Source organism: Amycolatopsis sp. NPDC102522, from assembly GCF_055584485.1.
This window is the reverse complement of sequence record NZ_JBVJLY010000017.1, coordinates 1-57671: the sequence shown is the minus strand read 5'-3', so window position 1 is coordinate 57671 and position 57671 is coordinate 1. Positions and strand designations below refer to the sequence as shown.

The window sequence follows — 57671 nt, the reverse complement described above, 5'->3', positions numbered from 1 at the left end:
GCGATCCTCGGCACCCTCGCCGCGGACTGCGCCTACGTCCCGCTGGACCCGACCTTCCCTCTGGAGCGTCTCGAGTACCAGCTCGCGGCCGCGCGGGTGACCGCCGTGCTCGCGGATCCGGAGTACGTCGAGCTGGCCGAATCCTTGTGCCGCACCGGGTCCGTGCGGCTCGTGCGTTCGGGCACGGAGACCGCGCCGCTCCCGGTGCCCGAATCCGATCCGGACAGCGCGGCGTACGTGCTGTTCACCTCCGGGTCCACCGGCCGGCCGAAAGCCGTCGCGCAGACCCACCGCAACCTCCTGCACGTCGTCGACAACCAGATCGCCGCGCTCGGCATCACCGCGGCCGACAGGCTCAGCCTGCTCGCGTCGTTCGGCTTCGACGCGGCGATCCCGGACCTCTACCCGGCGCTGCTCACCGGCGCCGCGCTCGTGCCGATCGATCTGCGCGCGCACGGCCTCGCCCACGCCGCGCGCGCGCTGGCCCGGTACGACGTGACCGTCTACCACTCGACGCCCACGGTCTACCGGCACCTGCTCGACGTCCTCGGCGAGAGCGGCCTCCCGTCCGTGCGGACCGTGCTGCTCGGCGGCGAGCAGGCGACCCACGCCGACGTCCGCCGTGGCCGGTTCGCGCCGGAGTGCGTGTTCGTCAACGGTTACGGCGCCACCGAGGTGACTTTCGCGGCGCACTACCGGACGACCGCCGCCGAGCTGGACCCGGACGCCGACGGGCCGCTGCCGATCGGGCGCGGGCTGCCGGGCTTCACGCTCGCCGTGCTGGACAGCGGTGAACTCGAAGTGCGCGGGCAGCACCTCGTCGACGGCTACCTCGACCAGCCGAGCCCGGCTTTCGGGGTGACAGCCGACGGCGGCCGCCGCTACCGGACCGGTGACCTCGGCAGACTGCTGCCGGACGGGAACCTCGTTTGCCTCGGCCGGATCGACAGGCAGGTCAAGGTCCGCGGCTTCCGGGTGGAGCTGACCGAGATCGAGGCCCGGCTCGCCGAACAGCCCGGCGTGGCCGAAGCCCGCGCGATCGTGCGCGACGGCGACCTGCTCGCCTACGTGACCGCGGCCGGCCCACGTCCGGACGGCCGGGTGCTGCGGGCCGCGCTGGCGGACGTCCTGCCCGGCTACTCGGTACCCGCGGCCGTTGCGGTCCTGGACGATTTTCCCCTGACCGTCACCGGAAAACTCGACGAACTGGCGCTTCCGGACCCGCGGGCGGCCGCGACCGTCCCGGCCGAGCGGCTGACCCCGGCCGAGGAACGCGTGCACCGGATCTGGTGCACGGTGCTGGGCCGTGACCGGGTCGGGCGCACCGAGGCGTTCTTCGACGCCGGTGGCGACTCGCTGCGGCTCGGGCGGGTGCAGGCGCGGCTGGCCGACGAGTTCGGGGCGGACGTCCCGCTGCTCGCCCTGTTCGAGCGCACGACGATCGCCGGGCAGGCCGCCTGGCTCACGGAGTCCACTTCGGACACTCAGCCGTCTGTCACCGCGGAGGAGCAGGCCGGGGATCTCATCGCCGTCGTCGGGCTGGCCTGCCGGTTCCCCGGCGCGCCGGACGCCGCCTCGTTCTGGTGGAACCTCTGCGCGGGTGTCGACTCGATCCACGACTACGCCGACGACGAGCTGGCGGCGCTGGGCATCGGGCCGGGCCTGCGTGCCGACCCGGCGTATGTGCGGGCGGGTGGCCGGATCGAGGGTGTCGAGGAGTTCGACGCCGGGTTCTTCGGGTTCACCGCCGACGAGGCCGCGCGGACCGACCCGCAGCACCGGCTTTTCCTCGAAACGGCGTGGCAGGCACTCGAAGACGCGGGGCGCGACCCCGCCGCCGAGACCGGGCCTGTCGGGGTGTTCACGGCCACCTCGGTGAACCGCTACTTCCTGTTCCACCTGTTCGGCAATCCGGCGGTGACCGGCGACGTCGACCCGGACGATTGGGAGGGGCGGCTGACCGGCCGCCAGCTCACCGACCACCTGCCCGGCCAGGTCGCCTACCGGCTCGGGCTGACCGGGCCGGCGATAGCCGTGCAGAGCGCGTGCTCCAGTTCGCTCGCGGCGGTGGCGTTGGCCGCGCAGAGCCTCGCGGACTACCGGTGCGACGTCGCGCTGGCCGGCGGGGCGAGTGTGACGTGGCCCCGGTACCGCAGCGGCGGGCTCGCCTCGCCGGACGGCCGGTGCCGCGCGTTCGACGTCGACGCGGCGGGCGCCGGGTTCAGTTCGGGCGCCGGGGTGGTCGTTCTGCGGCGGCTGGCGGACGCCCTCGCCGATCGCGACCACGTCTACGCCGTACTTCCCGGCTGGGCGATCACGAACGACGGCCCCGACCGCGCGGGCTACGCAGTGCCGGGACCAGCAGGGCAGGCGGCCGCGGTGGCCGAGGCGCTGGCCGTCGCGGAGGTCGCCCCGGACGAGGTCGCGCTGCTCGAAGCCCACGGCAGCGGAACCCCGCTGGGCGACGCGATCGAGGTGGCCGCGCTCAACCGCGTCTACCGGGACGCGCCGCCGGAAACGTGCGCGCTGGGCTCGGTGAAGACGAACATCGGGCACCTCGACACGGCGGCCGGAATCGCAGGGTTGATCAAGGCCGTGTTGTCCGTGCGGCACGGTGTCATCCCGCCGAGCCTGCACTTCACGGCCCCGCACCCGGAGGCCGACCTCGCGGGTGGCCCCTGGTACGTCCCGGCGAAGGCCACCGACTGGCCCGTCCGCGAGCGGCGGGTGGCCGGGGTCAGCTCGTTCGGTATGGGCGGCACGAACGTGCACATGATCGTGGCGGAGGCCCCTGCCGTCCCACCACGGCTCGAGGCGAGCGGTCCGTTCGTACTGCCGGTTTCCGCGCGTGACGCGAAAGCGTTGCGCGAGGCGGTGTCCCGGCTGCGCGAGCGGCTCGCCACGGACGCGCCGGACCTCGGGGACGCGGCGTACACGCTTTCGGTCCGGCGGGCGTTCGCGTGCCGGGCCGCCGTGGTGGCGGACTCGGTCGCGTCGGCTGTCGCCGCACTCGACGCGTTGCTGGAGAACGGCACCGACGTCGAGGGCCCGGCCGGGGCGATGCGGGACCTGGCTGCCCACTGGGCCGGAGGCGGCGAAGTCGAGTGGGTCGCGGGCGGTGAACCGGGCCGCGTCCCGTTGCCGGGTTATCCGTTCCAGCGGGAGCGGCACTGGATCGACCCACTGCACACATCCGACCAGGGGAGCCCTCGGTGACCGACACCTTGCCCGTCGCGGGCGGCCATGGCCCGCCACTGTCCTATCCGGACACCACGCTCACCGGGCTGATCCTCGCCCAGGCCACGCGCACCCCGGACGCTGTCGCCGTCCGGCAGGGTGACACCCGGCTCACCTACCGCGAACTGGTCGCGTCGGCGACCGGCGTCGCCCGGCTGCTGCGGGCCAGGGGCGCCGGGCCCGGCACCCGCGTCGGCGTCTGCGCCGACCGGCGGCCGGAGCTGATCTCGACCGTCGTGGGCGTACTGCTGTCCGGTGCCGCCTACGTGCCGCTCGAACCCGGCGGCCCCAAGGCGCGGCTGGCCGAGATCGCCGCGGACGCCAGGGTCTCCCTTGTCGTCGGTAATCGCGCGCGGGCCGAATTCGGTGCCACGGAGGGTATCGAGGCGCTCGACGTGCCCCCGCCCGCGGACGGGCCCGTCGAATGCCCCGCCGGGCCGGACGACCTCGTCCACCTCCTCTTCACCTCCGGGTCCACCGGCCGCCCCAAGGGCGTGCTGACCAGTCACCGCAACGTGGTCGCGTTCGTCTCCGGGTTCGCCGCCGCCTTCGGGTTCCGGCCCGGCACCCGGACGCTCGGCCTCTCCTCACTCGCCTTCGACGCCTTCACCATGGACGTGTTCGTCCCGCTGGCGCACGGCGGATCGGTCCAGCTCGCCGGCGCCGCCGACCGGGCCGACCCCGAACGGCTGCGGCGGTTCATCGTCGAGCACGACGTCGAGTGGGGCTTCGCCACGCCGACGCTGCTGTCCATGGTGGACCCCGCGACCGTTCCCGGCTGGCGCGTCGTCGCCTGCGGTGGCGAGCAGGTGCCCGCGGACCTCGCCGCGCGCTGGCTGCCGGGCCGTCGGTTCTTCAACCTCTACGGCCCGACCGAGACCACCGTGGTGGTCGTCGCCGACGAGGTCACCGGCCTCCCCGCCGACCCGCTGCCGCTCGGCCGCCCGATGCCGAACCACCGGGCGTACGTCGTGGACGCCGAACTGCGGCCGGTCGCGCCCGGCGAGATCGGCGAGCTGCTCGTCGGCGGTCCGGGCCTCGCACATGGCTACCTCGGCAGCCCGGAGCTGACCGCCGCGAGGTTCGTCGACGACCCGGACACGCCGGGGGAGCGGCTCTACCGCACCGGCGACCTGGCCCGCGAGCTGCCCGACGGCCGTCTCGAGTTCGCCGGCCGCGCCGACCGGCAGGTGAAGGTCCGCGGCCAGCGGATCGAGCTGGGCGAGGTGGAGGCCGCGCTCACGACTCACCCGGACGTCGACGCCGCCGCCGTGGTCGCCGTTTCCGGGCCTGCGGGCACCCGGCTGGTGGCCTTCCTGGCACCGGCGTCCGCACCGTCCGATGTGGACGCACTCGGCCGGGACAGGCTCACCGCGGCGATGCGCCCGGCCGCGGTCCGGGTGCTCGACGGCCTGCCGGTCAACCCGGTCTCCGGCAAGATCGACACGCCCGCGCTGCGCGACCTGGCCGAAGCGGCGCTGGCGGGACAACAGGAGGACCTCGGTCCGCTCGGCACCCCGGCCGAACGCGCGGTCGCGGCCATCTGGCGTCGAGTGCTCGGCGACGGCGCGGGGACGGATTTCCTGGCTTCGGGCGGGAACTCGATCGCCGCGATGCGCCTGGTCGCGGCGCTGCGGGCGGAGCTGGCCGCGGACGTCGCCACCGACGACGTCTTCGCCGGCGGCACACTTGACGGGCTCACCCGGCGGGTCGCGGCCGCGTCGCCGCTGACCGGGCCGGGGCTGACCACCGGGCACGCGCCCGCCCTGTCCCCGCAGCAGTGGCGGATGTGGTTCCTCGACCAGCTCGCCCCGGACGCCGCGCCGTACAACATCGCGATGGCCTTCCGGTTGACCGGCGCGCTGGACGTCGACGCGCTGCGCCACGCCTTGCGCGCGGTCGCCGAGCGGCACGACGTGCTCCGCTGGCGGATCCGCGCCGTCGACGGCGCGCCGCTGGCGGATCGTCTGCCGCCGGAAGACGTTCCGCTGCCGGTGGCGCCGGTGACCGAGGACGGTCTGCGGGCCCGGCTGGCCGCCGACGCCGCGACGCCGGTGCACCTCGACCGCGAGGCTCCCTGGCGCGTGCGGCTCTACCGGCTCGGCGAGACGGAGCACGTGCTCGGCTTCACGCTGCATCACGCGGTGTTCGACGGCTGGTCGCAGGACCTGCTGTGTGCCGACCTGTCGGCGGCCTACCGGGGCGAGCCGCTGCCACCGCCGGTGGCGTCCTATGCGGACTACGCGGTGTGGCGGGCCGGACGCGACGAACGCCGGGAGGCCGTCGATGTCGCCTGGTGGACCGGACATCTCACCGGTGCACCGTCCACAGTGGATATTCCGCGTGACCGGCCCCGCCCGCTCGTGCAGACCTACCGGGGCGCGAGCCTGCGTCAGTCCTTTCCGGACGGTTCCGCCGAGTCGGTCCGGGCACTGGCCGCCCGCACCGGCACGACACGTGCCGGGGTGCTGCTCGCCGCGTTCGGCCAGCTGCTGCGGCGGCTCACCGGCGCGACCGACCACCTGGTCGCCACGGTCGTCGCGGACCGGCAACTCGCCGAGTGCCAGGAGGTCGCGGGGTTCTTCGTGGACATCGTGCCGGTGCGGCTGCGGGCCGACGACGCCGCGGACTTCGTCACGCACGTCCGCGACGGTGGCGCGGAACTCCTCGCCGCGACAGCGCATCCGGCCGCGCCGGTCGAGCGGCTCGTCGAGGCGCTCGGCGTGCCCCGTGATCCCGCGCAGGCCCCGCTCGTGCAGGTGATGTTCAACGTCCTGAACTTCGCCGAGCCGCGGCTGGACCTGCCCGGCGTGGCCTCGGCGTGGCTGCCGGTCGACAAGCCGGGGTCGCCGTTCGACCTCACGGTGTACGTCCACGACGACGGCGTCGAACTGCTGTACAACCCGGACCTGTTCGACCACGCCCGGATGGCCGGTCTCGCCGAGGACTACGTCGCTCTGCTCGGCGCGCTGGCCGCGGCGCCCGACGCGCCGGTCGGGACGAGCGTGCCGGAACTGCCGCGGGCGGGCGTCCGCACCGCCGCGCCTGCCGCGACAGCCCGCCTCCAGGCACGGCCGCCGTCGGTGGCCGTGGACCCGGCGGCGCTCGCCGTGACCGAGGCCGTGATCGCTCGTGCCTGGTGCGATGTCCTGGACGTCGCCGAAGTCGGGCACACCGACAACTTCTTCGACGTGGGCGGGCATTCGCTCGCCCTGGCCAGGGTGCACGCCCAGATCACCGCCCGGCTCGCCCGCCGGATCCCGATGGTCGACCTGTTCAGCCACCCCACCGTCCGCGCCCTCGCCGTGCACCTGCACTCCGGCGGCGCCGCCGGCCCGGAACTGGCCCGCGCCGCCGAGCGCGTCGCCGCCCGCCGAGGCCGCATCCAGACCAGAAGACCCCGCCGCACCACCGGCCCGGCCGGCCTCGAATAGGAGCACCACCGTGAACCACCTCCCCGAAACCGGCACCGGCGATCCCGGAGCCGAACCGATCGCGATCGTCGGACTGGACGTGCGCGTGCCCGGCGCGCGGGACGCGCGGCAGTTCTGGCGCAACCTCGTCGACGGCGTCGAGTCGATCGTGCCCGCCACCCGCGAGGAGATGATCGCCCGCGGTGCCGAACCGGCCACTGTGGACGATCCGAGCTGGGTGAACGCCACCGCCGTCGTCGACGGCTTCGACGAGTTCGACGCGGAACTGTTCGGCATGACCAGCCGCGAGGCCGAGATCACCGACCCGCAGCATCGGCTGTTCCTCCAGTCGTGCCACGCCGCGCTGACCGACGCGGGCTACGACCCGGCCCGCTTCGACGGCGCGATCGGCGTCTACGGCGGGTCCGGGGGCACCGGCTACCTGAAGGAGAACCTGCTGCGCAACGAGCGGATCCTCGCCTCGCAGCACGGCGGTATCGGCATCTCGACCGGCAACCAGCCGAGCTACCTGACGACCTCGGTGTCGTACAAGCTCGACCTGCGCGGCCCGAGCCTCGCGGTGTTCACCGCCTGCTCGACGTCCCTGGTCGCGGTGCACCTGGCCTGCGAGGCGCTGCGCAACGGCGAGTGCGACATGGCCTTGGCAGGCGGGGTCAACCTCGAGATGCCGCACGGCATCGGTTACATGGGCGTCGAAGGCTTCACCTCGCCGGACGGCCACGTGCGCGCGTTCGACGCCGACGCCAACGGCACGGTCTGGAGCAGCGGCATCGGGGTCGTGCTGGTGAAGCGGCTGTCGCAGGCGATCGAGGACGGCGACCACATCCGGGGCGTCGTGCTGGGCAACGCGATCAACAACGACGGCGCCACCAAGGTCGGCTTCTCCGCGCCCAGCGTGTCGGGGCAGACGGAGGCTGTCGCGCAGGCCGTCGGCATGGCCGGTGTCGATCCGCGCACCATCGGCTACGTCGAGGCGCACGGCACCGGCACCGCGCTGGGCGACCCGATGGAGATCAGCGCACTGTCCACTGTGTACGGGAACGGCGTCGCGGACACCGGCTGGTGCGCGATCGGCTCGGTGAAGTCCAACATCGGCCACCTGTCGCAGGCGGCAGGCGTGGTCTCGTTGATCAAGGCCGTGCTCGTCATGGAGCACGGGCTGATCCCGCCGACCATCAACTACGAAGAACCCAACCCGGGTATCGACTTCCCGGCGAGCCCGTTCTATCCCGCGCGCGGGGTGACGAAGTGGGAGGCGGGCCAGGCGCCGCGGCGGGCCGGCGTCAGCTCGTTCGGCGTCGGCGGCACCAACGCGCACGTCGTGCTGGAGGAGGCGCCGATCCTCGAGCGGTTCCGGACGCCGCACCCGGCGCATCTGTTGCGGGTGTCGGCCAACACCGCGGAAGCGCTCTCTGCCGCGGTCGACGGGCTGGCCGAGCGGCTGGCGGAGGACGTCGATCTCGATCTCGCCGACGTGGCCCACACCCTGGCCGCCGGGCGCACCGAGTACCCGCACCGCGCGGTCGTCGTCGCCCGTGACCCGGAGGACGCGATCGACGGGCTGCGGGATCCCCGGCGCCTCGTGTCCGCACAGGCGGGGGAGACGAACGTGGCGTTCCTCTTCCCCGGGCAGGGTTCCCAATACGCCGGGATGGGCGCCGAGCTCTACGAGGCCGAGCCGGTGTTCGCCGCGACCGTCGACGAGTGCCTGCGGCTGCTCGAATCCGAGCTGCCGGAGCTACGCGACCTGATCTTCTCCTCCAGTGGTGAGAAGGCGCTGCGGGAAACCCGCGTGACCCAGCCCGCGCTGTTCGTCGTCGAGTACGCGCTGGCGAAGCTGTGGCAGAGCTGGGGCGTGCGGCCCGCGGCGATGATCGGTCACTCGGTCGGCGAGTACGTCGCCGCCACCGTCGCCGGGGTCTTCACCCTGCCCGACGCGCTGAACCTGGTCGCCACGCGCGGCCGCCTGATGCAGTCGATGCCCGCCGGGGCGATGCTGGCCGTCCAGCTCGACGAGGAGAGCGTCGCCACGCGGCTGCCGGGCACTCTCGCGGTCGCCGGGGTGAACGGGCCCGGCACGTGCGTCGTGGCCGGGCCGTCGGACGCGGTCGCGGACTTCGCGGCGACGCTCAAGGCCAGCGGCGTGCAGTGCCGCGAACTGGTGACCTCGCACGCGTTCCACTCGCCGATGATGGACCCGATCCTCGCCGAGTTCACCGAGGCCGTCGCCGCCGTCGAGGCCGTCGCGCCCGAGCTGCCGTTCCTGTCGAACGTCACCGGCGACTGGATCACCGATGCTCAGGCGATCGACCCCGCCTACTGGGCCTCGCATCTGCGTCAGGCGGTCCGGTTCGGCGACTGCGTCAAGTCTCTGTTCGAGCGCGGCGGCCACTGGGCGCTCGTCGAATGCGGCCCGGGTCATCAGCTGTCCGGGCTGGCCCGCGGCCAGGTCCCCAAGGGAATGCCCGCGCCGCAGCCGAGCCTGCCGGGCCGTACCGAGCGGATCGGCGACGTCGAAACCCTGTATGGCGCCGCCGGTCTCTTGTGGACGAACGGGGTTTCCCTCCAGGCGCGGATGTTCGGCGCGCCCGGCCACCGGGTGCCGCTGCCCGGCTATCCGTACGCGAGCAAGCGGTACTGGGTCGACCCGGACCCGGTCACGGCCACCCAGCCCGCGCGGTCGACCGGTCCGCTGCCGCTGGCCGAGTGGTTCGCGGTCCCGGCGTGGCGACAGGCGGAACCGGACCTGAGACGCGAGCCCTTCGCGAACGCGCTCGTCTTCGCCGCCGACGCCGTCCTGCCCGGACTGCTGCGGGACGCGGGTGTGACCGTCACCGAGGTGCGTCCGGGCGACGGGTTTACCGCGTCGGAGACCGGATTCACCGTCCGGCCCGGCGTGCGCGAGGACTATGACGCGCTCGTGTCCGCGCTGCCCACCCGGCCCGAACGAGTCGTGCACGCCTGGACGCTGGCCGGGGACGAACGCGGCATGGCCGCCCAGGACCACGGGTTCTTCAGCCTGCTCAACCTCGTCCAGGCCTGGGGTGAGCCGGTGCGGATCGATGTGGTGAGCACCGGCACCGCCGACGTCACCGGCACCGACCTGACCCGCCCCGAGCACGCGACCCTCGCCGGTATCGCCCGGGTGGTGCCGCTGGAGGTCCCGGGCACTGTGGTGCGCCGGATCGATGTCGACCGCCAGCAGGACGCCGTCGCCGAGCTGTTCCGCCCGGCCGACGCGGCGGCCGAGGTCGCGCTGCGGACCGGCCGTCGCTGGGTGCTGGATTACACCCAGCTCGAACTGCCCGCGACCGCCGAGCCGGTGTTGCGGGATGGTGGCCGGTACCTGATCACGGGCGGGACCGGCGGCATCGGCATCACGCTCGCCGAGGACCTCGCCCGCCGGGTGCGGGCGAAGCTCGTGCTGCTCGCCCGCGCCGGGCTGCCGCCGCGGGCGGAGTGGGACGCGCACCTCGCCGCGCACGGCGGCACCGACCGCGCCGGGCGCACGATGCTCGCCGTGCGACGGATGGAGGCCGCAGGCGCGGTGGTGCACGTCGTCGCCGCCGACGTCACCGACGCGGCGCGGCTGCGTGAGGTGCGTGAGCTGGCCGAGCGCGAGTTCGGCGGCCTCGACGGGATCGTGCACGCCGCAGGTATGCCCGGCGGCGGCGTCGCCGAGGTGAAGGAGCGGGCCGCGGCCGAGGCCGTGCTGGCCCCGAAGATCGCCGGGACGCTGGCTCTGGCGGAGGCGTTCGCCGACCTGCCGATGGACTTCGTCGCGCTGTGCTCGTCGATCACCGCGGTGGTCGGCGGCATCGGACAGGTCGATTACTGCGCCGCCAACAACTTCCTCGACGCCTACGCGCGGGGCGGTCACGGCTGGCGGGCGCGGCTCGTCTCGCATGCCTGGGGTGGCTGGGACGAGGTCGGCATGGCCGCGGAGGTGGCCGCGCCGACCACGATCCGCACCGCCCGGTCGCGGGCCCTCGGCCCGGTCGAGCACCCCGTGCTCACCACGCGCACCGAGGACGGCGCGCACGGGCTGGTCTCGGCGGCCACGCACTGGCTGCTCGACGAGCACCGGATCGCCGGGGTGCCGGTGATCCCGGGTACGGGACATCTGGAGACCGTCCGCGCGGCGGTGGCCGCGGCGCTGCCGAAGCCCGGTGACGGGCACGTCGTCGAGCTGCGGGACGTCGCGTTCCTGGAGCCGTTCGGCGTCCCGGACGGTGCCACCGCGGAGTACCGCGTGGAGTTCGACGGCGACGACTTCACCGTGACCAGTCACGTCGCCGGCGCGAGCCGGACCCACGTGCGCGGATCCGCCGGGTGGGTCGCGGCCGGGTCTGCGTCCATTGTGGACATTGAAGCGGTGACAGGGCGGACCGAGCCGATCGACGACGGGAACGGCTTCGGCACCGGCCGCACCAGCATGGTCACCTTCGGCCCGCGCTGGGCGGCGCTGCGAGAACACCGCATCGGCGCACAGGAGGAACTGGCCACGATCACGACTCCCGAGGCGGCGGCGGGCGACGTCGGCGCGTGGGGGCTGCACCCGGCGCTGCTGGACGTCGCGACCGCGTTCGGCCGCGGCCGGGGGAGTGGCACCTACCTGCCGATGAGCTACGGCCGGATCGTCGTGCACGACGCGCTTCCGGCGAGCTTCCGCAGCCACCTGCGCTACCGCGAGTCCGGCGGCGACCAGGTGGTGGCGGCAGACCTCTCGCTGTGCGACGAGACCGGCCGGGTGCTCGTCACGATCGAGGACTTCGTGCTGCGCCAGGTCGATCAGGACGCCGTGGGCGGCAGCCTTTCGGCACCCGCAAAGGCCACAGCGTCCACGGTGTCCACTGTGGACAAGACGTCGACCGGGATCCGGCCGGTGGACGGCGCCGAGGCGTTCGTCCGGGCGCTGGCCCCCGGCCTCGGTGGGCAGGTGGTGATCACCACCCTGCCGGTGCGGGAGCTGATCGAGCATCGGGTCAGCGCCGAGGAGCTGGACGAACCCGGCGAAGCGCCGGTGAAGGTGTCGGAGGACGACTACGTCGCCCCGCGCACCGAGCTGGAAGCCGAGATCGCCCGCCAGTGGACCGAGCTGCTCGGCGTGGAGAAGATCGGCGTGCACGACGACTTCTTCGCCCTCGGCGGCAACTCGCTGGTCGCCATCCAGCTCATCGCCCAGGTGCGCAAGGCCACCGGCACGCGGCTGGCGATGAAGACGCTGTTCGAAGCGTCCACAGTGGCCACTCTGGTCGAGCGGATCGAGGAGCTGCGCGCCGGCAAAGCCGAGGCGCCCGCCGAATCCGCCCGGACCACCATCCCCAAGCTCGAGCGCTGAGCCCGTTGGCGGATTCGGGCCGGGTGGGCCTCGGCGGTCGGCTCGACATGTTCGCCATCCGCCACACCGCACACCAGCCAGGCCGGCAGCCGAGACCCCGTCGGGTCGCGGACTCCTCAAAAGACACTGAACAGGAAATCATGAGCGACACGAAGGAATGGACGTTCCCGGCCTCGTTCGGGCAGGAGCGGATCTGGCTGTCCGGCCAGCTCGACCCGGCGTCCCCGGTGTACAACCTGCACTGCCAGGCCCGGCAGGACCGCCCGCTGACCGCGGCGCAGTGGCGCACCGCGCTCGGCGTCATCGTCGGGCGGCACGAGGCGCTGCGCACGTCGTTCCGCATGGACGGCGGCGCGCTCGTGCAGGTGGTGCACGCCGAGGTGCCGATCGAGCCCGAGGTGCACGACCTGCGGGACCTGCCCGCAGACATCCGCGGTGACCGGCTCGCCGAACTCGTCGGTGGTGTGTCGCGCGAGGCCATCCCGCTCGATTCGCCGCCGCCGTGGCGGGCCCAGGTGTGTCGCATGGCCGACGACGAGTGGGTGCTCACGTTCGTCGTGCACCACACCGTGTTCGACGCCGCCTCGGTGCTGGTACTGGGGGCCGAGCTGAGCGAGGCGTGCGACGCCGTGTTCGAGGGCCGCGAGCCGAAGCTGCCCGAACTGACCATCCAGTATCCGGACTATTCGGCCTGGCAGCGCGGGCAGCTCGAAACGTCCAGTGAACAGCTGGACTACTGGCGGACGCAGCTCGCCGGGCTGCCGCCGGTGCACGGCCTGCCCACCGACCGGCCGCGGCCGGCGGAGCTGACGTTCACCGGTGACCAGGTGGACTTCGCCCTTCCGGACGGACTGATCGACCGGGTCGGCGAGCTGAGCCGGGAGCTCTCGGCGTCGCCGTTCATGGTGCTGCTGGCCGGCTACGCGGCACTCCTGTCGCGACTGTCCAGAGTGGACGACATTGTCGTCGGCGTCCCGGTCGCCGGTCGCGACCTTCCCGAGCTGGCCGACCTGATCGGCATGTTCGTCAACCAGATGGCCGTGCGGGTCGACTGCTCGGGCGCACCCGCGTTCACCGAGCTGGTCAGCCGGGTCCGGACCACGCTGCTGGAGGCGATCGACCACAGCCAGGTGCCGTTCCAGGCGGTCGCCGAGGCGGCCGTCGCCGAGCGCGACCCCGGCGTGCAGGCGCTGTATCAGCTCGGGTTCAACTTCCTGCCCGACTCGGGGCTGGAGCCGGTCCGCTCGGCCACCGCGAAGGACGACATCGCGATCGACCTGACCGCCGTGGACGGCAGGCTCGTCTACCGCACCGACCTGTTCGACCGCGAGACCGCCGAAGCCATGGCCGAGCGGTACCTGCGGCTGCTGACCGCGGCGCTGGCGGATCCGGCCCGGTCGGTCGCGGACCTGCCGCTGCTGTCGGACGCCGAGCGCGAGCTGGTCCTGACCGGCTGGAACTCGACGGAAGTGTCCACTTCGGACATTAAAACCGTGCCCGCCAGGTTCGAGGCCCAGGTCCGGCTGACCCCGGACGCGCCCGCCGTCGACCTCGGCGGGGTTCGCCTGACGTACGCCGAGCTGAACGCGCGAGCCAACCGTGTCGCACACCGGCTGCGCGAACTGGGTGCCGGTCCCGGCGCCGTCGTCGGCGTGTGCGTGCCGAATTCGGCGGACCTGCTGACCGGTGTGCTCGGGGTGCTGAAGAGCGGCGCGGCCTACGTCCCGCTCGACCCGGCCAACCCGGCCCCCCGGCAGGCGCTGATCCTCGCCGACGCGGGCGCCCCGTTCGTGCTGGTCACCGGCGCGTCCACAGTGGACAGCAAGACGCTGGCTCTGGACGACCCGGCCGAGTGGTCCACCGCGGCCACCGAAGACCCGGAACCGGCGGCAGGGCCGGGCGACGTCGCCTACGTGATCTACACGTCGGGCTCGACAGGGCGGCCCAAGGGCGTCGAGGTCGAGCACCGGGCCGTCGACACGTACCTGGCGTGGGCGCGCGAGGCCTACCCCGGTCTGGCCGGACGGGCGTTGCTGCACACGTCGGCGTCGTTCGACCTCACCGTGACGACGCTGCTCGGCACCCTCACCGCCGGGGGCGCGGTGGTCGACGGCGGCCGCCCGACGTTCGTCAAGGCGACTCCGACGCACCTCGCCGTCCTCGCCGAGGAGCTGTTCCCGACGGGTGAGCTGGTGCTCGGTGGCGAAGCGTTGACCGCAGAGGCCGTTCAGCCGTGGCGGGAGCGGCACCCCGGCACGCTCGTCGTCAACGAGTACGGCCCGACCGAGGCCGCTGTCGGCTGTGTCGTGCACCGGATCGAACCCGGGGACGAGCTGCCCTCCGGGCCCGTCCTGATCGGCCGTCCGGTGCCCGGCACCCGCGTGTACGTCCTCGACGAGCGGCGGCAGCCGGTGCCGCCGGGTGTCCCGGGCGAGCTGTACGTCGCCGGTCCGCAGCTCGCCCGCGGCTACCTCGGGCTGCCGGATCTGACTTCCGAGAAATTCGTCGACGGGCCGTCCGGCCGGATGTACGCGACCGGCGATCTCGCCCGCCGGCGCCGCGATGGCACGCTCGACTACCTCGGCCGCGTCGACGAGCAGGTGAAGCTGCGCGGCTACCGCATCGAGCCCGGCGAGGTCGAAGCGGCGCTGCGCGAACTGCACCAGGTGCGGGACGCGGCCGTGGCGGTCCGCGGCGAAACGCTCGTCGGCTATGTCGTCGGCAGCACCGAGGGGGTGGCCGAGGCCCTGCGGAAGACGTTGCCGGACTACCTGGTGCCAACACGGTTCGTCACGCTCGACGCGCTGCCGATGGCGGCCAGTGGCAAGCTCGACCGGGCCGCGCTGCCGGATCCCGAACCCGATGAGGCGATGGAGTACGTCGCACCCCGGACCGCGGCCGAAGAACTCGTCGCCGAGGTGCTCGGTGAGCTGCTCGGCATCGACGATCTCGGCGCGCACGACGATTTCTTCGCCCGTGGCGGCAATTCGCTGCTGGCGATCCGCGCGATGGCCCGGCTCCGCAAACAGATCGAGGTCGACATCCCGGTGCGGGGGCTGTTCACTCTCACCACCGTCGCCGGGCTCGCCGCCGAGATCGAGCGGCGGCTCGCCGAGGACCTCGACCAGCTCAGTGACGAAGAGGTCCAGCGCCAGCTGGCCGAAGGCGAGCTCTCATGACCACGATCGACGAAACCAGTGCGGCCGCGCGCCGCGCCCTGCTCGAACGGCGGCTGCGACGGCGCGCGGAGCCGGCCGCGACCATCACGCCGCGCTCCGGCGACGCCGTCGTCCCGCTGTCGTATCAGCAGGAACGCGTCTGGTTCATGGAGCAGTTCGCGCCGGGCACCGGGTCGTACCACATCCCGGTGCCGATCCGGCTGACCGGACGGCTCGACGTCGCCGCGCTTCAGTCCGCTTTGGACACTTTGCCGGTGCGGCACGAGGCGCTGCGGATGCGTTTCCCAGCCGGGGAAGACGGGCAGCCGACCGTCCATATCGAACCGTCGGTCACGGTCGCTCTATCTATTGTGGACTCTGGAAGCGAGGAAGCGGCCCGTGCCGCCGTCGACGCCGCCGCGGCCGAGACGTTCGACCTGGCCACGGGCCCGCTGCTGCGCGCGACCCTGGCCCGGGTGTCCGATGACGAGCACCTGCTGGTCTTGTGCACGCACCACATCGTGGGCGACGGCTGGTCGGTCGACCTGCTGCTGCGTGACCTCGCCGCGCAGTACCACGCTCTGAGTACCGGCGGCACGGCCGAGCTGCCCGCGCTGAGCATCGGGTACGGCGACTTCGCGCACTGGCAGCGCCGGACGCTCACCGGCGGCGAACTCGACAGGCAGCTGGAGCACTGGCGGGCGCAGCTCACCGGGGTCGAGCCCCTGGAGCTGCCCACCGACCGGCCCCGGCCCGCCAAGCAGAGCTTCGACGGCGCGATCCACGAGTTCTTCGTCGAGCGCGACCTCGCCCGTGCCCTCGGCGAGCTGAGCCGCGAGCACGGGGTCACGCTCTTCATGACCCTGCTGGCCGCCTACCAGGTGCTGCTGGCGCGGTACTCGGGCCAGGAGGACTTCGCGATCGGCTCGTCGTCGGCCGGGCGCGGCCTGCCCGAACTGGAAGGCGTGGCAGGCATGTTCATCAACATGTTGCCCCTGCGTGCCCAGCTGGCGGGCGACCCGTCGTTCACCGAGCTGCTCGAACGCACCCGGCGGCACGTGCTGGACGCTTTCGACCACGCCGACGTCCCGTTCGAGCGGCTGGTGAACGCGCTCGGCGTGCCCCGCGACGTCAGCCGCTCGCCGGTGTTCCAGGCGATGTTCGTGCTGCAGAACTACGAGATGGGCCGAATGGGCGCGGCCGGGGAGTCCGATGTGGACTTCCGCTGGCTGCCGATGGACCTGCCCGCGACGCGGTTCGACTTCGAGTTCCACGCGATCGAGGTCGAAAGCGGGCTGATCGCCAAGTTCGTGCACAACACCGCGCTGTTCACCGAGGACACGGTCGCCGGGATGGCCGGACGGCTGGTCACGCTGCTCAGCTCGATCGTCGCCGACCCGGAGAGGCGACTGTCCGAATTGGACATCCTCGACGCCGGGCAGCGAGAACTCGTCCTGGAGGGCTGGAACGCCACGACGGCCGAGTTCCCGCAGACCACGCTGCACGCGCTCGTCGTCGAGCAGGCCGCCCGGACGCCGGATGCCCCCGCGGTGACCTTCCGCGGCGAGTCGCTGACCTACCGCGAGCTGGACGAGCGGGCCAATCGGCTCGCGCACCGGCTGCGTGGCCTCGGCGTCGGACCGGGCGTGCTCACCGGGGTGTTCGCGGAGCGGTCGTTCGAGCTGGTCGTCGCGCTCCTCGGCGTGCTGAAAGCCGGTGGCGCCTACGTCCCGCTCGACCCGGAGTACCCGGCCGACCGGCTGGCGTTCATGCTGCGGGACGCTGCCGCGCCCGTTGTGCTGACGCAGGCGGCGTTGCGCGAAACGCTGGGTTTCCAGTGTGACGCGACCGTCATCGTCCTGGACGACCCTGCCGAGACGGCAGGCCAACCGGGCACCCCGCCCGAGCCGCTCGCCGGACCGGAAGACCCGGCGTACGTCATCTACACGTCGGGCTCGACCGGACAGCCGAAAGGCGTGCCCAACGGTCACCGCGGCATCGTCAACCGGCTCGACTGGATGCAGCGCGCGTACCGCCTCGACGGCACCGATTCGGTGCTGCAGAAGACCCCTGCCGGTTTCGACGTGTCGGTCTGGGAGTTCTTCTGGCCCCTGATGACCGGCGCGCGGCTCGTGCTCGCCGAGCCCGGCGGCCACAAGGACGCCGCGTACCTGCGCGAGCTGCTCGCGTCCGAAGGCATCACCACCGCGCACTTCGTGCCGTCGATGCTCACGCTTTTCCTTGCGGAACAAGGCGTCGAGACCTGCACGGCGCTGCGGAGGGTCGTATGCAGCGGCGAGGAACTGCCGCTCGACGCCGCCCGCGAGTTCACCCGGCGGCTGTCGGGATGCGAGCTGCACAACCTCTACGGCCCGACCGAAGCCGCCATCGACGTCACCTCCTGGCACTGCACGCCCGCCGCGCTCGCCGAGGTCGCGTCGGTGCCGATCGGGGCGCCGATCCAGAACATCCGGATCTACGTCCTCGACCCGGCCGGGCGGCCCTGCCCGGTCGGCGTGCCCGGCGAACTCCACATCGCCGGCGTCGGCCTCGCCCTGGGATACCACAACCGCCCGGAGCTGACGGCCGAGCGGTTCGTCCCCGACCCGTTCCACAGTGGACGGATGTACCGCACCGGCGACCTCGCGCACTGGCGCCCGGACGGGACGATCGCTTTCCTCGGCCGCATCGACCACCAGGTCAAGCTGCGCGGCCTCCGCATCGAACTGGGGGAGATCGAGACGACCTTGCGCGCCCAGCCGGGGGTGCGCGACGCCGCCGTGATCGTCCGCGAGGACACGCCGGGGGACAAGCGGCTGGTCGGGTACGTCGTCGGCGACGCCGAGCCCGGCGCGCTGCGGACGGCGCTCAAGCAGAGCCTTCCGGACTACATGGTCCCGCCGTCGTTCGTCACGCTCGACGAGCTGCCGCTCACCCCGAACGGCAAGCTCGACCGCAAGGCGCTCCCCGCTCCGGTCGCGTCCCGGGACGCGACCAAGGAACTGGTCGCGCCGTCGACCCCGGTCGAGATCCTGCTGGCCGAGATCTGGCGGGACGTGCTCAAAGTGGACGAACTGGGCGTCGACGACGACTTCTTCGACCTCGGCGGCCACTCGATGCTGGCCACGCAGGTGGTGGCGAGGATCGGCAAGGCGGACGCCGGCCAGGTCGGCGTCATGGATCTGTTCCAGCACCGCACGATCCGCGAACTGGCGTCCTTCATGGACGGTGACGACGCCGACAGGCCGCGGCACCTGCTGTACGAGCTGACCAAGCCGACGACGCAGCGGACGCTGACCTACGTCTGCTTCCCCTACGGCGGCGGCAGCGCGATCGTCTACCAGCCGCTGGCCGACGCGCTCCCGGAGGGCTACTCGCTCTACTCGGTCGCCATCCCCGGCCACGACGTCGGACTGTCCGAAGAGGCCCTGCCCTTCGACGACCTGGTCGTGCGGCTGGCCGACGAGATCCTCGACCGCGTCGACGGCCCGCTGGCCATCTACGGGCACTGTGGTGTCGGCAACGCACTCGCCGTCGCCGTCGCCCGGTTGCTGGAAGAGCGCGGCCGCGAGCTGGAGGTCGTCTACATCGGCGCGATCTTCCCGTTCGCCCGTATGAAGGGTGCGATGGGCACGCTGCGCACCCGGCTGGAGAAGCTGCGCAGCAACCGGTACTACTCGAACTGGCTCAAGGGCATGGGCGTCGACACCGACGACCTCGACCCGGCGCAGGCCGATCGGATCATCACGAACATGCGCGCCGACAGCCGCGCCGCCGAGGAGTACTTCAGCGGCCTGCTCGACGCCCGTGTGGCCAAGCTGCGCGCGCCGATCGTGTCGGTGGTCGGCTCCGAGGACCCGGTCACCGACTACTACGCCGAGCGGTACCGGGAATGGGAGTTCCTGACCGACACCACCGCGCTCGTGGTGCTCGACCGGGCCGGGCACTTCTTCCTGCGCTACCGGGCAGAAGAACTCGCGGAGATCGTCACGCGAGTGCATCCGGCACTGGACGATCCCGGCGAACTCGACGTCCGGGCCCGCGGTGAAGACGCGGCCTGGGCGGTGCACGAGACCCATCGGGCGGAAGTGGACGAGAAGCCCTCGGTGAAGCCGAGCATGGGCCGGTTCCTCACGATCACCGCAGGGCAACTGGTGTCCTCGACCGGCTCGGCGCTGACGTCGTTCGCGGTGCCGATCTGGCTCTACACCCGCACGGGCTCGGTCGCCGACCTCGGCCTGCTGTGGGCGCTCGCGCTGCTGTTCGGCGTGCTCGTCCTGCCGGTGGCGGGCGCACTGGTCGACCGCGGCGACCGGCGGCGGATCATGATCGCGGCCAGCGGCATCGCGGGCGGGATCCAGCTGATCCTGGCGTTGGTGCTGATCACCGGGCATGTCCAGCTGTGGTTGTTCTACGTGCTGATCCCGCTCGGGTCGGTGGCCGCGTCGTTCCAGCGCATCGCCTACCAGTCTTCGGTGGCGCAGCTGGTGCCTAAGCAGTACCTCGGTCACGCGATGGGCCTCGCGCAGCTGTCCACCGGTTTCGCCCAGCTGCTCATGCCGGTGCTCGCGGCCGGGCTGCTGGCGGCGATCCAGCTGTCCGGCATCCTGATCCTGGACATGGTGAGCTACGTGTTCGCGATCGTGGGCCTGCTGTTGGTGCGGTTCCCGGACATGATGGGCTGGCGCCCGCGCGAGCCGCTGCTGACGGCGATCGCGGGCGGGCTGCGGTACTCGTGGAACCACCGCGGCTTCCGCACGATGCTGCTGTACTTCGCGCTGGCGAACGTCTTCCTGGCACCCGCGCTGGTGCTGGTCTCGCCGCTCGTGCTGTCGTTCGGCTCGGTCACCGACGTCGCACAGGTGGCGCTGGCCGAGGCCCTCGGCGCGGTGGCGGGCGGGATCGGGATGGCGCTGTGGGGCGGCCCGCGGCACCGGCGGATGGTCGGCGTGCTCGCCGGCAACGTCGGGATCGCGCTCGGCAGCCTGGTGATGGGCCTGCGGCCGTCGCTGATCGTCGTCGCGGCCGGGGTGTTCCTCCTGGCCGCCGCGATGTCCGTGTCGCAGGGCATCTACGCGACGCTGGTGCAGGTCAAGGTGCCGCAGCGGTTCCACGGCCGGGTGTTCGCGATCAACCAGACGATCACGTGGTCGACGCTGCCGATCGGGTTCGCCGTGCTGGCGCCGTTGGCCGTCGGCTGGTTCTCGCCGCTGCTGGCGCCGGGCGGCGCACTGACCGGGTCGGTCGGCACCGTGCTCGGCACCGGCGAGACCCGGGGCATCGGCCTCGCCTATGTCGTCTTCGCGCTGATCCTGTTGCTGATCAACGTGGGCGGGTTCTCGCTGCGGCTGCTGCGCCGGTTCGACACCGAGGTGCCCGATTCGCTGCCCGACGACCTGGTAGGGGCGCAGGAACGGGAGCGCAAGCTCGCCGGGAAGGAGGTCGCGTGAGTACGGCGGTGCTGGTCAGAGAGGCCCGCGGACACTGGGTCGGCGAGGTCGCGCCGTCGATGCGGGCGGCCGGGCACCGCGTGGTGCTGCTCGCCCCGCCGATGGACGCGGCCGAGCGGGCCGCGCTGGCAGATGTGGTGGACGACGTCGTCGCGCTCGACGACGTCCACGACCCGGAAGCCGTCGCGGCGAAGGTCCGGGAGATCGACGGCGGCGCGCTGGCCGGGATCTTCACCGGCTCGGACGGCGCCATCGCGAGCACCGCCCGCGCCGCGGAGCTGCTCGGGGTGGCGCGCTGCCCGGCGTCGGTGTTCGCCTTGTGCGCGAACAAATTCGCCGTCCGGGAGTCCCTCGCTGCGGCCGGGCTACCGGGGCCTGCTTACGCCCTGATCTCGTCGTCCGCCGAAGCGGCGTCGGTCGCTTCGGCGGTCGGTCTCCCGGCGATCGTCAAGCCGGTCAACGGTGCGGGCAGCAATCTCGTCCGCACCGTGTCCACTGTGGATGATCTGGCGGCTGCCTACGAGCTGCTGGCCGCGCGGCTGCCCGAGTCCGCGGATCCGCGCTACCACCGTCCACTAGGGACACTGGATCCCTCGACGACGTTCCTCGTCGAAGGGTTCCTGCGCGGCCCGGAGTACGCGGTGGATGTGCTGGTCCGTGACGGCGTGGCCGAGCCTGTCGAGATCCTCGACAAGCCACTGATCGACGAGCGGAAGTTCGAGCTGGCGCTGTCGTGCCCGCCCGCCGGGCTCACCGACGACCGGGCCGAGCTGGTCACCGCCGCGGCGGTCGCCGCGGTCCGCGCGCTGGGTCTCGACAACACCTGCGCCCACGTCGAGCTGATCGACGACGTCGACCGCGGTCCGACGATCGTCGAGGTCAACGCGGGCAGGCCCGCCGGGTCGATCATGCCGCTGCTGGCGAAACTGCGCACCGGCATCGACGTGTTCGCCGAGTTGGCGGCACTCGCCGTGTGCGCTCCGCCGCCGGTGCGGGAACCCGCGAAACTGCCGATCCCACTGGGCATGCTGATCCTCTACGCGGCCGGTTCGGGCCGGTTGACGAGGATCGGCGGGCTCGACGAGATCGCAGAACTGCCCGAGGTGATCGACGTCGTCACCACCGTCTCGCCGGGACAGATACTCACCGACGAACAGGAGACCTACGCGGTCAACCTCGTCGTGGCGGGGTTCGCCGATCACGACGACCTCGCCGCCCTGCACGCGGAGGCGAGCAAGCTCGTCCGGCTCGACCTGGAGGAAGTGTGAACACCGCGTTCGTGGTCCGGGAGACCGCAGGGCAGTGGATCGCCGACGTCGTAGCCGCCGTACGCGCGACCGGCCTGCGGGCCGAGCTGGTCACCCAGCCCCTGGAACCGGCCGAGCGGGCACAGCTGACGGAACTGGTGGACGGCTTCGTCGTCGTCGACGACGTCCGTGACGCCGAAGCCGTCGCCGAGGCGATCCGGGCGCGGACCGCGAGTCCGGCCGGCGTGATGACCGCTGCCGAGGGGATCATCGCGAGCGTCGCCCGCGCGGCCGAGCTGCTCGGCGTGGCGCGCTGCCCGGCGTCGGTGTTCACCGTGACGCACAACAAGTTCGCGGTCCGGCAGGCGCTGGCCGCGGCCGGGTTGCCGGGTCCGCGCTGCGCGCTGATCGCCGCCGAGTCCGAGGCGGCATCGGTGGCTTCGGCGGTCGGGCTCCCGGCGATCATCAAGCCGGTGAACGGCGCCGCGAGCAATCTCGTGCGCACGGTGTCCACTGTGGACGAGCTGGCGGCGGCGTACCGGCTGCTGGCCGAGCGGTTGCCGCTGTCGGAGGACGCCCGGTACCACCGGCTCATCGGCGGCGGACCGGCGCCGATCGACCCGGCGAAGGTGTTCCTCGTGGAAGGCCTGCTGCGCGGTCCGGAGTACGCGGTCGACGTTCTGGTGCGCGACGGCGTCGCGGAGCCGGTGGCCGTGGTGGAGAAGCCGCTGATCGACGAGCGCAAGTTCGAGCTGGGCATGGTCTGCCCACCGCTCGAACTGTCCGAAAAGGACACCGATCGGCTGTTCGCGGCGGTGACGGCCGCCGCGCTCGCGCTGGGCCTGGACAACACCTGCGCGCACGTCGAGCTGATCGACGACGCCGAACTGGGCCCGGCGATCGTCGAGGTGAACGCGGGCCGCCCGGCCGGCGGCGCCCAACCGGTGCTGCTGAAGCTCGCGACCGGCATCGACGTCGTCGCCGAGGCCGTGTCGCTGGCACTGGGCACGCCGCCGCCCGCGCGAGGTGCGGGCCTGCCGGTGCCGGTGGGCTACCTGATCTTCTACGCCGAAGGCACCGGGCGGCTGATCCGCGTCGACGGCACCGACGAGGTCGCCGACCTGCCCGAAGTCCTGGAGGTCGTCACGATCGTGCGCCCCGGCCAACTGCTCACCGACGACCAGGAGATCTACGCGGTGAACGTGCTCGCCGCGGGGTTCGCCGACACCGAAGACCTCGCCGCGCTGCACGCCGAGGCCGCCAAACTGATCCGATTCGAACTGGAGGAATCATGACCGCCGAACTCGCGGCGAACCTCGACAGCGCCCACAGCGCTCACAACGTCGAGGGCAACGAACACACCAAGCTCACCGTGTACGCGGCCACAAGCCTGGACTGGGTGCGCGCGCACCGCGAAGCACTGCAGGACCGGCTGCGCGAGCACGGCGCGATCCTGCTGCGCGGGATGCCCGCCGACGTGGCGATGTTCAACCAGGTCACCGAGGAGATCGGCGGCTCGCTGCTGACGTATACGGAACGGTCGACGCCGAGGTCGGTGGTCGCGGGCAACATCTACACCTCGACGGAGTACCCGCCTGCCGAGTCGATCCCGATGCACAACGAGAACTCGTACTCCGCGCACTGGCCTGCTCGCCTGTTCTTCCTGTGCGACACGGCAGCCGAAACCGGCGGCGCGACGCCGATCGCCGACAGCCGCGCGATGTACAACCTGCTGCCGGCGGACTTGCGCGAGCGGTTCGCGGGCGGCGTCACCTATACCCGGGCGTTCCGCGAAGGTCTCGGGCTGACCTGGCAGGAGGCGTTCCAGACCGACGACCGCCAGGTGGTGGCGGACTACTGCGCCGCCAACGGGCAGACCTACGAGTGGACCGACGAAGGCCTCCGCACACGGCACGTGCGCCCGTCCTTTGTGGCGGAACCGCACACCGGCGCGACCGTGTGGTTCAACCAGGCCAACCTGTTCCACGTCTCGAGCCTGGGGGAGGAGGTCAGCGAGGCGCTGCTGGAGCTGTACCCCGAGGAAGACCTGCCCCGCAACGCGTCCTTCGCCGACGGCTCGCCGATCCCGGAGGCGGACCTGAACACGATCAAGGCGACGTACGACGAGGTCAGCTACGCGTTCCCGTGGCAGCCGGGCGACATCATGGTGATCAACAACATGCTGATGGCCCATGGGCGGGAGCCGTTCACGGGCAAGCGGCGGACCCTGGTCGCGATGACCTGACCCCGGTGGGCATCAGACACCCGCGATCTGTCTGATCCAGTCGCGGTACCGGGTCAAGTCGGTGTAGGCCGGGGCGGGGTGGCAGGAACCCGACAGCCCGATCAGGTACCGGCCGCCGCCCGGCCCGGAAACGAACAGGGGCCGGGCGAAATCGTTCTCGGTCGCGCAGCCCTCGTCCCGGTCGAGACAGATGATGGCCATTCCTCCGCACTTTTCCGTGGTCACCTGTGTGCTGGACGCGGACCGCACATCGGTCTCGCACAGCACTTCGTTGCCCTCGCAGGACATCGACCAGCCGTAGGTCCGTACTTGTGCCCCCTCTCGCGGGCTCTCGGCGCCCAGCGGTGCGTAGGGGCCCGGTACGTCGTGATCGAGCCGCACCAGCGCCAGGTCCGCGTCCGGATGCGCTCGCACGCTGTCGACGGAGACGATCGCGGGCTGGGACCTGTCTCGGCTCTGGCTGTCGAGATCGACCTCGATCTCGGAGGGGTGCCGGGCGCACCGGGCGGTGGTGATCATCCAGCGCGGGGCGATGATCGTCGCGTTGCACAGGTCGTCGCCGTCGGTGAGCAGCCGGGCGTCCCAGGGGCCCGACATCGAGAAATCGGCGGCAAGGGTGGGGGAGGTGGTCCCCGGTTCGCCGTTGCCCTGGTGCCTGCCCGCCACGCCCACCGCGACTGCCGCGGCGACGGTCACCACCGTCACCACGACACCGTGCAGGATCGCCTTTTTCGCGACTTTGGGAATCGCCCGCACCTCCCGACCCACTGGCCGATTGAGTAGGTCACTCACCATCACGGACCCGGGACGACCGGGGCCACCTACTTTCGTCGACCTTCGGGTACGGGAAATTCCCATTTGCCGTTTGGAAAGCGTGAGTGGGGCGGCAGGCGGCCGCCCCACTCACGGTCGGGATCAGGGAGCGTCGGTGCCGCCATCGAGTTGCTTCTCGATGTCGTCGAGGTAGGTCGAGACGCGGCTGTAGACGCCGTACTTGCCAGGCTGGGCGCAGCCTTCGCCCCACGAGACGACGCCGATCAGCTTGCCGCCGGAACCGACCAGGGGGCCGCCGGAGTCGCCCTGACAGGTGTCCTTGCCGCCTTCCTCGACACCGGCGCACACGTGGGCTTCCGCCACGTAGCCGTCCGGGTACGCGGTCTTGCAGCCGTCGTCGGAAACGACCGGGACCGTGACCTTCTTCAGGTTGTCCGACTGCTCTCCGTTTTCGGAGGTCAGACCCCAGCCCAAGGCCACGGCCTCGGCGCCCGGCTTGTAGCCCTCGTCGGACTTGTCGGCCAGCTCCATCGGCTTGGCGTCGGTGTCGCCGTCCAGGGTCAGCACCGAGACGTCGGCCGTGGTCTTGTCGGCGTCGTACTTCTCGTGCACCCAGATGGCCTTGACCTTGAAGACCTTGCCCTCCTCGGTGGACAGCTTGGTGCGGCCGATCGCGACCTGGACCTGCTCCGGCTTGTCCTTGATGTCCACGGTGCAGTGCGCCGCGGTGACGATCTTGTTCTTCGCGGCCAGGGTGCCGCCGCAGAACTGCCCGCGGGTGTCGCGCAGGCGCTGCCCGTCCGCACTCAGCAGCGCTACCGCGAAGGGGTTCTCCTGGGTGGTGGTGTCCTCGCCGCCGACCACGAACGGCTTGACCGGAGGCGGCGGCGGGGCGGCGATGGCGCTGGTCGCGGTGGCGGCGATCGAAGCCGCCGCCACCGCGACCGTACCCACCAGCAACGCCATGCGGCGCGAACCGTTCGTCATGTCGATCTCCTTCTCGTTGTCGCCCTCGAGCAGGGGACTCGGGGGCTGTATCGAGAAGTAGTCCCGTCTCCACGGCCGCTACCAGCGCCTTTCGGCGGGGCAGGGTCATCCGGACGGATGATGGAGGCGATCCGTGGCGTGATGTCATCCCTATGATTGACCGGCGACCTACCTGAGTAGGTGTCACTCGGTGGTTCAAGATCCCTACCTTCCGTGATGTCTCGTCCAAGGGGACCCGGAAGGAACGCACTATGAAGGCACGTTTCATGGCCGCCGGCCTGGCCGCGGCCGCAGCTTGCGGAATCGCCGTGATCACCGCCGTACCGGCGAGCGCCGACCCGATCACGCCGAAGATCATCGGCGGGCAGCCGGCGGACCAGGTCTACTCGTTCATGGTTTCGCTGCAGTCCAGCGGCAGTCATTTCTGCGGCGGATCACTGATCAGCGAGGAGTGGGTGCTCACCGCCGCGCACTGTGTGGTGGACGGCCAGCCCGAGCAGGTGAAACTGCGGATCGGCACGAAGACCTGGGCGCAAGGCGGCGAGGAGGCCCAGGCCGCGGAGATCAAGGTCCACCCGGATTACGACGGTCAGAAGCCCGGCGCGGACATCGCCCTGGTCAAGCTGGCGGCGAAGGCCACCTCCAAGCCGGTCAAGCTCGCCGACAAGGCCGATCCTGGCACCGAGTCGCGGATCATCGGCTGGGGCCAGACCTGCCCGACCCGGGGTTGCGGCGAGGTCCCCGACGAGCTGCAGCAACTGGACACCAAGGTGCTCGAGGCCGACAAGTGCAGCGACATCGACGGCAAGGTCGAGCTGTGCACGGACAACCCGAACCAGAACTCGGGCGCCTGTTACGGCGACTCCGGCGGACCGCAGATCGTCAAGAGCGGCGAGGAATGGCAGCTCATCGGTGACACCAGCCGCAGCGGCAACGGTGACGCCACCTGCGCGACCGGGCCGTCCATCTACACCTCGGTGGTGGCCTACAAGGACTGGGTGACGCAGACTACCGGCGGCGGTGGTACCGACCTCCGCTGACACGTTCGGGTCCATCGACCGTGCCCGGAACGTCCACTGTGGACGTTCCGGGCATCGGTGTTCCGCGTGGACCGTCGTTCCACCGCGAGGGTAGAAGGTAGGGCCATGGGTGCGATGCCGTTCTCGGCGGCCGGATTCGATCGGCTGCGCCGGTTCCGGCCGTTGGCCGAATTGCTCGCCGTGTTCACCCTGATCGTGTTGGGCGTGATCGACTCGCAGGTGGACTTCGGCCCGGACGGCCACCTGAAACCGGTCGCGGTGGCGGTCTGGCTGGCCGGCCCGCTGTCGCTGTTGCTGCGCCGCCGCGCGCCGTACGCGGTGCTGATCGTCGCGCTCATGTTCCCCAAGGCGGCCGAGCTGATCGATCCCGCGCTGCAGAGCGGGAACCTGACCAAGACGCTGACCGCGTTCGTCGTCGTGGGGTCGGCGGGTTACTACGCCCGCTCGCCGTTCCTGGCGCTGGTGCTCACCCTGCTGATGACCTGGATTCCCCTGCTCATCGAGCAGAACGACCTGCGGCCACCGGTAGGCGACTTCGTGTATCACGGCTCTTTGATGGTGCTGGCCTGGCTGGTGGGGCACAGCATGAAAATGGGGGCGCTGCGGGCGCAGTTGTCACAGCAGCGCGCGGCGGCGGCGATGGCCGAGGAAAGGGTGCGGATCGCCCGAGAACTCCACGACGTCGTGGCGCACAGCATCAGTGTGATGACCCTGCACGCCGGCGGTGCCCGTCGGCTGTTGCACTCCGACCAGCGGGCCGAGTACGACGCTCTCGAGGTCGTCGAGCAGACCGGCAGGCAGGCGCAGGAGGAGATGCAACGGGTGCTCCAGCTGCTGCGCACGCCACTGGAGGAACCGCCGGTCGACGTGCCACGCCTCGCGGACGCGGAGGAGCTGCTGCGGCCCGCCCGCGCCGCCGGGCTGACCGCGAAGCTGCGCGTACTCGGTGAACCGCGTGACCTGGAGCCCGGCGTGGACCTGTCGACCTACCGGATCCTGCAGGAGGCGTTGACCAACGTGCTCAAACACGCCAAGGCGAGCCGGGTCGACGCGACGATCCGCTACGAGCCACGCGCGGTGCACCTGGAGATCAGCGACGACGGGTCGGCGGTGAGCGGCAAGCCGTCCGGTGACGGGCACGGCCTGATCGGCATGCGTGAGCGGGCCGCGCTCTACGGCGGCACCCTCGAAGTCGGCCCCTTGCCCGAACGCGGTTTCCGGGTCGTCGTGTCCATTCCGACGGCGGGTGCGGCGCGATGACCATCCGGATCCTGCTCGCCGACGACCAGTACCTCGTTCGTGCCGGTTTCCGGCTGATCTTCGGCGGTGAACCCGATCTGGAGGTGGTCGGCGAGGCCACTACCGGTGTCGAGGCTGTCGAATGCGCGAAGCGGACCCGGCCCGATGTCACGCTGATGGACATCCGGATGCCGGAGCTGGACGGCATCGAGGCCACCCGGCAGCTCTGCGCGTCGCGACCGGAGCTCACCAGCGTGATCGTGTTGACCACCTTCGACGTGGACGCGTACGTGTACGAGGCGCTGCGAGCCGGGGCGAGCGGGTTCCTGCTGAAGAAAGCGCCGCCGGAGGAACTGGTGCACGCCGTGCGGGTGGTGGCCGGAGGCCGGGCCTTGCTGGACCCGACGGTGACCCGGCGAGTGATCGACCAGTTCGCCAAAACACCCGGTGCACCACCGAAACCGCCCGCCGAACTGGCCACCCTGACCGACCGCGAGCGCGAGGTGCTGGTGCTGCTCACCGACGGGCTCTCCAACGCGGAGCTCGCGGCGCGGCTGTTCCTGTCCGAGGCGACCGTCAAGACGCACATGTCCCGGATGCTGGCCAAACTCGGGCTGCGGGATCGGGTGCAGGCCACGATTTACGCCTACGAACACGCACTCGGCCGTCCGCGGCGGTAGCCGGATCAGGAGAAGAACCGGGAACAGGTCAAAGAACCGGACTTCATCAAGGCAGGCGTCACGCACTGGGTGAATCCGCTCCTTGGCGAGTGCATCGGCTGGGGTGGTCGTGAGTGGCAAGTGTCGTTCTAACGCGACTTACCACTCACGACCACCCGCACCGCCATGGGTCTTCGTTCCTTGCCGTCGCCGCGCACCTGTCCACTATGGACAGATGTGTCGACCGGGTCAGTACTTCATCACGCAGTAAACCACCTGCGGATGGTTGAACGAGTACCACTTGTTCCATTTGTACCTGCGGGTGCAGGCGGAGTCGTCCGTGGCTCCGGCGACGATGTCGACGACGGAGACGGTTCCCGGTTCCCGGCAGCTCGGCGCGCCGGTGATCCAGCCTCGTGCCGGGATCACGTAGCAGCGTTCCCGTACCAGGTGGACCTCCAGGCACAGCCGGTATCCGTCCTCCACCAGGGAAGCGGACTCCGTGTCGACGCAACTTCCCCGGTACCTGACGGAGTTCACCTGATACGTCCCCCGGCTGCCGTCGCAGTTCCCGATCGCCACGAACCGCCCGCTGCTGTCGACCACGACGCAGTCCCCGACGCTGGCCGGTGGTAGCGGTGGTTCCGTCGTTGACGGAGTCGTCGGAGTCGTTGGCGTCGTCTCGGGTGAGGTCGTCTCCTCCTCCGAAGTCTCCCGGACAGGTGATGGCGACCGGCTGATCACAGGAGGCTCGGCAGGCCTTGCGGTCGAGCTGGGGGCGGGGCGGTCTTTGTCCAGCCAGGCGACGAGCTCCTTCCCGTTCGCTATCCCCAGCCAGGCGAGAATGGTGAGGGTCGCGGTGATCAGGGCGAGGATCTCCGCCGTCCGTTTCGTGTTGTTGTCCGAAGGCGGCCGAGAACCGTCGCCGGCGGGTGTGTCTGACATGTCCCCCTCCCCAGGGTCCAAAAGTCGGGCACTGAGCAGGGAACTTTACCTTCCGCGCACATCCGTGTACACAGAGATGGCAGGTAGCTGCCGTCGAACCTCAGTCCCAACCGGGAACCTCGCCGTTGTGCCGGTAACTGCTCGGCGGCAGGCCGAACTCACGGCGGAACGCGCGGCTGAAGTGGAACTGGTCGACGTAGCCGACAGTGACGGCGACCGCGGCGACGGACATTCCCGTGCCGGTCAGCAGCCGGGCCGCGCGGTGCAGGCGGTGGGTGCGCACCTCCTGCATGGGGCTGTGGCCGGTGGCCCTCGCGTAAAGGTGACTGAAGCGCGACGGTGACAGCCCGGCGACGGCGGCGAGCAAGTTCAGGGTGTGCGGGGCCTCCGGTGTCTCGGCGATGAGCTGCCGCACGCGGGCGATGCGCGGGTCAGGGCCCGGCGGTGCGGCGGGAGTACCGGCGAGGTCGGCCAGGCGCACGATCTCTTCGAGCGCGCATAGGGCGAGGGCCTGCTGTTCGGGGCGGGTGGCGAAGGCCGGGAGGTGAACCGGCGACGGCGGGATGTGATCGCCGGTGAGCCGGGCGTAACGGCGGAGCCGGTCGAAGGCGGCGTCGATGGCCTCCGCGGCGCCACTCGCCGCCGGTGTCAGATGACGGCTCGTCCCGAGCCAGTTTCCTCGTGGTGCCCGGAAGTGTGCCCACAGCAGCGACCATTCCCCGGCGTCGGGCGCGACTCCGTAGGTGTGCCGCACGCCGGGTTCGATCAGCACGAGCTGCCCCGCGCCGGTGGTCAGGGCCGTGTCCCCGTGGTGCACGACGCCGCGCCCTCGCGTCGTCCACATGAGCAGCCAGCTCGGCGAGCCGGTCGGCCGGATCGCCTCGACGCGCTTGGTGAAGGTGCTCTCGCCGACGACGAGCAACCCGGCCGGAGGCGAGGGCGTCGCAGCAGGATCTGTCATCTCCCCGGGAGGTTCAGCCATGTCCGCGATGCCCCGCCTTTCCTACAGTCGAATCCGTTGAGACCCCCACGACGGAGGCAGAACATGAAACAGTTGATCGACTCCAGCGACATCGTCGACGACGTCGCGGCGCTCCGGGAGCGCATGTCCGAGGACGGCTACCTCTACTTCCCCGGCCTGCTGCCCAGCGACTACGTCACCGGTGTCCGCGCCGACATCGCGGCCGTGCTCCACGACAGCAGGTGGCTGGCCTCCGGTACCGAGCCGCACGAGCTGCGCGCGTCCGACAGGGCGGTCGAGGAGGGCAAGTCCACCTTCTTCGGCATGTACTCCGCCGTGCAGGCGACGCAGTCCTTCCACGGGCTCAGCGAACGGGAGGAGCTGCGCGGCCTGGCTCAGCGGCTGCTCGGCGAGGAGGTCTTCTGTCACCCGATGCACATCGCCCGCATCACGGCGCCGACGCCGCGGGCCACCCCCACGCCCGCTCACCAGGACTATCGCCTTATCCAGGGCGCCGTCGACACCCTGACCATGTGGATCCCCCTCGCCGACTGTCCCGCCGACGCCGGCGGGCTCGAGGTCCTCGCCGGGTCGCACAAGCTCGGCGTGCTCGGGGTGTCCCGGGCGGAGGGGCCCGGCGGGGTGACCGCGCAGGTGGCGGGCAGCGGCGTGGACGACTGGCGCAGCACCCACTTCGGCCAGGGGGACGTGCTCATGTTCAGCAGCCTCACCGTGCACGGGGCCCGCCCCAACCTCAGCGACAGGCTGCGGTTGTCGGCGGACATCCGGTGGCAGGCGAGGTCGGAACCGGCCGCCTTCATCGACGGCTACGAGCCGTTCCGGCCGCACTTCCACCCCGACGTGCCCGACTGGCCCACCCTGAGCCGGGGTTGGACCTCGACGACCAGCATCGAGATCCCGGAGGGGCTGACCTATGTCCGCAAGTTCGACTCGATGAGCGAACACGTGCCGACCCCTCCGTCCCGGTTCAGGTGAGTCAGCGAGGCCGGACCCGGTCGAGCTTCGGCGGCCGGACCGGCGACCTCGCCTCCAGGTACTTCGAGAGCGCGTCCGCACCGGAGTAGATGCTCCGGTCCTGGTTCCTGGCATCGAAAAGCGCCGTGAACCCGGGTGTGGCGTTGCGGGCGAAGAAGTTGTTGGCCAGCGTCGCGATCCGGTACTCGCGGTCGGCCTTCACCGGCTTCCCGTTGATCCGGATCTTCTTGATGTCGACGTGTTGCCCGAGCGGGGCGCCGGGGTCGTAGGGGTAGGAAACATTGCCGGAAACGGCCATGTGCCGATACGTCACGACACCGTCGGCCCCTCGCTGCCATTGGCTCTCGATCAGCTCGTCGAGTTTCTCGCCGGTCACCGTCCCGCGCACGACGGCCGGGCCGATGCCGTTCTCGTAGACCGTGCCGAAGACCAGTTCGGAGAACAGCACGCGTCCCGGCGCGTCCGCGGGATCGGCCGGATTGGGGGCGAAAGATATGTCGCGCAGCAAGATTCCCGGCATCGCGACCGCGAGATCGGCCTGTCCGTCCTTGTTGGCCGCCCAGAGGAACGCATCGGCGGTGACGTTGCCGAGCGTGGACTCCTCGTCGGTGCCGGAGGTGCGAGTGAGATCTCCGGTGACCGTGGCGACCTGCTGGTCACCCCGCGCGGGGAGCCGGTCCTTCCAGTACTTCGCCATCCGCTGCACCTCGGGATCCGGTGCGACATCACGGGTGTTGGCGTGGCTGACCGACTTCGTCCGGTCTCGGCGGACATCGCCGGTCGCCGGATCCAGCTCCAGGTTGATCTCGTTGATCAGCCTGCCGTGGTTCGCCGCGTCCACCACCGGACGGGGATCACCGGCCGGGTCGGGCAGCATGCAGTTCACCAGCGCGTGCCAGTGTCCGCCGACGATGGCGTCCACCGCCGGGCTGATCTGCTTGTTCATGTCGGCGAGCGGGCCGAACGGTGCGGTGCAGTCGTTGTACCCCGCCCCGTCCGCTTGCGAGAACCCTTCGTGTACCACGGCGACGATGGCCTGGACGCCCCGCCCGCGCAGCTCCTCGGCGTAGCGGTTGATCGTCTCCGCCTCGGGCAGGAACTTCAGTTCGCTCGGCCAGTAGGAGAGCTGCTCTTCCGGCGTGTGGGTGGTCGTGGCGTGGATGAATCCCACCGGGAGCGTGCCGCCGCGACCGTCGTCGACCTGCCGAACGTGGTACGGCTTGACCAGCGGCCTGCCGGTGGCTTCGTTGACCACGTTCGCGGAGTAGTAGTCGAAGTCCGCGCCCTGGAAGCGTTTCCCGGTCGAGTCGGTGAAGCAGAGGTCGCGGTCGGGGCGGCCCCGGCAGGTGCCCTCCATCATGTGCTTGAGATAGGCCGGTTTCCGGTCGATCTCGTGGTTGCCCACGGTGGAGAACTCGACACCGATCATGTTCATGTACTCGATCGTCGGCTCGTTCCAGAACCACGCGGTCTCCGACGGCCAGCCGGAGAAGTCGTCGCCCGCGGAGAACAGTACGGAGTTCTCCGGTGCGCGCAGCCGGTCGAGATGCGAGGCGAGATACGCCCCGCCACCGACGGTTTTCGCGGGCTCACCGGCACGCGAGCCGGGCACGGTCGTGGTGTACTCGCCGAAGTAGCCGTGCAGGTCGGTGATCGACAGCAGCTGCACGGGCACCCCGGGCGCTGGCGCGGCCGTCGCGGCCGGCGCCAGTGAGACGGTCAGCAAAGCGGCGGTGGCGATCGCCGCCGCGCGCCATCTCTTGGGTGATGCGGACATGGCAGGCCTCCTTACTTCTCGGGACGGAGCAGGGCGTTGCCCTGTTTGACAGCCTCCCCGGCGGCGTCGGGGACGGTGACCGATCCGAGGTACATGTCGTTGAAGATCTGGTTGATTTTGGGTTCCGCCGCGGCGAAGCCGGACACGATCGGGAAGTTCACCGTCTTGCCGCGCGCCTCGTCCAGGAACGGCTGGGTGTCGATGCCCTTGGCCTTCCAGTGCTCGACGTAGCGCGGGGCGAGGTCGTTGATCGCAGGGAAGACATAGCCACCCTCGGCCATGATCGACTGCGCCTGCGGGGTGGCCAGGAACGACACGAGCTGCTTGGCCTGCTCGGGATGCTCGCTGCGGGAGTAGACCGCCTCGCCGAGGCCGTTGATGATCACGACGCGGCCCGCCTTGCCCGCGGGAAGCGACGCGGTGCCGATCGGGAAGGCCGAGCCGGGGGCGACGAAGGGCAGCAGCGCGTTGTTGGCCGGGAAGACCGCGACCTCGCCACGCTGGAACATCTCGGTCGCCCGGCCGGCGGGTGGGTTGGTCTGCTCGGCGGGCGGGGACACGTGCCACTTCTTGATCAGGTCGACGCCCCACTGCAACGCCTCGACCGAAGCGGGCTCGTTGAAGTTGAACGTGCCGTAGGGCTTGGTGATCGTCGTGCCGCCGTTGCTCGGGATCCAGTTCAGCCACTGGGTGCCCGAGTGGTTCCAGGAGGCGAAGCCCCACCGCTTGACCTTGCCCGGATCGAAGCCGGCTTCATCGGGGTGCTTGCCGTTCACGTCGACGGTGAGCTTCCGCATCAGTGGCAGGAACGTCCCGGATCCGTCGGGGGCCCAGGTCAGCGGCTCGGTGGGCATCTCGACGCCGGCCTCGGCGAAGACCTGCTTGTTGTAGAGCATCCCCGGTACGCCCCAGTCCTTGGGGACGGCGTACATCTTTTCCTTGTAGGTAAAGGAATCCACGACGTTGGGGTGGTACTTGTCCTTGGCGAGGCCGGACTGCTCCACGGCGGCGGAGACGTCCATCAACGCGCCCTGCGTCGCCAGTTCGGGGAAGTTCGCGGGTGTCATCCAGAACACGTCGGGGGCGGTGCCGGAGACCATCTCGGTGACGAGCTTGGTCCAGTATTGGTCGTAGGGCTGAAGCTCGATCTTGACGTCGATGTCGGGATGCTTCTCCTTGAACGCCGCGAAGACCTTCTCGTAGCCCTTCTGCTGCTGCTCGTCCCAGATCCGGTAGGTCAGTGTCGTCTTGCCGTCACTGCTGCCGCCGCAGGCGGCGACCAGCCCGACCAATGCGCCGACTGTCAGCGCGCTGAGCGTCTTCCGCCGGAAAATCGAGAGCTTCATGGGGACACTCCTTTGTGTCACTTGAGTCCGGTCAGTGCGACCGACCGGACGATGTAGCGCTGGAAGAAGACGAAGACGAGCAGCATCGGCAGCAGCGTGAGCAGGCTGCCCGCCATCATCCGGGTGTAGTCGATGCCGATCTCCGAGCGCAGGGCGGCGATCGCGACGGTGACCACGCGGGTGTCCTCGCTGCTGGTGATGATCAGCGGCCACAGGAAGTTGTTCCAGGACGAGATCACCGTGACGATCGCCAGCGTGGCCAGGATCGGCCTGCTCAGCGGCAGGATGATCCGCCACAGGATGGTCAGATGCCCCGCGCCGTCCATCCGCGCGGCCTCCTCGATCTCGCGCGGGATGCTGCGGAAGAACTGGCGCATCAGGAAAATCCCGTACGGCGTGCCGAAGACGTACGGTGCGACGAGCCCGTACCAGCTGTTCACCAGGTCCAGCTCACGCATGATCAGGAACAGCGGGATCAGGGTCACCACGTTGGGCACCATCAGGGTGGCCAGGTACAGCCAGAACAGCGCGTTGCGGCCCCGGAAATCCAAGCGCGCGAACGCGTACGCCGCCAGCGTGGTGAAGATCAGCTGCCCGACGGTCAGAACGGTGACGAAGATGAAGGTGTTGAGGATGGACTGCGCGAAGTCCGAGCTCAGTAGCGCGCCGAGGTTCTCCAGCGTCGGCGAGGACGGCGGCGCCCACGGTGCCGCCTCGAAGAGCTCACCGCGCGGTTTCAACGCGGTCGAGACGATCAGCCAGTACGGGAAGACCGACATGGCCGCCCCGATGATCAGCGTCGCGTAGAGGGCGACGCGGCGGGAAGGCCGCCGTCGCCGGGTGGTCGTGGTCACGGTCGGCCCCTCTCAGGTCAGGTCGTAGGTCGTGGTGCGGTTGAAGTACCGGACCTGCGCCATGGTGACGGCGAGGATGATCAGGAACAGCACCACCGCGATGGCGGAGGCGTAGCCGAAATCGAACTGCCGGAACGCGGTCTGGTAGATCGTGTAGTTGATGACCTCGGTGCTGTTGCCGGGACCGCCGTTGGTCATCACGAAAACGGTGTCGAAGACCTGGAACGAGCCGATCACGTTGGTGACGAGGACGAAGAACAGCGTCGGGCGCAACAGCGGCAGCGTGATCGAGAAGAACTGCCGGACCGGCGACGCCCCGTCCAGCGCGGCCGCCTGGTAGAAGTCCTTCGGGATGGCCTGCAACCCGGCGAGGAAGAACAGCATGTTGTAGCCCGCGAACTGCCACACCTGCGTCGCCGCCACCGAGGGCAGCGCGAGGCTCGCCGAGGACAGCCAGCTCGGCCCGTCGATCCCGAAGATCGACAGGAAGGAGTTGACCGCGCCTCCTGCCGGGTCGAAGATCCAGCCCCACACCAGGCCCATCACCACCGGCGTCGCCATCCAGGGCAGGACGAACAGCGCGCGAAAGATCTTCACGCCGCGCACTCGCTGGTTGAGCAGCAGCGCGAGCAACAGGGCCAGCACCGTCTGCACCGGGATGGTCAGGACCACGTAGGCGATGGTCACCAGCAGCGAGTGGCCGATCCCGCCGTCGGCGAAGAGCCGCTCGTAGTTGGCCAGCCCGACGAACTCCGGCGTGGCCAGCAGCTTCCAGTCGAACAGGCTCAGCCCGGCGACGATCAGTACCGGCAGCAACAGGAACGCGACGACGCCGAACAGGCTCGGGGCCACGAAGGCATATGCCGTCAGGGTTTCCCGCACCCGCCGACGACGTCCCGGTGGCGACGCCTGCCGGGTCGAGACCGGTGGCGGCGGGGTCGGCACCGTGAGGACCTGAGCCATGGCGGACTCCCTTCCGGAGAGATCAGGCAGGACTGGTCGAGGGCGTGAGCAGCTCGCGGGTGCGCGTGGCTCCCCATTCGTCGAGGTCGGCGAGGCGATCGCTCGAACACCGCCACCCACCGCTGGAGGCCACGTGATCCGCCCAGCCGGCGCGGTCTTCCACGCGCGGGGACACCAGCAGGCAGTCGGGATCGTTGACCCACAACCGGCCGTGCATGAACTCCCGCGCGGCCCCGGCCAGCCGCGCGCCGAGCTGCGAGGGCTGACTGACGTCCCCGGACTCGGGTTCGACGGCGACCGCGGTGTCCGGGCTGACCCGCATGGCGTCGACGAGTCCCACACTGGGCAGCATCGGTGCGCCGCAACCGAGAACGGTCGACTCCGGCCCGACAGCCTCGCGGATGATCCGCATCCCCGCCACGTAGGCGTCGTGGCCCGACACGTCGGCGTGCCGCGAGCCGGGGTGCGCTCCGGCGTAGATGTAGTCGATCTTGAAGAACGAAAACCCTGTCGCCACAAGGGATCTGAACACGCCGCCGAGATGCTCCGCCGCGTCCGGATGCGTCACGTCGAGCACCGCGATGTCCCGGTCCCACTCGCGCATCGCGGGCGTGCCCCGCACCAGCCAGTCCGGATGTTCGGTCGCCACCCGGCTGTCGGCGGCGACGAAGAACGGCGTCAGCCAGATACCCGCGCGCCGCCCGGTGTCGGCGACGCGTTTCGTCACTCCTTCAAGGGATCCGAAGCCCGGCCGGATGTCGAGCCAGTCCCCGATCGCGCTCTGGTAGCCGTCGTCGAGCTGGATGATCTCCAGCGGCAGCTCCAGCCGTTCGGCGTGCACCAGGGTGTCGGCGATGTCCTGCTCGGTGACCTTGTTCCAGTGCCCGTACCAGCTGCTCCACCCCGGACCGAGCGGACGGACCGCCGTCACGCCACCGACGGCCGCCAACTCCTCGGCCCAGGCGACGAGCGCGCTCGGGAGGTCGGCGTGCTCGGTCTCCCGGACCGCGCCCAGGCTGGAGACGACGAGCCGGTCCCCGAGCGCCTGTACGCGGATGGAGGGGACTTCGGCGGAGTGATCCACCGCGGACCACGACCGCACCGGGCCGCCGTCTCCCGGGTCGATCACGACAAGTCCCTCGCCCTGGAAGCCGGACTCGGGCATCGGCCGGTCGAAGCGGAAGCAGCTCGCCGCGATCTGCGCCGAGGACGGCCGGGGCGAGGTCGCGTCACCCGGGTAGGTGCCGGTGGGACTCCAGGACTGCCAGCCCTGCTCGAAGACGCGGGCTCGGGCCGGCACACAGGCGACCTCGGCGATCGGAAGGTACATCGTCGTCCCTTCGTGGTGGCTTTCGTTTGTTTATGCGCATACAGTGCCTGAAATGCGCATTATGTGCCTACTCTAGATGGCGAATGAACAGAAAGAAACATGTTTACGCATCCAAGGAGGCAGCGACCATGAGCCACGACGACGCGCGAGAGCGGGCGGCGCACCTTGTTCCCCGACCGGATTCGGTGCTGCTCGGCGCGGGGGTGCTCCAGCTTCCGGCCGAACTCCCGGTGCGCCTGGACGTGCCGGTGGAGGAACGGGCGGCGGTTCTGCGGGCGATCGCGCTGCTGCCCATGCGCAGCACGGTCGTCACCGAATCCGCGGGTCTGCAGGTGCTGCTCCGCGCGGGCGCGACTCCTCCCGAGGGTTACGTGCTCGACGTGACCGAGGCCGGAGTGACCGTCACCGCGGCGGACCGTTCCGGTGTCGTGTACGCCGTGCAAACCCTGCGACAGCTCCTTTCCGACGCCGCGTACCGACAGGCCGCGCCGTCGGACATCGTGTGGATCGCGCCGGTCGTCCGCGTCGAGGACAGCCCACGATTCCGTTGGCGCGGAATGCTCCTCGACGTCGCCCGGCACTTCCTGCCCAAGCGGGAAGTGTTGCGCCACCTCGACCTGATGAGCGCGCACAAGCTGAACACCCTGCACCTGCACCTCAGCGACGACCAGGGCTGGCGGGTGGAGAGTCTTCGTTTCCCGCGCCTGCACGAAGTCGGCAGCTGGCGGGCGACCAGCCAGGTCAGCCACTACTCCGACGAGGTCGTCCACGACGGCACACCGCACGGCGGCTACTACACTCGCGACGACCTCGCGGAGATCGTCGCCTACGCGGCGGACCGCGCGATCACGGTCGTCCCGGAGATCGGCGTTCCCGGCCACACCGGCGCCTTGCTGGCCGCCTACCCGGAGTTCGGGTCCCCGGCCGTGCCGGATCGCGCGGTGCACCCGAACTGGGGTGTGCACGACGCGCTCCTGGCTCCGTCGGAGCGGTCCCTGGAGTTCCTGCGTCTCCTGTTCGACGAGCTGCTCCCGCTGTTCCCTTCCCCTTACGTGCACGTCGGTGGCGACGAGTCCGTCCTGCGGGCGTGGGACGACGATTCGGTGGTGCGTGCGTTCGCCGGCGAGCGGAAGCTTTCCGGGAGCGCCGAGATCTTCGCCGCCCTGATGGCCGAAGTGCGGCGGATGCTGGCCGAGCACGGCAAGACACCGGTCACGTGGGACGACAGCTTCGCCGCGCAAGGAACCGCCGCCGACGCGGAATCGACCACCACGCTGGTCATGGCGTGGCGTGGCGCGGAGGTCGCCCGCCGGGCGGTGGCGGCCGGTCACGACGTCGTGCTCTCGCCGGTCATGCCGACCTACTTCGACTATTTTCAGCAGGCTCACCCCGACGAGCCACTCGCGATCGGCGGCCCGGTCACCCTCGGCGACGTCATCTCGTGGGAGCCGATCCCGCCGGACTGGTCCGAGGTCGAAAGTGCTCGTGTGCAAGGGATCCAGTGCCAGATGTGGACCGAGTTCGTCGAGGACCCACGCCTGGTCGACTACCTCCTGTACCCGCGAACGTGTGCCTTCGCGGAGATCGCTTGGGGCTCCGGCACCCAGGATCTCCACCGGCGGCTGCCCCGCCACCTCGACCGGCTGGCGGCGGCCGGAGTCGAGTTCCGCCCGCTGACCGGCCCGGCGCCGTGGCAGCGCGGCGGCACCGGGCGGCGAGCCCATCGCGCCGGGGTCCCGATGGCCGAGCGTCTCGCGAACTACGCCGACGCGGCCGCGACCGGAACCGTGGCGGACACCCCTGACGCGTAAGGAATCCCGCACGCGGTGACGGTGCACAGACGCCGTCACCGCGTCGGAGTCCGAATCGATCGGGCGAGGTCCAGCGCGTCGACGTGGTGCGGGTCCTCGGTCAGCAGCGCGGCCAACCGGTCACCCGCGCGTGCGTGCTGCCCGTCGAGAATGTCGAGCTGCGCTCGCAGAAAGCGGACTCGGCGCAGCTGTGCGGCGGCCAGATCCTCGGTGAACAACAACATCGACGGCAGCGAAGTCGCGAAGTAGTCCACGGTCGCCGGGCTCGCCTCCAGCGTGTCGCAGAAGGCGCGCAAGGCCTCGGTGAGCCGGTCGGCTTCCTCGGTGCGACCAAGCCTGCGCAGCGCGAGAATCGAAGAGTAGGTCGCCTCGGAGTAGGGCTGGGTACTCATCCCCAGGAAGTCGCCCTGCTGTGCGGCGGCCAGCTCCCACGCCGCCCGATCGCCGAGCAGGTCACCCCGCATCAGGTGCAGCTGCGCGGTGTTCGCGAGCGGATGCCTTGCCTCGCTGAGGGATTCCGGCGGCGCGAACGCGTCGTCCACTGTGGATCGCGAACGGCACAGCCGGTCCCACACGCGCAGCACGTCGCCCTCGCCGCCCTCCCATGGCTGGAAGGTGCGGCCGAGCAGCAGTTCGCGGGCCTCGTCGAGCCGTTCGGCGGTGATCAGCAGGTGCGCGAGCTCGATGGTGGCGTCGTCCCGCGTCTCGACCAGGGCACGGTTCCGCAGGAGCCAGTCCAGCCGTTGTGCGGGCGGCACGCCGCGCCTCGCACTGAGCTGGTCGCGCTCGAAGATCAACCTGGCGTCGTCCCCCGCGACGGCGAGCGCGGTGTCGTAGGCCGCGCATGCCTGGTCGGCGTCACCGAGGTGGTTGAAGGCCGCGAGCCCCAGATTCCGCCACACCACAGGGTCATCCGGGTCGATCGCCGCCGCCGCGTTCCAGGCCGTGCACGCGTCATCAGGGCGTCCGTTGGCGTAGAGCCAGTGTCCGAGCAGCGCGCGAGCCCGCGCGTCCGTTTCGTCGGAACTCGCGGCCCGCTCCAACGTCAACGCGTCGTCCAACCGCGAAGGAAAACACCACGTCGCGTCGAGAGTTTGCGCCCTCTCAACGGCTTCACGCGCTTCGTGGTCTCTGCCCAGCCTGCGCAGCACCTCGGCTCGGTAGTACTCCAGCAACGGCCCGGCCGCTGTCTGCCCGATCGCGCGAGCACCCTCCCGCTCGCGGGCGACGTCGAGCACCCGCAGTGCCGCGTCGTGCTCACCGACGCCGACGTACTCCAGCGCGATGTCAAGGCAGGTCTGCGCGTCCGTGGTGAGAGGCAGGTCAAGCAGATCGCGCGTCCACCAGTCCAAGGGATCAAGCGCACGGGTGGCTTCGGCGAGTTCTGCCGCTTGCTCGTCTTTTCCGTTACGGCGCAACACGATCACCTGGAGCGCACGGGCTTGCAGGTGCTCCGGCTCGGTGCGCAGCACATCCTGAAGCCTGGCCAGCGACTCCCTGTTCCGCCCGTATGCGGCGTCGATGCGCGCCATGCGATAGCCCGCCGGTGCCCGCCACGCACGCGCCCAGGAGCTGGAACCGTATGCGTCGTAAGCCTCTTCGGTCCGGCCGAGTCGCTCCAATACGAGACCGAGGCAGTAGAGCGCGGTCGTGTCGACCGGGTTGGGGTTCAAGGTCTTCAGCCGCGAAACGGCTACCTGCAACAACTTCTCCGCCTCAGCGAAGTCGCCACGCTGGTACGCGCGCCCGGCTAGCCCGACATTGACCGCGACCTGCGCGGGATCGCGGCGCAACGCCTCACGCCAGTACGGCTCCGGCGAGCGCGTCGCGTGCCGGTACTGATCGAGGTGCGCGCCGATCACGGCCAGCTCTTCGACGGTCGGCACGTCCTCGGGCGCGGCGGGCTCGCGTGCCGGGGTGACTTGATCGTCCGCACTGGGAACCAGGGAATCCCACTCCACCAACAGTTCGTCATCGTGGAGGACGCGCAGCACGAGCCGGTCAGCGGGCTGTGTCAGCGTGATGTTCTCCTGGAAGGGCTTGCCCGGCGCGATGTCGGCGCGCACCTCGGCGACCTCGGCCCCAGCGCCGTCGACGAGCGACAAGCGGCATCCGGGGCGGTCGGCCGTCACCGCGACTCCGACCCGCGCGCTCGTTCCCCGGAGGTCCACCCGCACCGCGGCGTCCACCGTCGCCGCCTGCACCGGACCGATCTCCTGAATCGGATACCAGAACTGGGAAAACACCTTCGTCTCCCCGGGCGCGATGAAGGAGAAGTCCGGCTGGTTGTCGGTGAAGACCCCGGCCATCAGTTCGACATAGGCCGAACCGTCGTCGGTCAGATTGCGGCCCCACGCGTCACCGAACTCCGAAGCACCCCAAGTCCACTGCTTCTTCCCGACAGCGATCTGCCGATCGGCGACGTGCACGAACCCGGCCCGCGCGGCATGGTCGTAGCCGCCGAAGAACGTCTCCTTGCTGCCCACACACATGTACGAGGTCGGCACCGGGATGTTGCGGTACCAGTCAAGCCGGTCGCCGGGGACCCGCACGCCACCGGCGACCGTGCCGACCTCGTCGTGCCGGGCGGGGTAGTCGACCCCGTAGTAGGCCTGATCCGCGGCGGGGAAGCCGGTCGTCGCGCGCTTGGCGTGATCGGCGACCACGCGCACGTCACGGGGGAAGAACGACTGGTAGTTCTCATCCGCTCGCGCGGCGATGTTCGTCCACCACAGGAACGTCCTGGTCCGCTCGCAGCGGTTGTACAGCCGCACCCGCAACTCCAGGACGGAGCTGTCGGGCCGCATCCGGACGCCGTGCATCCCCTTCATCCGGTCGAAGGGGTCGTGGTCGGAGCACCACACGGTCACGGCGCCGTCGGGCTCGTGTTCGATCTCGACGTCGGCCGGTAGGAATGTGGCGGGGCGATGGTGCTGCGGCCAGTTGAACTCGACTCCGCCGGAGATCCACGGGCCGGTCAGGCCGACGAGAGCGGGCTTGATCACCGGGTTGCGATAGAAGAAGTCGTAGTCTCGGGTTCGGTCGAAAGCGACGTGAATACGGCCCCCGAGCTCGGGCAGCACCATCAGCCGCAGCCAGCGGTTCTCCAGGTGCACCGCGTCCCACTCCGCCGGGGCCTTCACCGGGCTGATCCGGTCATGGAACGGCAGGGGATACACCCGCCCGGAGGAGCCCTGATAGACGCGCCGGTCCAGGTAGGCGGGATACCGGTCGGGTGCCTCGGGAAGGTAGCTGTCGATCATCACCCCCGCCCGCCACGCCGCGACCCCGGCCTCGGCGTACTCGGCGGGGCGGGACGGCAGGATCAGCGTCGATTCACCCTGTGACATGCGGCAACGCTATGCCGGGGCACCCGTCCGGCGGGATGGCCGAATCGACCGAGTCACCTGGACGATTCGACTGCCGGCTGTACGGTGAGCGGATGCTGTTGCCCGATGGTTTCCCAGGTCAGCGGTTGCGCGTGCTGCCGCGGCCGCTGGTGGCGTCGGCCCTGCGCAGAGCCCCGACCTCGGGCCTGCTCGTCACCGACGCCGGGTACTTCCCAAGCGCGGCCAACCACGGCATGCGCCGCCCGCGCAGCGCACCGGAAGCCGTCGTGATCGTCTGCACCGACGGGGTCGGGCACTGCGAGGTCGACGGCAGGGTGAGCGTGATCAGGTCGGGAAACGCCCTCGTCCTGCCCCCATCCCTCCCGCACTTCTACTGGGCCGATTCGCGCGACCCCTGGACGATCTGGTGGCTGCACGCCGCGGGCTCCCAGGTCTCGGAGCTGCTCTCGGTCGTCACGCCGGAGGGCGGCGAAGCCATCATCGAGGTGCGCGACGCCTACCGGGCCGTCTCGGCGATCGACGACGCCATCGGCTTCCTCGAACGGGACGAGACCTTCCCGCACCTCATCTCGGCCTCCGGCGCGGGCTGGACCCTGCTGGCGCAGCTGGCCGCGGACGCGCTGAACGAAGCCCGCCGGCCCACCGAGCCGGTTCGCCAGGCGCTGGAGTACCTGCGGCACAACTTCGCGAAGCCGGTGATCGTCAAAGAGCTGGCGCGCACGGCGGGCCTGTCTCCCTCGCACTTCGCGGCCCTGTTCCGGATGGCGGCGGGCTGCGGCGTGGTCGAATACGCCAAGCGCCTGCGGATGGCCCGAGCGCGCGAGCTGCTGGCCACCACGTCCCGCGACATCTCCGAGATCGCCAGGACCGTCGGCTACAACGACGCGTTCTACTTCTCGCGCACTTTCCGCAGAGAACACGGTTGCAGCCCCAGCGAGTACCGACGCGGGAAGAACTAGTCGGCGCGGGTCACCAGGTTGTCGACGCGGGGGAGGCCCGGCCGACCACCGTCCACAGTTTGCCGGGGACTCGCGCCTACCTCAAGGGCGGCGCCCTGGAAGAACGTACCCGGCGCACCATCGTCGATCCGGACGCGCTGCGTGCCCGGCTGGCGGAAATTCGGGCCCGTGGCTGGTCGCTCAACCAGGAAGGCCTCAGTGACGGCATCGTCGCCGTCGGCGCGGCGATCCTGGACGCGGACGGCCACCCGATCGGTGCCGTGTCCGTGTCCGGCCCGACCGTGCGGATGACCGAGGCGGTGTTCGACGAACACGGCCGCGCCGTCGCGGAGGCGGCACACCGGATCACCCAGGGACTCGGTGTGGCCCGGTGATCCGCGGCGGGGGCATCAGCGACGTGCTTCGGAACGGAGGTCACCCGCTTCGTCAGCCGCAGGCCGCCAAGGGGGCAAGCGACTTGGCAACCGAGGCCGAGGTGACCTTCGTCGACGGCACAGCATCGAGCCGAGGATCTGCCCAACCCTAGTGAGCGAGGTTAGCGACACGGCTTCCACCGGCCTGGGAAGCCTGCTCGACAGTCTTGCGGCCATGACCTCAACTGACTCCAGTTCGTCCGCTGTGGACGCCGGAGCGCACAAGGTCCGAAGGCACGCCTGCTCGGTGTGGACCATTTTGACGGAACGCCGGCGGCCATGCTGAAGAGGGGGAGAGAGCCCGCGTACCGCCATCGACCGCAGATGGCGGTACGCGGTGCGGGGGTGGTGCTCGGCGAATCGTGGACGTATTACTCGTCGGGTGCGTTCTCGCGTCCTTCCCGTGTGTAGAGCAAGAGGAACGCGAGGATGCCCGCGATCCCGGCCATGACACAGACGTTGTCGGCGACGTCGGTGCCGAACGTCGTCATGATCGGCCCGGAGCCGATGACGATGCCGAGTGTTTGCCCGGCGACTACGACGAAGCCGCCGAGCAGGAAGGCGAACAGGCAGACGCGTGTCGCGGCGAGCAGTATCCGGTACACGGTGATCACGCTCCAGGCAGCCACAGCACGCCGACGGCGATGAGGACGCCGAACAGCAGGGTGGGCAACAGGTAGTAGAGGACAACCGGGACGAAGATCCGTACCGGGTTGATCTCGGCGATGCCCGCCGCGACGTAGAGCGGCGCGGCGCCGGGTGGAGAGCATCCCTCCGACGACGCCCACACGAGGATGGCCGCGAAGGCGACGTGCGGAGGGATGCCGGCGGCGGTCAGCGCGGCGAACGCCACCGGGCCCACGGCGGCGACCGTGGACGTCGTGTTGAGCGGCCCGGCGACGAGCACGATGACGACGCCGACCACGATGGCCGCCACCAGCGGGGAGACACCGGTAAGCCCCTCCAGGTACGGCTTGAGCTGATCGTCCAGGCCCAGGGTCTTCAGGACGTTCGAAGCGGCGAACGCGGAGATCATCGTGACCCCGACCAGGCCGAGCTTCGGCCCGACCGCGCCGAACAGGTCCCACCATTGCGCCCGGCCCTTCGGCAGGACCTTACGTTCGACGAGCAGTCCGACCAGGAGCATGACGATCGGTAGCCAGATGAGCAGCGGGATCGCGTCGGGCACGTTGATGCCGACGTGTGCCGAGACGAAAGCCGCCGTCGGGGGCGCGGTGAGCAGGATCGGGACGGCGATCGAGCCGAGGACGATCAGTGACGGCCAGCCGACTCTGAAGGACGCGCGGAGCGGGCGGATGTCCTGTGGTTCCATCGCTTGCACGCCGCGACGCTTCACGATGACGTAGGCCATGATCAGCCGCATTCCGACCATCCAGGCGCCGGTGACGAAGATCGTCGCGACGATGTCGCCCGCGCTGAGTACCGGCATCACCGTCGGCGCGGCCAGGAGGATGAAGAACGCGCCGCTGAACGGGAAGGTGGCGCCGACACCGGCGTTTCCGGACAGTACGAGCGCCGCGGTCTCCCCGCTGGCTTTGGATCGCTTCATCCAGGGGATGGTGATCGATCCGACCGTGGCGACGATCGCCGCGCCGTTGTGGGCGACAGCGCCGAACAGGCCGGAAGCGACTGTCGCGGCGTAGGCCGACCCGCCTCGGCGGCGGCCGAGGAACGAGCTGAGGATGTCGACCATCCGCTGTACCAGTCCGGTCCTGGTGAGCAGCTCGCTGACGAAGACGAAAGCCAGCGCGGCGAAGGTGATCTCGGACTTGAGCCCGTCGACGAGGCTTTCCCAGGCGACGGCGAAGAAGTCCGTGCCCGCGAACGCGGCAGTCACGAGGAAGCCGACCACCATCGCTTCGCCGATGTTGCGTTTGAAGACCACGTTCCACACGACGATGGCGGCGATGAACGCGACCAGCGCCAGGATCGCGTTCATGGGCGGGTCCGGGACGTGCTGTCGGTGACGAGGCCGGCGTCGCGGTAGGCGGCTTCGGCCTCCGCGCCGGAGAGGAACCGCAGGAGGTCAGCGGCTTCGGGCGGGGCCGAGCGGCCGAGCGCGGCCGAGAGTTCGCTGTAGTGCTGGGCTCCGTCCGGGAGCGGGCCGACGATCCGGGCCTGGGGCACGAACTTCAGTTCGCTGATCTGCTGGACCGCGAGGTCGGCGCGCCCATCGGTGACGGCGAGCGCGGTGAAACCCTTCTCCACGACGGTGGCGCGCGCGTTCACCTCGTCGGCGATCCCGAGGTCGTCGAGCAGCTTGGCGAAGTAGATACCGCTCGCGCCGCTGCGGGAGTAGGCGACCGATCGCGCGGAGGTGAGGGCTGAACGGAGAGCGTCCACTGTGTTGATGTCGGGGTCGTCGAGTTCGGGGGCGGTGGCGATGCCGATGCCGCTTTTCGCGAGTACGACCCGTGTATCAGGGGCGATCGCGCCGGCGGACGCCAGTCCGGCGAAGGCGTCGGACACGGCGATCACGACGTCGGGTTCGGCGCCAACACCGATTTTCTCGACCAGGAGGGTGGTGGGGTCGAACGTGACGTCGACGTCGACGGCGTGGTTCTGTGTGAACGCGGGCAACAGCACGTCGTCGAGTGCCTTCTTGACGGAGAGGGCGCTGAACAGGGTGATCATGGGGTGTCCCTTCGAGCGGGTGGGGAGTGGAGGGCGTCGCGCTGACGATCGGTCAGCGGCCGGGTGGAAAGGCCCCGCAGGAGCAGGAAGAGCTCCGCGGTGTGCTCGAGTTCTTCGAGCGTGTCCAAGGCGGTGTCGAGGTTCGTCCCGGCGACGACCGGGCCGTGGTTGGCGAGGAGCAGCGCCAGGTGCCCGGCGGCGGCTCGCGCGAGGGGTTCGCTGATGCCGGTGTCCCCGGGCGGGTGGTAGGGCAGCAGGGGGAGCCGTCCGACCCGCATCGCGAAGTACGCGGTCAGCGGCGGGATCGCGTCGTGCGGGTCGAGACCGTCCAAACACGACACAGCGGCGGAATACGTCGAATGCGTGTGCACGACGGCGTTCGCGGACGGCCGTTGCCGCAACACGATCGCGTGGAAGAAGGCCTCCTTCGACGGCGGTGGTCCGGCCAGGTGGTTTCCGGCGGCGTCCACGACCGACAGATCTCCTGGCCGCACGGTGCCGAGGCACGCCCCGGTCGGTGTGACGAGGATGTCCTCGCCGTGGCGCACCGAGATGTTGCCGGTGCGGCCGTGGGTGAGTCCGCGCTCGTACAGTGAGCGGGCCGCGGCGACGACCTGTTCGCGGTGGAGCCATCGGGTGCTCACGAGGCGGACGCCGTCGCGAGGAGGTCCGGATCGCCGAGGTTGCCAGACTTGAGCAGCAGGGCGGGGTGTCGGTCGTCCACGGGGTGGATCCACGGCACGCCCGGTGCCGCTTCCGCCCCGATGATCCCGCCGCGGACGTCGAGTGCGGTGACGACCGCTCCCGAGGTCTCGCCGCCCGCTGCCACGAGCCGTCGCACACCTCGCCCGGCGAGACCGACCGCGATGAGCCCGGTCGCCTTCTCCAGGATCCCGGCGGATCGCGTGACGCCGAGTTCTCGTTGTGTGCGCTGGAGATCCGCCGGGCTCGACGACGAATAGATCAACGGTCCGCCGACGTCCAGTGAGTCGTACCAGGCGAGCGCGCCCGCCGCGAGCGCGTCCGGGTCCGGGGTGGTCACCGGGTCGAGCCGGTACGCGGGACGGCCGAGCCGCAGCATGACGGCGACTTGCTCCAGCGTTCGCGCCGAGCAACTGCCGGACAGCACGGCGGCGGGACCGGACGGCGCGGGTGTCTCGGTCGCGAGTGGAGCGGTGGAAGCCCGCGCGGCGGCGAGGCCCGCTGCGAGACCGGCGGCGCCCGCGACGAGCGGCGAGTTCGCCGCGACCCGGCCCAGCAGGTGCAGGTCGTCCTCGGTGAGCGCGTCGACGAGGACGTAGCCGCTCGTGCCGTCGACGGCTTCGCGCAGCGCGGTTTCACCGCGCCGGACGACGTCGAGCGGGACAAGGGACACCGGAGTGGTGGTCTGCGCCCGCAGCAGCCGCGGCAGGTGCGAGTCCGTCATCGGGGTGGCCGGGTGGTCGCGCATGGGCGATTCGGCCAGCAGGATGCCGCCGACGAAGAGGTGCCCTTGGTACTGCGTTCGTCCATGCTCGGGGGAACTCGGCGTCATCGGGACGCTTCCGGACGACGAAGCCTGTGCGAGCGCGTCGAGAACAGGGCCGATGTTGCCGCGCGGCGTCGAGTCGAAAGTGGAGCAGTACTTGAAGTAGATCTGCTCCGCGTTCCGGTCTCGCAGCCATCGCAGGGCCTTCAAGGACATCGAGACCGCGTCCGCCGCCGGGATCGCGCGGCTCTTGAGGGCGATCACGAGCGCGTCGTGCGCCGATGTCACCTCGGATTCGGGTGGGACGCCGAAGAACAGCAGGGTGCGCAGTCCGCCCCGGCGGAAGGCGACGGCGACGTCGGTCGCGCCGGTGAAGTCGTCGGCGATCGCGCCGAGGGTGCCGGTCATCCGCCGATCACCGCTTTCAATCTGGCCGCCGCGCTGCGGGGTCCGGACACGACCGGTACGCCGAGTGCGGCCGACAGCTCGTCGGCGGCGGGGGCGAGCGAGTACTGGGCGAGCAGAACGAGATCCCAGCCGTCGCCTTGTTCCCGGCAGGTCTCGACGAGGTTGTCCGGCGCGAGCACTCCTCCGACCTCGACGGTGATTCCCTTCTCACGCGCGGCTTGCTCGAACCGTGCCGTCGAGTCGCTCAGCGCCGACGCCAGCGCCGCGACCACGAGGATCCTGGTGTGCCCGCTGGACAGCGCGTCGTCGAAGGCGGCCTCGTCCGGGGCCAGCAGTGGCACCGGCGCGTCGACCTGCTTGGTGACTTCGGCATAGAGCGAGCAGGTGAGCAGCACCCCGTCGGCGCCACCGGTGACCGCGTACTCGATGAGGCGGCGCATCCGGTCGTCCAACGCGGGAGTACGGCCCGCCTCGCCGACGTCGGCCAGAAGCCGGTCGTCGAGAATGTTCCAGGGCCGAGCCTGGGGGAATCCCGTCGCCAACGCGCCGACGGCGGGCGGGATCGCGGCGGGCGTGGCGCTGATCAACGCGATGCGAGGGTTCATCGGACCTGCTCCTCGATCCACTTCAGACCTGCTTCGGTGCTGGTCGCAGGCTTGTACTCGCAGCCGATCCAGCCTTCGTAGCCCTCGGACGTCAAGGTGTCGAAGACGTCGTTCCAGGGGATGCGGCCGGTACCGGGTTCGGCCCGGCCGGGTGAGTCGGCCAGCTGCACGTGCGCGGTCCGGGGCAGGAACTCCCGCAGCGCCGCGACGACGTCCGGCTCGTCGATGGAGGCGTGATAGACGTCGAAGAGCAGGCTCACGTGCGATTCGCCGATGGCGTCGACCACCGCGGCCGCGTGTGCCTGGTCGTCGAGGAGGAAACCCGGCGCGTCCTGGTTGTTCTGTGCTTCCAGCAGCAGCCGGACGCCGGTACCGCGTGCCTGCTCCGCGACCCAGGCGATGTTCGTGACGTACTGGGCGAAGGCACGATCGCGGGAGACGTCGGCGGGCCGGATCCCGGCGGGCAGGTGCAGGAAGGAAGCACCCAGGGCCGCGGCGTACTCCAGGCCGAGCTCCGCTCCCGCGCGGAATTCGGCGGCGCGCCCGGGCAGGCACGCGTAGCCGAGCCGCTCGGGGGAGCCAGGTTCGCCGGTGGGGGAGTTGACGAGGATCTGGGTCAGACCCGCGTCGGTGAGGCGCCGGAGGAGCGTGGCCGCGGGGTAGGAGTACGGCGAGGCGTACTCGACGGCGGTGAAGCCGGCCGCCGCGGCCGCTTCGAAGCGTTGTTCGAAGGGCAGTTCCGTGAACAGCCACTTGAGGTTCGCGTCGAGGCGGAGTCCGTTGTGGAGGATCATCGGCGCGCCACCGCCGTGTACCCGGGGTTGGCGAGGTTGCCGGGTGCCCGTCCCTGCAGGACGTCGATGACCTGTCGCGCGGCCATCAGGCTGGATCGGGACCGGGCCTGTTCGGTCGCTGCCCCGATATGCGCGGTGACCAGGACGTTGTCGAGACCGCGCAGCCTGCTGTCGAGTGGCATGGGCTCCTCCGTGAGCACGTCCAGGGCCGCGCCCGCGAGCGCGCCGCTCTCCAGCGCGTCGGCGAGAGCTTCTTCGTCCACGACCTCGCCACGTGCTGTGTTGATCAGGAAAGCCCCGGGCTTGACCTTCCGCAGGGCGGACGCGTCGATCAGGTGACGGGTGGACTCGTCGAGGAAGATGTGCAGGCTGAGGAAATCGGCTTCGGCCAGTACCTCATCGAAGGTGCGGGCTTTGACACCGGTCTCGGCCAGGAATTCCTCGTCCGGGTACGGGTCGTGGGCGACGACCCGCATCCCGAGCGACAGCGCCAGCCGCGCGACGGTCTTGCCGATCGACCCCAGGCCGATCAGGCCGAGCACGGCGCCGTCGAGTTCCCGGCCGCTGCGCTGCTCCCAGCGGCCTGCCTGGATGCTCGCGATGTTCTGCGGGATCAACCGGGCGCAGTTGAGCATGAGCGCCAGGACGTGCTCGGCGACCGATCGGCGGTTCGCGCCGGGGGTGTAGGTGACGGCCACGCCGCCGCTGGTCGCCGCGTCGACGTCGATGTTGTCGTAGCCGACCCCGCAGCGGCCGAACACTTTGAGCCGGGCGGCGGCCTCGATGACGTCGGCGGGGAAGGCGTCGGTGCCGGCGACGATCCCGTCGACGTCGCGGACGAGGTCGGCCAGGGGAGTGCCGGTGGCCTCGCGTTGCGCCGGGGTGGTGAAGACGGTGTCGAAACCCGCGTCCGAGAGCAGCTTGTCCACCTCGCCGCCGGGCTTCAGATACGAGGTCGTCACGAGTACGCGCATGGTCATCCGGTTCGTTTCTCCTGTTCACAGGTGCCTAGATGCAAATACTATAGGATCAGTGTCAATACTATAGCCAACCAAGGTGAAGGTTCCGTGCCGCGCGGGATATCGTGACGCGACGAAGGAGGGACACATGGCTTCCCCGCGGAAGTCCGGACGGCAGCCGCTCGCCGACCGGATGTACGAGGTGCTGCTGGGCCAGTTCACCGACGGCCGATGGTCCGCAGGCGAACCGGTCAACATCGGTGCGCTCTCACGGGAACTCGACGTCAGCCAGACCCCGCTCCGGGAGGCGCTGGCGCGACTCGAGCACACCGGACTCGTCCGCCGCGAAGCGCTCAAGGGCTACCGGGTCGCCCCTCTGCTCACCGAGTTCGAACTGATCAAGCTGATGGACGCCCGCCTGGTCCTCGAACCCGCGCTCGCCTACGAAGCCGCCCGCCGGACGACACCCGAATTCCTCGCGGAAGTCCTGGAGAGCGTCGACGATCTCGCGCGCGCAGCCACCTCACCCGACACGGCGGCCTTCAGCGCCTACTGGACGATCGACGAACGATTCCATCTGCTTATCGCCGCGCAGGCGGACAACCCGTTCCTCGAGAAGGCCTACCGATCGCTCGGGGGTCAGGTGCAGCGGTTCCGGTTCTTCGCCAAGCTCGGCTCGGCCAGGGGAGCCCCCGGACTGGCGGCAGAGGAACATCGCGCCGTCCATGACGCCATGGCGGCTGGCGATGCCGACGAAGCGGCCGCCTCCATGCGTCGGCACATCGAGAACGCGAAGCAGCGCGTGTTGGCGGACCGGAAGTCCGTCGAGGCGAGCGAATCGATGGCCGCCCGGTGATGTCACGCGGAGCCTGCAGCTCTCGACACCTAGTAGTGCTTTGTTAGGTCTCGGCGTGTCGTGGGGATGCGGGGTGGGGTGGGCGTTTCACTGTGTCGGTGACTCCTGATGAGCTTGCCCGCGCTGGATATTGACGAGCGGGCCCAGTTGGAAGAGCTGAAGCGTCAGGCTCGAGAACTCAAGATGGAGAACGAGTTCCTAAAAAAATGTGCGGCGTACTTTGCTCAGAATCAACAGTGACCGATAAGTACGAGTTCATCGAATCGCTCAAGGTTGACGAGAAGAAGTACGCCTATCCTGTCACGTTCATGTGCGCGCAGCTGGGCGTGTCGAAGTCGGGTTTCCATGAATGGAGGTTCCGTCCGGAGTCGGCGACCGCTGAGCGGCGCGAGCGATTGAAGCTTCTTACTCGGAAGGCGTTCGACGATTCGGACGAAACCTATGGTTACCGGCGCGTGCACGCCCAGCTCGAACGGTGGGACGTCGCCGCCGGCCCGGAGCTGGTGCGGTCGCTCATGCGCGAGCTGGGCCTGGTCGCCTGTCAGCCGAAACCGTGGCGCTTCAGCCTCACCGAGTCCGGCGCCGCCGGTCCGATCCCCGATCTCGTCGGCCGGGACTTCACCGCCAACGCCCCGGGAGTCAAGATGGTCGGCGACATCACTTATGTCCCAACCTGGGAAGGGCTTACCTGGCGACCGTGATCGATTGTCATACCAAGGAGGTCGTCGGCTGGGCGATGGGCGACAACTACAAAACTCCCCTGATATCCGAGGCGATCACCAGAGCGAAGCACGCATACGGGATCTCCGAGGACGCCATATTCCACTCTGACTGCGGTAGCAACTACACCTCTGCCGAATTCGCCGAGACACTGAAGTCACTCAAGATCAGGCAATCGGTCGGCCGGACCGGAATCTGCTACGACAACGCAATGGCTGAGTCGTTCTTCGCCGCCTTGAAGAACGAACGAGTTCACCGCACCGAGTATCCAACCTTGGCGCATGCACGCGAAGACATTGCACACTACATCGAATTCCGATACAATACGCGTCGGCTCCACTCGGGGATCGGGTACAGAACTCCCCGCGAGGCCCACCTCGAATACTTTAACAGGACGCAAGCAGCGTAGAATCACCCCTAAATCACTGTCCGGAAATCTCGGGGCTCATCAATGTCGGTGAGACGGGTTGAGGCGGCTGGATGACCTTCAGGAACCGCGCGGGTCAATGCTTGCTTGCCGACAGCGGTCGGACATGCTGGTGGCCGAGGCCGGACTCAACTGGCCGGACGAGGATGATGGCGAGGCCGCAGTGGCCAGAGACGAAGAATGCCGTGGCACCCCCCAGCATTTCGGCGAGATTTCCGAATAGGTCGCCCGGCAGACTGGATTTCGAATTCAGAGTACCTCCGCCGATGACGATCGGAACCGTCCTTGCCGAAAAGCGGCGAATCCGTTTGCGGCCGGGAGGCACGGGCCGGGATCGAAGCCTTCTAGTACTCCAGTCGTAGTTCGTGATGGTCATGGTTCGTGGGTCGATTGTCGCTGGTAGTGGCCTTGTTGGGCGCGGTATTGGTGGCGTCGGCGCCATGTCGAGCGGCGGATCCGGTGCGCGGCATCGAGAACGGGTTGGCTGATGAGTGTGGTGAACAGGTGGTGGATTTCGTTGCAGGTCAACGAGATCCACCCGCCGGTCGAGGACTTGGGGTTTCGTTCGGTGGATGCGATGACGGCGAGGAAGGCGTGGGCGAGCATCGCCATGACCGTCCAGCGGTGCCAGGAGGTCCACTGTCGGACCTGGTGCTGGTCGAGCCCGGTGAGGCCTTTGCTGGTCTGGAAGGATTCCTCGATCGTCCATCTGCGGCCCGCGACGTGAACCAGGATCCGTAGCGGTACTGGTTCGGGCGAGTAGCAGCGGTAGAACGCCAGCTCGCCGGTGGTGCGGTGACGGCGGATCAGCAACCACCGGTGCCCGTCGGGCTCGGCGGTGTCGATGTCGGCGAAAGCCCAGTCGTAGTAGCGATTCCCTTTTGCCCCAGCGCCGGCGGAGAGGCGTTGCCAGACGTGTTTGGGCAGCCTCGCGGCGACATCGTCAGCGCGCAGCACGCCGGCTGGAGTGCTGACCCGGCGGTCGCGGCCGATGGCGAGAACGTAGCCGACAGCGCGCTTTTCCAGGTTCTTGCGCAGGTGGGGGTCGGCTCCGTAAACCTCGTCCCCGGCGACCCACTGTGCGCGGACGCCGGCGTCGAGAGCGCGCCCGATCATGGTGGTCGCCAGCGCGGGTTTCGTCGCGAACGCGGTGTCGTCGGGGATTCCTGCGCCTGCGCGGCGGCCGGGATCGGTGGTCCAGGATTTCGGGAGGTAGAGGGCTCGGTCGATGAACGCGTGCCCGGCGTCGGTGGCGTAGGTGAGGTAGACCGCGACCTGGGCGTTCTCGATGCGACCCGCGGTGCCGGTGTATTGGCGTTGCACTCCGACGGTGTGGACGCCTTTCTTGAGGTCACCGGTTTCGTCGACGACCAGCACGGCGCCGGTGTCGCCGAGGTGTTCGGTGACGTAGTCGCGCAGGTCGTCGCGGACCTTGTCTGCGTCCCAGACCGCTTTGCGCAGCAGGTGTTGTATCCCGTCGGGGGTGTCGTCGCCGGCGTGTTCGGAGATGGTCCAGCAGTTCTTGTCCGGCAGGTCCGACAGCAGCCCGAGCAGCAGTGTTCGTGCTCGTCTGCGGGGTTCGACTCGGGTGAACCGGCCGGCGATCCGGCTGATCATCTCCTCGAACATCACCGCCCATCGGTCAGGGTTTACGCTGGGGCCTGCGGCCACCAGCCGATCAGGGTTAGTCCACACAACCGACCATGATCAACTGGTGGCCGCACCTGTTTTCGGGCAACCCACCAGCGACATCACGAAGTCCGGCTGGAGTACTAGGAACAGGCTGATCAGCTCACTGGTTGCTCGCCGTCTACGCGCGGCAGATCACCGATGTCATGTGTGAGACCCGGGCAGGCGGAGTTGGCGGCTGATATCAGGCCTTCGTCACCTGAAGGTAGTGCTGTTCACCCCGTTCGCCGTCGTGCTCCCGCACGGTCGTCCGTCGTGCCTCACCGCCTGCAGAACCGGCGTCAGTGAGTGCAGCTAAGTCCGCGTGCGCCGGATCCCTGCATACCGGAGACGGTGCCCCGCTGTAGGTGCGGGCCTGCGGACTAGCCAGATGTCAGCAGGACAGGACCGCCCCTCGACGCGGGGGAATTCGCCGTGGAGGGCTCGGTAGCGTCGCTGCGCATGACCCAGGGATGGCTGCCGCGGCCGAGTGCTACGCCACGCTCCCGGCGCTGATCGGCCGCGGTGGTGTCCTGTGCCGAGATGTCCGCGGCCGTTGCCCGTGGACAGTCCATGGGTGCCGGCTCGTCTTCGACGAGAGCCTGCCGCCGATCGGTGGACGGCTGGGCGGCAAGGATGTCCGCTGTAGGCGGCGACGCTTCACTGTCCTGACAGGATGACCGTCTCTCGATATCGAATTGTGTGGCGTCGAGGTGCAAGAGAGAAGTGCGGGGATGCTTTTCCGGTATCGGATGTCGGTCAGTCGACGGGCTGGCGATGGCGTAGGAGGGCGCCCGGTTGGGACGAGTCCACTGTGCACTGTCCCGGATCGCCACACTCGCGAGACCCAGCCCCCGCCGGGCGGGAGTCGTGTTGTCGGCGCGGATCACGAGCCCTGTGCCCGGCGGTGAGCGTGGAGAGTGAGATCACGATGAGCTGCGGAGCCTGGGCTTGCCCGCGGTCGCGGACCACCGTTGCCCGGGCTAGGAGAGCGGGCGTCCTGATTCGAGGTTGGTGCCGGTGCGGGGCGTGGGGCACATGCTGATGAGGCTGCCAAGGTAGAGGTCAGTGCTGCTTCCCGGGCGCAGAAGCGTGGTCGGGTGCTGCCGAAGAGGAGGCGGAAGTCGCGGTCGAGGTGCGCGTGGTCGGTGTAGCCGCAGTGGTGGGCGAGAGAGGCGAGTGGAGGTGGGTTACGGCTGTTCAGGAGGCGGATGGCGCGGTGGCAGCGGGCTATCCGGGCGACGGTTTTTGGGGGGCAAGCCGATTTCCCGGTGGAAGGTCTTGGTCAGGTGTTGCCTGGTCAGGCCGGTGTTGTCCGCAAGATCATGAACTCTGATGCCTTCGTTTGTCACAGTAAGGTACCGCCAGCTGCGGTCGAGTGATTTCGCGAGTTCGGGTTCGTGCAGGAGCCAGGCGGAGAGGCGGCGGTCCAAGATTCGGAAACGGTGGTTCGTGTCGCGTGCGTGCTGTAGTTCGTCGGTGAGGTCTCGGGCGCGCTGGCCGAGAAGGTCGTCTGTCCACACGCCTTTCCCTCTGCGCTTAGGCCAGCCAGGGGCCGGGTTTGATCGTAAGTAGGCGGAATGACAGGCCGCCTGCGCAAAGTACAATTCGTTGCTTGAGCTGCCGGGGCGGCTGACTAATAGCCGGCCCGGTAGCTCACGTCAGTTTTTCGCGATCAATAAGCCATTAATCAAAGATTGCTGACAGCGGACTTCTATCCTGTAACTCCTCGTGTTTGAATATCTTTCATAACCGTAAATCCCCGCCGGCGTCGGAGATTTTAAAATGCAGGGTCGGCGCGCATCAATTTAGAGCGTGTCTTACGTGGTGATCGGTCGTTGGTGAGCGATAATCTTGGCTGTGATTGATCGGTTGTCGTTGCGGTTGGTGCCGGATGAGCTGTGGGCGTTGGCGGAGCCGTTGATTCCGGTGTTCGAGCCGCGTCCGCAGGGTGGCGGCACTGCCCCGGTGGACGCCCGTGCGGTGTTCGCCGCGATCGTGTACGTGCTGACCAGCGGGTGCGCGTGGCGGGATCTGCCACCGTCGTTCGGGGTGCCGTTCCAGACCGCGCACCGCCGCTTCGGCCAGTGGACCAAAGCCGGTCTGTGGCGGGACTTGCACCACACTCCTGGACGAACTCGGCAGCCAGGGCCTCATCGACTGGAGCCGTGCGATCGTGGACGGAGCCTGCGTGCGGGCCAGCCGTGTCATGACAACCGTGTAAGCCATGGATGGACCAAGATCGGGTCGTCGAACGCGACCCAGAAGGGCTCCATCTGTGACCGAGAACACATCTGATCGTGCTGCGGGTCCCGCGGCCGGCGAGGCGCTCGCTCGCGTGTTGCCGCCGGAAACGCTCGATGCGCTGGTGAAAGACGCGTATGCGAATGGTGGGGCGCTGGGCGCGCAAGAATTGCTGAACGAGATGACCAAAGCAGTCCTCGAACGGGCACTGGACGCCGAAATGACCCATCATCTCGGATACGACAAAGGAGACCCTGCCGGGAACGGTTCCGGAAACTCCCGCAATGGCAGGTCCCCGAAAACCGTGTCCACCTCGAACGGCCCGGTCGAGCTCGCGGTGCCGCGCGACCG

Annotated in this window: 39 protein-coding genes and 1 pseudogene (1 of these 40 running past the window's edge); 20 read left to right on the top strand and 20 right to left on the bottom strand. The window is 69.8% G+C overall.

Annotation, left to right across the window (positions count from 1 at the left end; genetic code table 11):
• From ACZ6YV_RS31145 to ACZ6YV_RS31110, 8 genes are all read left to right on the top strand, one after another.
• Nucleotides 1-3216 carry the 3' portion of a non-ribosomal peptide synthetase gene (locus ACZ6YV_RS31145; protein WP_465513004.1) on the top strand. 174 nt of this gene lie to the left of the window's left edge, so 3216 of the gene's 3390 nt are visible here — the last part of the coding sequence; the start codon falls outside the window, past its left edge; it ends in the stop codon at nucleotides 3214-3216.
• Nucleotides 3213-6671, top strand: coding sequence for an acyl carrier protein (locus tag ACZ6YV_RS31140; RefSeq protein ID WP_465513003.1), 3459 nt, complete (start codon nucleotides 3213-3215; stop codon nucleotides 6669-6671). The genes ACZ6YV_RS31145 and ACZ6YV_RS31140 overlap by 4 nt, the downstream gene beginning before the upstream one ends.
• Before the next feature lie 10 nt (nucleotides 6672-6681).
• Entirely contained in the window at nucleotides 6682-12012 is a 5331-nt protein-coding gene (locus ACZ6YV_RS31135) for a type I polyketide synthase (protein WP_465513002.1), read from the top strand.
• Between the two features lie 140 nt (nucleotides 12013-12152).
• Nucleotides 12153-15191 (top strand): non-ribosomal peptide synthetase, encoded by a 3039-nt coding sequence (locus ACZ6YV_RS31130; protein WP_465513001.1) that lies wholly within the window; start codon nucleotides 12153-12155, stop codon nucleotides 15189-15191.
• Complete coding sequence (locus ACZ6YV_RS31125) at nucleotides 15188-20620, top strand: non-ribosomal peptide synthetase/MFS transporter (RefSeq protein ID WP_465513000.1); 5433 nt, start codon at nucleotides 15188-15190, stop codon at nucleotides 20618-20620. The genes ACZ6YV_RS31130 and ACZ6YV_RS31125 overlap by 4 nt, the downstream gene beginning before the upstream one ends.
• Nucleotides 20617-21888: an ATP-grasp domain-containing protein gene (locus ACZ6YV_RS31120; protein WP_465512999.1), complete on the top strand. Its 1272-nt coding sequence runs from the start codon at nucleotides 20617-20619 to the stop codon at nucleotides 21886-21888. The genes ACZ6YV_RS31125 and ACZ6YV_RS31120 overlap by 4 nt, the downstream gene beginning before the upstream one ends.
• Nucleotides 21885-23162, top strand: coding sequence for an ATP-grasp domain-containing protein (locus ACZ6YV_RS31115; RefSeq protein WP_465512998.1), 1278 nt, complete (start codon nucleotides 21885-21887; stop codon nucleotides 23160-23162). The genes ACZ6YV_RS31120 and ACZ6YV_RS31115 overlap by 4 nt, the downstream gene beginning before the upstream one ends.
• Nucleotides 23159-24112: a TauD/TfdA family dioxygenase gene (locus ACZ6YV_RS31110; protein WP_465512997.1), complete on the top strand. Its 954-nt coding sequence runs from the start codon at nucleotides 23159-23161 to the stop codon at nucleotides 24110-24112. The genes ACZ6YV_RS31115 and ACZ6YV_RS31110 overlap by 4 nt, the downstream gene beginning before the upstream one ends.
• Before the next feature lie 12 nt (nucleotides 24113-24124).
• Here the strand turns inward: ACZ6YV_RS31110 and ACZ6YV_RS31105 are convergent, their stop codons facing one another.
• Both ACZ6YV_RS31105 and ACZ6YV_RS31100 read right to left on the bottom strand, forming a co-directional pair.
• Nucleotides 24125-24868, bottom strand: a complete 744-nt coding sequence (locus ACZ6YV_RS31105; protein WP_465512996.1) for a trypsin-like serine protease — start codon at nucleotides 24866-24868, stop codon at nucleotides 24125-24127.
• Between the two features lie 159 nt (nucleotides 24869-25027).
• Nucleotides 25028-25873, bottom strand: a complete 846-nt coding sequence (locus ACZ6YV_RS31100; RefSeq protein WP_465512995.1) for a S1 family peptidase — start codon at nucleotides 25871-25873, stop codon at nucleotides 25028-25030.
• 251 nt (nucleotides 25874-26124) lie between these two features.
• Between ACZ6YV_RS31100 and ACZ6YV_RS31095 the strand changes: the two genes are divergently transcribed.
• From ACZ6YV_RS31095 to ACZ6YV_RS31085, 3 genes are all read left to right on the top strand, one after another.
• Nucleotides 26125-26913: a S1 family peptidase gene (locus ACZ6YV_RS31095; protein ID WP_465512994.1), complete on the top strand. Its 789-nt coding sequence runs from the start codon at nucleotides 26125-26127 to the stop codon at nucleotides 26911-26913.
• Nucleotides 26914-27018: 105 nt separating this feature from the next.
• On the top strand, nucleotides 27019-28173 hold the full coding sequence (locus ACZ6YV_RS31090) for a sensor histidine kinase (protein WP_465512993.1): 1155 nt from the start codon (nucleotides 27019-27021) through the stop codon (nucleotides 28171-28173).
• The gene (locus tag ACZ6YV_RS31085; RefSeq protein WP_465512992.1) at nucleotides 28170-28832 is read left to right on the top strand and encodes a response regulator transcription factor; all 663 of its coding nucleotides are present in this window, start codon (nucleotides 28170-28172) and stop codon (nucleotides 28830-28832) included. The genes ACZ6YV_RS31090 and ACZ6YV_RS31085 overlap by 4 nt, the downstream gene beginning before the upstream one ends.
• Nucleotides 28833-29060: 228 nt before the next feature.
• Here the strand turns inward: ACZ6YV_RS31085 and ACZ6YV_RS31080 are convergent, their stop codons facing one another.
• Together ACZ6YV_RS31080 and ACZ6YV_RS31075 are read right to left on the bottom strand one after the other, a co-directional pair.
• Entirely contained in the window at nucleotides 29061-29756 is a 696-nt protein-coding gene (locus tag ACZ6YV_RS31080; protein WP_465512991.1) for a hypothetical protein, read from the bottom strand.
• A 100-nt stretch (nucleotides 29757-29856) separates the two neighbouring features.
• Entirely contained in the window at nucleotides 29857-30717 is an 861-nt protein-coding gene (locus ACZ6YV_RS31075) for a helix-turn-helix domain-containing protein (RefSeq protein WP_465512990.1), read from the bottom strand.
• Nucleotides 30718-30801: 84 nt separating this feature from the next.
• On the opposite strand from ACZ6YV_RS31075, the gene ACZ6YV_RS31070 reads away from it, so the two are divergent.
• A complete protein-coding gene (locus ACZ6YV_RS31070) occupies nucleotides 30802-31713 on the top strand; it encodes a phytanoyl-CoA dioxygenase family protein (protein ID WP_465512989.1) in 912 nt (303 codons plus the stop codon).
• Nucleotide 31714: 1 nt separating this feature from the next.
• Here the strand turns inward: ACZ6YV_RS31070 and ACZ6YV_RS31065 are convergent, their stop codons facing one another.
• From ACZ6YV_RS31065 to ACZ6YV_RS31045, 5 genes are read right to left on the bottom strand one after another with little or no spacing between them, the layout of a single operon-like run.
• Nucleotides 31715-33490: a bifunctional metallophosphatase/5'-nucleotidase gene (locus ACZ6YV_RS31065; protein WP_465512988.1), complete on the bottom strand. Its 1776-nt coding sequence runs from the start codon at nucleotides 33488-33490 to the stop codon at nucleotides 31715-31717.
• An 11-nt stretch (nucleotides 33491-33501) separates the two neighbouring features.
• A complete protein-coding gene (locus ACZ6YV_RS31060; protein ID WP_465512987.1) occupies nucleotides 33502-34836 on the bottom strand; it encodes an ABC transporter substrate-binding protein in 1335 nt (444 codons plus the stop codon).
• Nucleotides 34837-34853: 17 nt separating this feature from the next.
• Nucleotides 34854-35690: a carbohydrate ABC transporter permease gene (locus tag ACZ6YV_RS31055; protein WP_465512986.1), complete on the bottom strand. Its 837-nt coding sequence runs from the start codon at nucleotides 35688-35690 to the stop codon at nucleotides 34854-34856.
• 12 nt (nucleotides 35691-35702) lie between these two features.
• A complete protein-coding gene (locus tag ACZ6YV_RS31050) occupies nucleotides 35703-36653 on the bottom strand; it encodes a carbohydrate ABC transporter permease (protein WP_465512985.1) in 951 nt (316 codons plus the stop codon).
• Between the two features lie 22 nt (nucleotides 36654-36675).
• Nucleotides 36676-37983 carry a glycoside hydrolase family 36 protein gene (locus ACZ6YV_RS31045; RefSeq protein WP_465512984.1) on the bottom strand — a complete coding sequence of 436 codons (1308 nt, stop codon included), beginning with the start codon at nucleotides 37981-37983 and terminating at the stop codon, nucleotides 36676-36678.
• Between the two features lie 128 nt (nucleotides 37984-38111).
• Between ACZ6YV_RS31045 and ACZ6YV_RS31040 the strand changes: the two genes are divergently transcribed.
• Nucleotides 38112-39794 (top strand): beta-N-acetylhexosaminidase, encoded by a 1683-nt coding sequence (locus tag ACZ6YV_RS31040; protein ID WP_465512983.1) that lies wholly within the window; start codon nucleotides 38112-38114, stop codon nucleotides 39792-39794.
• Between the two features lie 35 nt (nucleotides 39795-39829).
• On the opposite strand, the gene ACZ6YV_RS31035 is transcribed toward ACZ6YV_RS31040, so the two are convergent.
• Entirely contained in the window at nucleotides 39830-43144 is a 3315-nt protein-coding gene (locus ACZ6YV_RS31035; protein ID WP_465512982.1) for a DUF5107 domain-containing protein, read from the bottom strand.
• A 92-nt stretch (nucleotides 43145-43236) separates the two neighbouring features.
• On the opposite strand from ACZ6YV_RS31035, the gene ACZ6YV_RS31030 reads away from it, so the two are divergent.
• The gene (locus ACZ6YV_RS31030) at nucleotides 43237-44103 is read left to right on the top strand and encodes a helix-turn-helix domain-containing protein (RefSeq protein ID WP_465512981.1); all 867 of its coding nucleotides are present in this window, start codon (nucleotides 43237-43239) and stop codon (nucleotides 44101-44103) included.
• Between the two features lie 59 nt (nucleotides 44104-44162).
• Complete coding sequence (locus tag ACZ6YV_RS31025) at nucleotides 44163-44477, top strand: IclR family transcriptional regulator domain-containing protein (RefSeq protein ID WP_465512980.1); 315 nt, start codon at nucleotides 44163-44165, stop codon at nucleotides 44475-44477.
• Between the two features lie 410 nt (nucleotides 44478-44887).
• Here ACZ6YV_RS31025 and ACZ6YV_RS31020 read toward each other — a convergent pair whose 3' ends face one another.
• Genes ACZ6YV_RS31020 through ACZ6YV_RS30985 form a run of 8 tightly spaced genes read right to left on the bottom strand, consistent with a single transcriptional unit; the run spans nucleotide 44888 to nucleotide 51426 of the window.
• Complete coding sequence (locus ACZ6YV_RS31020; protein ID WP_465512979.1) at nucleotides 44888-45121, bottom strand: hypothetical protein; 234 nt, start codon at nucleotides 45119-45121, stop codon at nucleotides 44888-44890.
• Nucleotides 45122-45126: 5 nt separating this feature from the next.
• Entirely contained in the window at nucleotides 45127-46476 is a 1350-nt protein-coding gene (locus ACZ6YV_RS31015) for a TRAP transporter large permease subunit (protein ID WP_465512978.1), read from the bottom strand.
• Nucleotides 46473-47171 carry a molybdate ABC transporter substrate-binding protein gene (locus ACZ6YV_RS31010; protein WP_465512977.1) on the bottom strand — a complete coding sequence of 233 codons (699 nt, stop codon included), beginning with the start codon at nucleotides 47169-47171 and terminating at the stop codon, nucleotides 46473-46475. The genes ACZ6YV_RS31015 and ACZ6YV_RS31010 overlap by 4 nt, the downstream gene beginning before the upstream one ends.
• On the bottom strand, nucleotides 47168-47815 hold the full coding sequence (otnC, locus tag ACZ6YV_RS31005) for a 3-oxo-tetronate 4-phosphate decarboxylase (protein WP_465512976.1): 648 nt from the start codon (nucleotides 47813-47815) through the stop codon (nucleotides 47168-47170). Before otnC ends, ACZ6YV_RS31010 begins: the two co-directional genes overlap by 4 nt.
• Entirely contained in the window at nucleotides 47812-49047 is a 1236-nt protein-coding gene (gene otnK / locus ACZ6YV_RS31000; protein ID WP_465512975.1) for a 3-oxo-tetronate kinase, read from the bottom strand. The genes otnC and otnK overlap by 4 nt, the downstream gene beginning before the upstream one ends.
• Nucleotides 49044-49652, bottom strand: a complete 609-nt coding sequence (locus ACZ6YV_RS30995) for a hypothetical protein (protein ID WP_465512974.1) — start codon at nucleotides 49650-49652, stop codon at nucleotides 49044-49046. The genes otnK and ACZ6YV_RS30995 overlap by 4 nt, the downstream gene beginning before the upstream one ends.
• Nucleotides 49649-50446, bottom strand: coding sequence for a hydroxypyruvate isomerase family protein (locus tag ACZ6YV_RS30990; RefSeq protein WP_465512973.1), 798 nt, complete (start codon nucleotides 50444-50446; stop codon nucleotides 49649-49651). Before ACZ6YV_RS30990 ends, ACZ6YV_RS30995 begins: the two co-directional genes overlap by 4 nt.
• Complete coding sequence (locus ACZ6YV_RS30985; protein WP_465512972.1) at nucleotides 50443-51426, bottom strand: phosphoglycerate dehydrogenase; 984 nt, start codon at nucleotides 51424-51426, stop codon at nucleotides 50443-50445. The genes ACZ6YV_RS30990 and ACZ6YV_RS30985 overlap by 4 nt, the downstream gene beginning before the upstream one ends.
• A gap of 127 nt (nucleotides 51427-51553) precedes the next feature.
• Here ACZ6YV_RS30985 and ACZ6YV_RS30980 point away from each other — a divergent pair, with 127 nt between their 5' ends.
• From ACZ6YV_RS30980 to ACZ6YV_RS30970, 3 genes are all read left to right on the top strand, one after another.
• The gene (locus ACZ6YV_RS30980) at nucleotides 51554-52261 is read left to right on the top strand and encodes a GntR family transcriptional regulator (RefSeq protein WP_465512971.1); all 708 of its coding nucleotides are present in this window, start codon (nucleotides 51554-51556) and stop codon (nucleotides 52259-52261) included.
• A gap of 206 nt (nucleotides 52262-52467) precedes the next feature.
• The gene (locus ACZ6YV_RS30975; RefSeq protein ID WP_465512970.1) at nucleotides 52468-52962 is read left to right on the top strand and encodes an IS3 family transposase; all 495 of its coding nucleotides are present in this window, start codon (nucleotides 52468-52470) and stop codon (nucleotides 52960-52962) included.
• Entirely contained in the window at nucleotides 52959-53390 is a 432-nt protein-coding gene (locus ACZ6YV_RS30970) for an integrase core domain-containing protein (RefSeq protein ID WP_465512969.1), read from the top strand. The genes ACZ6YV_RS30975 and ACZ6YV_RS30970 overlap by 4 nt, the downstream gene beginning before the upstream one ends.
• A gap of 94 nt (nucleotides 53391-53484) precedes the next feature.
• Here ACZ6YV_RS30970 and ACZ6YV_RS30965 read toward each other — a convergent pair whose 3' ends face one another.
• Nucleotides 53485-53784: a hypothetical protein gene (locus ACZ6YV_RS30965; RefSeq protein ID WP_465512968.1), complete on the bottom strand. Its 300-nt coding sequence runs from the start codon at nucleotides 53782-53784 to the stop codon at nucleotides 53485-53487.
• Complete coding sequence (locus ACZ6YV_RS30960) at nucleotides 53781-55037, bottom strand: IS701 family transposase (RefSeq protein WP_465512967.1); 1257 nt, start codon at nucleotides 55035-55037, stop codon at nucleotides 53781-53783. The genes ACZ6YV_RS30965 and ACZ6YV_RS30960 overlap by 4 nt, the downstream gene beginning before the upstream one ends.
• Before the next feature lie 1899 nt (nucleotides 55038-56936).
• Between ACZ6YV_RS30960 and ACZ6YV_RS30955 the strand changes: the two are divergent.
• Together ACZ6YV_RS30955 and ACZ6YV_RS30950 are read left to right on the top strand one after the other, a co-directional pair.
• Nucleotides 56937-57282: pseudogene (locus tag ACZ6YV_RS30955) on the top strand (transposase); the annotation flags it as partial.
• A 72-nt stretch (nucleotides 57283-57354) separates the two neighbouring features.
• The coding region (locus ACZ6YV_RS30950) for a transposase (RefSeq protein ID WP_465512966.1) at nucleotides 57355-57671 on the top strand (317 nt) is incomplete at its 3' end.

Bases quoted from the DNA above. Each gene is read 5' to 3' on its own strand.
- ACZ6YV_RS31130 (WP_465513001.1), top strand. From the start codon at position 12,153: ATGAGCGACACGAAGGAATGGACGTTCCCGGCCTCGTTCGGGCAGGAG.
- ACZ6YV_RS31125 (WP_465513000.1), top strand. From the start codon at position 15,188: ATGACCACGATCGACGAAACCAGTGCGGCCGCGCGCCGCGCCCTGCTC.
- ACZ6YV_RS31110 (WP_465512997.1), top strand. From the start codon at position 23,159: ATGACCGCCGAACTCGCGGCGAACCTCGACAGCGCCCACAGCGCTCAC.
- ACZ6YV_RS31100 (WP_465512995.1), bottom strand. From the start codon at position 25,873: ATGACGAACGGTTCGCGCCGCATGGCGTTGCTGGTGGGTACGGTCGCG.
- ACZ6YV_RS31095 (WP_465512994.1), top strand. From the start codon at position 26,125: ATGAAGGCACGTTTCATGGCCGCCGGCCTGGCCGCGGCCGCAGCTTGC.
- ACZ6YV_RS31090 (WP_465512993.1), top strand. From the start codon at position 27,019: ATGGGTGCGATGCCGTTCTCGGCGGCCGGATTCGATCGGCTGCGCCGG.
- ACZ6YV_RS31085 (WP_465512992.1), top strand. From the start codon at position 28,170: ATGACCATCCGGATCCTGCTCGCCGACGACCAGTACCTCGTTCGTGCC.
- ACZ6YV_RS31080 (WP_465512991.1), bottom strand. From the start codon at position 29,756: ATGTCAGACACACCCGCCGGCGACGGTTCTCGGCCGCCTTCGGACAAC.
- ACZ6YV_RS31075 (WP_465512990.1), bottom strand. From the start codon at position 30,717: ATGACAGATCCTGCTGCGACGCCCTCGCCTCCGGCCGGGTTGCTCGTC.
- ACZ6YV_RS31070 (WP_465512989.1), top strand. From the start codon at position 30,802: ATGAAACAGTTGATCGACTCCAGCGACATCGTCGACGACGTCGCGGCG.
- ACZ6YV_RS31065 (WP_465512988.1), bottom strand. From the start codon at position 33,490: ATGTCCGCATCACCCAAGAGATGGCGCGCGGCGGCGATCGCCACCGCC.
- ACZ6YV_RS31060 (WP_465512987.1), bottom strand. From the start codon at position 34,836: ATGAAGCTCTCGATTTTCCGGCGGAAGACGCTCAGCGCGCTGACAGTC.
- ACZ6YV_RS31050 (WP_465512985.1), bottom strand. From the start codon at position 36,653: ATGGCTCAGGTCCTCACGGTGCCGACCCCGCCGCCACCGGTCTCGACC.
- ACZ6YV_RS31045 (WP_465512984.1), bottom strand. From the start codon at position 37,983: ATGTACCTTCCGATCGCCGAGGTCGCCTGTGTGCCGGCCCGAGCCCGC.
- ACZ6YV_RS31040 (WP_465512983.1), top strand. From the start codon at position 38,112: ATGAGCCACGACGACGCGCGAGAGCGGGCGGCGCACCTTGTTCCCCGA.
- ACZ6YV_RS31035 (WP_465512982.1), bottom strand. From the start codon at position 43,144: ATGTCACAGGGTGAATCGACGCTGATCCTGCCGTCCCGCCCCGCCGAG.
- ACZ6YV_RS31030 (WP_465512981.1), top strand. From the start codon at position 43,237: ATGCTGTTGCCCGATGGTTTCCCAGGTCAGCGGTTGCGCGTGCTGCCG.
- ACZ6YV_RS31015 (WP_465512978.1), bottom strand. From the start codon at position 46,476: ATGAACGCGATCCTGGCGCTGGTCGCGTTCATCGCCGCCATCGTCGTG.
- ACZ6YV_RS31010 (WP_465512977.1), bottom strand. From the start codon at position 47,171: ATGATCACCCTGTTCAGCGCCCTCTCCGTCAAGAAGGCACTCGACGAC.
- otnK (WP_465512975.1), bottom strand. From the start codon at position 49,047: ATGACCGGCACCCTCGGCGCGATCGCCGACGACTTCACCGGCGCGACC.
- ACZ6YV_RS30995 (WP_465512974.1), bottom strand. From the start codon at position 49,652: ATGAACCCTCGCATCGCGTTGATCAGCGCCACGCCCGCCGCGATCCCG.
- ACZ6YV_RS30990 (WP_465512973.1), bottom strand. From the start codon at position 50,446: ATGATCCTCCACAACGGACTCCGCCTCGACGCGAACCTCAAGTGGCTG.
- ACZ6YV_RS30985 (WP_465512972.1), bottom strand. From the start codon at position 51,426: ATGACCATGCGCGTACTCGTGACGACCTCGTATCTGAAGCCCGGCGGC.
- ACZ6YV_RS30980 (WP_465512971.1), top strand. From the start codon at position 51,554: ATGGCTTCCCCGCGGAAGTCCGGACGGCAGCCGCTCGCCGACCGGATG.
- ACZ6YV_RS30975 (WP_465512970.1), top strand. From the start codon at position 52,468: ATGTGCGGCGTACTTTGCTCAGAATCAACAGTGACCGATAAGTACGAG.
- ACZ6YV_RS30965 (WP_465512968.1), bottom strand. From the start codon at position 53,784: ATGACCATCACGAACTACGACTGGAGTACTAGAAGGCTTCGATCCCGG.
- ACZ6YV_RS30960 (WP_465512967.1), bottom strand. From the start codon at position 55,037: ATGTTCGAGGAGATGATCAGCCGGATCGCCGGCCGGTTCACCCGAGTC.